This window comes from Corynebacterium sp. HMSC035E02 (assembly GCF_001836065.1).
Taxonomy (GTDB): domain Bacteria; phylum Actinomycetota; class Actinomycetes; order Mycobacteriales; family Mycobacteriaceae; genus Corynebacterium; species Corynebacterium hiratae.
Map to the genome: position 1 here is coordinate 1 of NZ_KV827378.1, position 55,823 is coordinate 55,823.

The 55,823-nt window shown below is 61.8% G+C and carries 53 protein-coding genes (1 of these 53 running past the window's edge); 28 read left to right on the forward strand and 25 right to left on the reverse strand.

The genetic code is table 11. The features are described 5' to 3' along the window. Window positions 1-92: 92 nt before the first annotated feature. The gene (locus tag HMPREF2635_RS12480; protein ID WP_070821858.1) at window positions 93-701 is read right to left on the reverse strand and encodes a CueP family metal-binding protein; all 609 of its coding nucleotides are present in this window, start codon (window positions 699-701) and stop codon (window positions 93-95) included. Window positions 702-815: 114 nt separating this feature from the next. Between HMPREF2635_RS12480 and HMPREF2635_RS12485 the strand changes: the two genes are divergently transcribed. Further along, window positions 816-1,196, forward strand: a complete 381-nt coding sequence (locus HMPREF2635_RS12485) for a zinc ribbon domain-containing protein YjdM (RefSeq protein WP_070821859.1) — start codon at window positions 816-818, stop codon at window positions 1,194-1,196. Between the two features lie 376 nt (window positions 1,197-1,572). On the opposite strand, the gene HMPREF2635_RS12490 is transcribed toward HMPREF2635_RS12485, so the two are convergent. Both HMPREF2635_RS12490 and HMPREF2635_RS12495 read right to left on the reverse strand, forming a co-directional pair. Next, window positions 1,573-1,956, reverse strand: a complete 384-nt coding sequence (locus HMPREF2635_RS12490) for a type II toxin-antitoxin system VapC family toxin (protein WP_070510079.1) — start codon at window positions 1,954-1,956, stop codon at window positions 1,573-1,575. Next, a complete protein-coding gene (locus tag HMPREF2635_RS12495) occupies window positions 1,956-2,228 on the reverse strand; it encodes a type II toxin-antitoxin system Phd/YefM family antitoxin (protein ID WP_049154824.1) in 273 nt (90 codons plus the stop codon). The genes HMPREF2635_RS12490 and HMPREF2635_RS12495 overlap by 1 nt, the downstream gene beginning before the upstream one ends. A 199-nt stretch (window positions 2,229-2,427) precedes the next feature. Between HMPREF2635_RS12495 and leuS the strand changes: the two genes are divergently transcribed. Next, a complete protein-coding gene (gene leuS / locus HMPREF2635_RS12500; RefSeq protein ID WP_070821860.1) occupies window positions 2,428-5,277 on the forward strand; it encodes a leucine--tRNA ligase in 2,850 nt (949 codons plus the stop codon). Between the two features lie 396 nt (window positions 5,278-5,673). On the opposite strand, the gene HMPREF2635_RS12505 is transcribed toward leuS, so the two are convergent. The 3 genes from HMPREF2635_RS12505 to paaZ all read right to left on the reverse strand — a co-directional run bounded on the left by HMPREF2635_RS12505 (window position 5,674) and on the right by paaZ (window position 10,824). Then, the gene (locus HMPREF2635_RS12505; RefSeq protein WP_070821861.1) at window positions 5,674-6,957 is read right to left on the reverse strand and encodes a hypothetical protein; all 1,284 of its coding nucleotides are present in this window, start codon (window positions 6,955-6,957) and stop codon (window positions 5,674-5,676) included. A gap of 27 nt (window positions 6,958-6,984) precedes the next feature. Next, entirely contained in the window at window positions 6,985-8,685 is a 1,701-nt protein-coding gene (locus HMPREF2635_RS12510) for an FAD-binding dehydrogenase (protein WP_070821862.1), read from the reverse strand. 78 nt (window positions 8,686-8,763) lie between these two features. Beyond that, a complete protein-coding gene (gene paaZ / locus HMPREF2635_RS12515; protein WP_070517314.1) occupies window positions 8,764-10,824 on the reverse strand; it encodes a phenylacetic acid degradation bifunctional protein PaaZ in 2,061 nt (686 codons plus the stop codon). A 102-nt stretch (window positions 10,825-10,926) separates the two neighbouring features. Between paaZ and HMPREF2635_RS12520 the strand changes: the two genes are divergently transcribed. The 7 genes from HMPREF2635_RS12520 to HMPREF2635_RS12550 all read left to right on the forward strand — a co-directional run bounded on the left by HMPREF2635_RS12520 (window position 10,927) and on the right by HMPREF2635_RS12550 (window position 19,423). Continuing rightward, window positions 10,927-11,337 (forward strand): PaaI family thioesterase, encoded by a 411-nt coding sequence (locus HMPREF2635_RS12520; protein ID WP_070821863.1) that lies wholly within the window; start codon window positions 10,927-10,929, stop codon window positions 11,335-11,337. A gap of 276 nt (window positions 11,338-11,613) precedes the next feature. After that, window positions 11,614-11,709, forward strand: coding sequence for a K(+)-transporting ATPase subunit F (gene kdpF, locus HMPREF2635_RS12525; protein WP_039672809.1), 96 nt, complete (start codon window positions 11,614-11,616; stop codon window positions 11,707-11,709). Beyond that, the gene (gene kdpA / locus HMPREF2635_RS12530) at window positions 11,709-13,421 is read left to right on the forward strand and encodes a potassium-transporting ATPase subunit KdpA (RefSeq protein ID WP_371326328.1); all 1,713 of its coding nucleotides are present in this window, start codon (window positions 11,709-11,711) and stop codon (window positions 13,419-13,421) included. The genes kdpF and kdpA overlap by 1 nt, the downstream gene beginning before the upstream one ends. Further along, on the forward strand, window positions 13,418-15,487 hold the full coding sequence (kdpB, locus tag HMPREF2635_RS12535) for a potassium-transporting ATPase subunit KdpB (RefSeq protein ID WP_070821865.1): 2,070 nt from the start codon (window positions 13,418-13,420) through the stop codon (window positions 15,485-15,487). The genes kdpA and kdpB overlap by 4 nt, the downstream gene beginning before the upstream one ends. A 29-nt stretch (window positions 15,488-15,516) precedes the next feature. Continuing rightward, window positions 15,517-16,068 carry a potassium-transporting ATPase subunit C gene (locus tag HMPREF2635_RS12540; RefSeq protein WP_070821866.1) on the forward strand — a complete coding sequence of 184 codons (552 nt, stop codon included), beginning with the start codon at window positions 15,517-15,519 and terminating at the stop codon, window positions 16,066-16,068. Between the two features lie 23 nt (window positions 16,069-16,091). Then, complete coding sequence (locus tag HMPREF2635_RS12545; protein ID WP_070821867.1) at window positions 16,092-18,689, forward strand: ATP-binding protein; 2,598 nt, start codon at window positions 16,092-16,094, stop codon at window positions 18,687-18,689. Then, entirely contained in the window at window positions 18,686-19,423 is a 738-nt protein-coding gene (locus tag HMPREF2635_RS12550) for a response regulator (protein WP_070561854.1), read from the forward strand. The genes HMPREF2635_RS12545 and HMPREF2635_RS12550 overlap by 4 nt, the downstream gene beginning before the upstream one ends. Here the strand turns inward: HMPREF2635_RS12550 and HMPREF2635_RS12555 are convergent. From HMPREF2635_RS12555 to HMPREF2635_RS12600, 10 genes are all read right to left on the reverse strand, one after another. Continuing rightward, on the reverse strand, window positions 19,411-20,262 hold the full coding sequence (locus tag HMPREF2635_RS12555; protein ID WP_070561852.1) for a 3-hydroxyacyl-CoA dehydrogenase family protein: 852 nt from the start codon (window positions 20,260-20,262) through the stop codon (window positions 19,411-19,413). The genes HMPREF2635_RS12550 and HMPREF2635_RS12555 overlap by 13 nt on opposite strands. A gap of 28 nt (window positions 20,263-20,290) precedes the next feature. Further along, window positions 20,291-21,058 (reverse strand): enoyl-CoA hydratase/isomerase family protein, encoded by a 768-nt coding sequence (locus tag HMPREF2635_RS12560; protein ID WP_070821868.1) that lies wholly within the window; start codon window positions 21,056-21,058, stop codon window positions 20,291-20,293. Next, window positions 21,059-22,255, reverse strand: coding sequence for a thiolase family protein (locus tag HMPREF2635_RS12565; protein WP_070821869.1), 1,197 nt, complete (start codon window positions 22,253-22,255; stop codon window positions 21,059-21,061). A 60-nt stretch (window positions 22,256-22,315) separates the two neighbouring features. Further along, window positions 22,316-23,092: an enoyl-CoA hydratase/isomerase family protein gene (locus tag HMPREF2635_RS12570; RefSeq protein WP_070821870.1), complete on the reverse strand. Its 777-nt coding sequence runs from the start codon at window positions 23,090-23,092 to the stop codon at window positions 22,316-22,318. Between the two features lie 11 nt (window positions 23,093-23,103). Then, window positions 23,104-24,264: a 1,2-phenylacetyl-CoA epoxidase subunit PaaE gene (gene paaE, locus HMPREF2635_RS12575; protein WP_070821871.1), complete on the reverse strand. Its 1,161-nt coding sequence runs from the start codon at window positions 24,262-24,264 to the stop codon at window positions 23,104-23,106. Further along, on the reverse strand, window positions 24,264-24,803 hold the full coding sequence (paaD, locus tag HMPREF2635_RS12580) for a 1,2-phenylacetyl-CoA epoxidase subunit PaaD (protein WP_070510120.1): 540 nt from the start codon (window positions 24,801-24,803) through the stop codon (window positions 24,264-24,266). The genes paaE and paaD overlap by 1 nt, the downstream gene beginning before the upstream one ends. 27 nt (window positions 24,804-24,830) lie before the next feature. Further along, window positions 24,831-25,667 (reverse strand): 1,2-phenylacetyl-CoA epoxidase subunit PaaC, encoded by an 837-nt coding sequence (gene paaC, locus HMPREF2635_RS12585; protein ID WP_070821872.1) that lies wholly within the window; start codon window positions 25,665-25,667, stop codon window positions 24,831-24,833. Beyond that, entirely contained in the window at window positions 25,664-25,951 is a 288-nt protein-coding gene (paaB, locus tag HMPREF2635_RS12590) for a 1,2-phenylacetyl-CoA epoxidase subunit PaaB (RefSeq protein WP_046648767.1), read from the reverse strand. The genes paaC and paaB overlap by 4 nt, the downstream gene beginning before the upstream one ends. A 47-nt stretch (window positions 25,952-25,998) precedes the next feature. Then, the gene (gene paaA / locus HMPREF2635_RS12595; protein WP_046648768.1) at window positions 25,999-26,985 is read right to left on the reverse strand and encodes a 1,2-phenylacetyl-CoA epoxidase subunit PaaA; all 987 of its coding nucleotides are present in this window, start codon (window positions 26,983-26,985) and stop codon (window positions 25,999-26,001) included. Between the two features lie 111 nt (window positions 26,986-27,096). Beyond that, window positions 27,097-27,555, reverse strand: a complete 459-nt coding sequence (locus tag HMPREF2635_RS12600) for a hotdog fold thioesterase (RefSeq protein WP_070701858.1) — start codon at window positions 27,553-27,555, stop codon at window positions 27,097-27,099. Window positions 27,556-27,667: 112 nt separating this feature from the next. Here HMPREF2635_RS12600 and HMPREF2635_RS12605 point away from each other — a divergent pair, with 112 nt between their 5' ends. From HMPREF2635_RS12605 to metS, 5 genes are all read left to right on the forward strand, one after another. Next, window positions 27,668-28,288 (forward strand): TetR/AcrR family transcriptional regulator, encoded by a 621-nt coding sequence (locus tag HMPREF2635_RS12605; protein ID WP_246818623.1) that lies wholly within the window; start codon window positions 27,668-27,670, stop codon window positions 28,286-28,288. Between the two features lie 366 nt (window positions 28,289-28,654). Beyond that, complete coding sequence (locus HMPREF2635_RS12610; protein ID WP_369816132.1) at window positions 28,655-29,920, forward strand: AMP-binding protein; 1,266 nt, start codon at window positions 28,655-28,657, stop codon at window positions 29,918-29,920. Window positions 29,921-30,037: 117 nt separating this feature from the next. Further along, a complete protein-coding gene (locus tag HMPREF2635_RS12615) occupies window positions 30,038-31,363 on the forward strand; it encodes an MFS transporter (protein ID WP_046648772.1) in 1,326 nt (441 codons plus the stop codon). Between the two features lie 247 nt (window positions 31,364-31,610). Continuing rightward, complete coding sequence (locus tag HMPREF2635_RS12620; RefSeq protein ID WP_070821873.1) at window positions 31,611-33,230, forward strand: sodium-dependent transporter; 1,620 nt, start codon at window positions 31,611-31,613, stop codon at window positions 33,228-33,230. Between the two features lie 25 nt (window positions 33,231-33,255). Beyond that, window positions 33,256-33,423, forward strand: coding sequence for a methionine/alanine import NSS transporter subunit MetS (gene metS / locus HMPREF2635_RS12625; protein WP_046648774.1), 168 nt, complete (start codon window positions 33,256-33,258; stop codon window positions 33,421-33,423). Window positions 33,424-33,467: 44 nt separating this feature from the next. Here metS and HMPREF2635_RS12630 read toward each other — a convergent pair whose 3' ends face one another. Beyond that, window positions 33,468-34,433 carry an MDR family oxidoreductase gene (locus tag HMPREF2635_RS12630; protein ID WP_046648775.1) on the reverse strand — a complete coding sequence of 322 codons (966 nt, stop codon included), beginning with the start codon at window positions 34,431-34,433 and terminating at the stop codon, window positions 33,468-33,470. Between the two features lie 86 nt (window positions 34,434-34,519). Between HMPREF2635_RS12630 and HMPREF2635_RS12635 the strand changes: the two genes are divergently transcribed. Next, window positions 34,520-35,092 (forward strand): VanZ family protein, encoded by a 573-nt coding sequence (locus HMPREF2635_RS12635; protein ID WP_070821874.1) that lies wholly within the window; start codon window positions 34,520-34,522, stop codon window positions 35,090-35,092. 3 nt (window positions 35,093-35,095) lie between these two features. On the opposite strand, the gene HMPREF2635_RS12640 is transcribed toward HMPREF2635_RS12635, so the two are convergent. The 3 genes from HMPREF2635_RS12640 to HMPREF2635_RS12650 are packed head-to-tail and all read right to left on the reverse strand — an operon-like array spanning window position 35,096 to window position 37,868. Next, a complete protein-coding gene (locus tag HMPREF2635_RS12640) occupies window positions 35,096-36,106 on the reverse strand; it encodes an NAD(P)-binding domain-containing protein (protein WP_070821875.1) in 1,011 nt (336 codons plus the stop codon). Further along, window positions 36,107-36,727: a response regulator gene (locus HMPREF2635_RS12645; RefSeq protein ID WP_046648778.1), complete on the reverse strand. Its 621-nt coding sequence runs from the start codon at window positions 36,725-36,727 to the stop codon at window positions 36,107-36,109. Continuing rightward, window positions 36,663-37,868, reverse strand: a complete 1,206-nt coding sequence (locus HMPREF2635_RS12650) for a histidine kinase (protein WP_046648779.1) — start codon at window positions 37,866-37,868, stop codon at window positions 36,663-36,665. The genes HMPREF2635_RS12645 and HMPREF2635_RS12650 overlap by 65 nt, the downstream gene beginning before the upstream one ends. A 115-nt stretch (window positions 37,869-37,983) precedes the next feature. On the opposite strand from HMPREF2635_RS12650, the gene HMPREF2635_RS12655 reads away from it, so the two are divergent. From HMPREF2635_RS12655 to HMPREF2635_RS12665, 3 genes are read left to right on the forward strand one after another with little or no spacing between them, the layout of a single operon-like run. Beyond that, window positions 37,984-38,979, forward strand: coding sequence for an ABC transporter permease (locus HMPREF2635_RS12655; RefSeq protein WP_070821876.1), 996 nt, complete (start codon window positions 37,984-37,986; stop codon window positions 38,977-38,979). After that, on the forward strand, window positions 38,979-39,626 hold the full coding sequence (locus tag HMPREF2635_RS12660; protein WP_070745199.1) for an ABC transporter ATP-binding protein: 648 nt from the start codon (window positions 38,979-38,981) through the stop codon (window positions 39,624-39,626). Before HMPREF2635_RS12655 ends, HMPREF2635_RS12660 begins: the two co-directional genes overlap by 1 nt. 53 nt (window positions 39,627-39,679) lie before the next feature. Next, the gene (locus HMPREF2635_RS12665; protein ID WP_070524193.1) at window positions 39,680-40,504 is read left to right on the forward strand and encodes a YwaF family protein; all 825 of its coding nucleotides are present in this window, start codon (window positions 39,680-39,682) and stop codon (window positions 40,502-40,504) included. 161 nt (window positions 40,505-40,665) lie between these two features. Here the strand turns inward: HMPREF2635_RS12665 and HMPREF2635_RS12670 are convergent, their stop codons facing one another. Next, window positions 40,666-42,279, reverse strand: coding sequence for an NAD(P)H-hydrate epimerase (locus HMPREF2635_RS12670; RefSeq protein WP_070745196.1), 1,614 nt, complete (start codon window positions 42,277-42,279; stop codon window positions 40,666-40,668). 10 nt (window positions 42,280-42,289) lie between these two features. Next, window positions 42,290-43,105: an Fpg/Nei family DNA glycosylase gene (locus HMPREF2635_RS12675; RefSeq protein WP_070745192.1), complete on the reverse strand. Its 816-nt coding sequence runs from the start codon at window positions 43,103-43,105 to the stop codon at window positions 42,290-42,292. A gap of 78 nt (window positions 43,106-43,183) precedes the next feature. On the opposite strand from HMPREF2635_RS12675, the gene HMPREF2635_RS12680 reads away from it, so the two are divergent. Next, window positions 43,184-44,680, forward strand: coding sequence for a DUF1846 domain-containing protein (locus tag HMPREF2635_RS12680; protein WP_070821877.1), 1,497 nt, complete (start codon window positions 43,184-43,186; stop codon window positions 44,678-44,680). Window positions 44,681-44,900: 220 nt separating this feature from the next. Further along, a complete protein-coding gene (locus HMPREF2635_RS12685) occupies window positions 44,901-45,830 on the forward strand; it encodes an oxygen-dependent tRNA uridine(34) hydroxylase TrhO (protein ID WP_049154485.1) in 930 nt (309 codons plus the stop codon). 6 nt (window positions 45,831-45,836) lie between these two features. On the opposite strand, the gene HMPREF2635_RS12690 is transcribed toward HMPREF2635_RS12685, so the two are convergent. The 3 genes from HMPREF2635_RS12690 to HMPREF2635_RS12700 all read right to left on the reverse strand — a co-directional run bounded on the left by HMPREF2635_RS12690 (window position 45,837) and on the right by HMPREF2635_RS12700 (window position 47,877). Next, window positions 45,837-46,319, reverse strand: a complete 483-nt coding sequence (locus tag HMPREF2635_RS12690; RefSeq protein WP_049154484.1) for a hypothetical protein — start codon at window positions 46,317-46,319, stop codon at window positions 45,837-45,839. Window positions 46,320-46,330: 11 nt separating this feature from the next. After that, window positions 46,331-47,314 carry a universal stress protein gene (locus HMPREF2635_RS12695; RefSeq protein ID WP_046648787.1) on the reverse strand — a complete coding sequence of 328 codons (984 nt, stop codon included), beginning with the start codon at window positions 47,312-47,314 and terminating at the stop codon, window positions 46,331-46,333. Between the two features lie 83 nt (window positions 47,315-47,397). Continuing rightward, a complete protein-coding gene (locus HMPREF2635_RS12700) occupies window positions 47,398-47,877 on the reverse strand; it encodes a MarR family winged helix-turn-helix transcriptional regulator (RefSeq protein ID WP_046648788.1) in 480 nt (159 codons plus the stop codon). A gap of 170 nt (window positions 47,878-48,047) precedes the next feature. On the opposite strand from HMPREF2635_RS12700, the gene HMPREF2635_RS12705 reads away from it, so the two are divergent. The 8 genes from HMPREF2635_RS12705 to dnaB all read left to right on the forward strand — a co-directional run. Beyond that, the gene (locus HMPREF2635_RS12705) at window positions 48,048-48,407 is read left to right on the forward strand and encodes a DUF5318 family protein (RefSeq protein ID WP_070510184.1); all 360 of its coding nucleotides are present in this window, start codon (window positions 48,048-48,050) and stop codon (window positions 48,405-48,407) included. A gap of 76 nt (window positions 48,408-48,483) precedes the next feature. Then, entirely contained in the window at window positions 48,484-50,712 is a 2,229-nt protein-coding gene (locus HMPREF2635_RS12710; protein ID WP_070821878.1) for a transglycosylase domain-containing protein, read from the forward strand. A gap of 63 nt (window positions 50,713-50,775) precedes the next feature. Beyond that, the gene (locus tag HMPREF2635_RS12715; RefSeq protein ID WP_070821884.1) at window positions 50,776-52,131 is read left to right on the forward strand and encodes a glycosyltransferase family 87 protein; all 1,356 of its coding nucleotides are present in this window, start codon (window positions 50,776-50,778) and stop codon (window positions 52,129-52,131) included. Then, window positions 52,128-52,310 carry a hypothetical protein gene (locus HMPREF2635_RS12720; RefSeq protein WP_046648791.1) on the forward strand — a complete coding sequence of 61 codons (183 nt, stop codon included), beginning with the start codon at window positions 52,128-52,130 and terminating at the stop codon, window positions 52,308-52,310. Before HMPREF2635_RS12715 ends, HMPREF2635_RS12720 begins: the two co-directional genes overlap by 4 nt. 147 nt (window positions 52,311-52,457) lie before the next feature. Beyond that, entirely contained in the window at window positions 52,458-52,748 is a 291-nt protein-coding gene (gene rpsF / locus HMPREF2635_RS12725; protein WP_175973876.1) for a 30S ribosomal protein S6, read from the forward strand. A 51-nt stretch (window positions 52,749-52,799) separates the two neighbouring features. Then, window positions 52,800-53,393, forward strand: a complete 594-nt coding sequence (locus tag HMPREF2635_RS12730; RefSeq protein ID WP_046648793.1) for a single-stranded DNA-binding protein — start codon at window positions 52,800-52,802, stop codon at window positions 53,391-53,393. A gap of 46 nt (window positions 53,394-53,439) precedes the next feature. Continuing rightward, entirely contained in the window at window positions 53,440-53,892 is a 453-nt protein-coding gene (gene rplI / locus HMPREF2635_RS12735) for a 50S ribosomal protein L9 (RefSeq protein ID WP_010187895.1), read from the forward strand. Window positions 53,893-54,559: 667 nt separating this feature from the next. After that, on the forward strand, window positions 54,560-55,823 hold the 5' portion of the coding sequence (dnaB, locus tag HMPREF2635_RS12740) for a replicative DNA helicase (protein WP_046648794.1). It continues 161 nt past the right edge of the window; 1,264 of the gene's 1,425 nt are visible here — the first part of the coding sequence; the start codon lies at window positions 54,560-54,562; its stop codon lies off the right edge, out of view.

Consider the following 55,823-nt stretch of genomic DNA (forward strand, 5'->3'; position numbering starts at 1 on the left):
AAATCAACGCACTCTAAAACCGGAAGGGCCCATAAAACGACAAACGGTGAACCCCAGGAGGTGGGATTCACCGTGGTGAGTGAATGGGCAGATTATGCCATCTGCAGCGTGGTCACGCAGGTACCGCCTTCGTCAGAGGTATCCAGGGGAACCTCGCCGGTCTTGCCGTCCTGCTCGATGGTGATGGTGCCCTTCTTGTCGGCCGGCAGCCAGTAGCCAATGAAGCCGTTGTCGAACGTCGTGGTGTCTTCGTTGACTAGCTCATTTCCTTCGGAATCCGTGATGGTGACGTGGATGTCTTCCTTGCCGAGCTCACCAGTGCAGGTGGTCAGGGAGTGGTTGAAGCAGTCATGGGTCTGGGTCATGTACGGCGCGATGGAGACGTAGAACTTGTCCTCCGGCAGCGGCAGGGAGGCCTGACCCTGTTCAGTAGCGAGGATGAGCTCGTTCGGGCGCACGGATGCGAGGAGATCGCTATTGCGCTCGTCCTTGGACTGGCGGTCCAGCTTGTCCACGATTTCCTGGCCATCCAACCCTTCGAGATCGAACTCGGCGAGGATCTCCTCGGCGGAGACCTGCTGGACCTCGGTGCTGGAAGCGGCGCTTTTCGAGGCTTCACTCGGTACGGGGCTGTCAGTAGAGCAAGAGGACAGGGTGATGGCTGCGGCGCAGGCGGCAGCAAGAGAAATGAGGCGTTTCATAAGTCTTCCGAATGGGTCCGATTGTGTTGGCCCAATCCTATACCCCACCGGGGTATCAATCAAAGGAATGAGAGAAGGATCATCTTTTGGGCTACGCAGGATAGACTGCTTCTTATGTCTGATACTTCGGCCGCAACTTTGCCGCCCTGCCCCGAATGCTCTTCCGAGTACACCTACGAGATGCCGCCGCTCATCGTCTGCCCCGAGTGCGCGCACGAGTTCTCCGCCGACGCTGCCGATGCCTCGGCCACGGAAAGAGCTGAACCGACCATCGTGGACTCGGTGGGCAATGCGCTTGCCGACGGCGATACGGTCACCATCACCAAAACCCTCAAGGTCAAGGGCGCGCAGCAGCCACTGAAGGCCGGCACCAAGGTGCGCGGCATCCGCTTGAACTTCGACGCCGGCACCGGCCAGGAAGACCACAACATTGATTGCCGGATTGATGGTTTTGGCGCGATGAAGCTGAAGCCTGCTGTGGTGAAGAAGGTTTAGTAGTGAAGACGATGTAGGGCTACCCCAGGACTTTTACTGGTCCCGACTTGGGTCATGGGGTGGGTGAGCACCGACTTGCTTGAGACCGCTGCCTTTTGTCAGACGCCTCCTGCAGGTCGATGGAGGCGCGCAGACGTTGCGCGCTGCGAGGGGAGCAAAGAAGGTAATCCGCTTCGCGAAGATGCGTACAGTGTTCTACGGGAACGGTCGTTGTGTCCCGACTTAGGTCATCGGGCAGGTGCCGCAACGTCACTCTTGACGCTGCTACCTTGCATTTTTCGACGGCGGGGTGGAGTTGTTCCGCACCAATTTGGCCTAAGTCGGGTTGGTAGTGAAGACGACGTAGAGGTACCCCCAAGACTTGTATTGGTGGTCGTCACTGTGGCGAGGGAAAGACAGCAAAACCTTGAGACTGGGCAGCGGCGTGGAGCTGTTTGTCGTAGGTGAAAAAGGTCAGGGTGAGGCCAGCGTCGCGGAGAAGACAGGCGCTCGCCAGGTGGATGGCATCCAGGGAGCGAACGCCGGTCAGCGAGCAAGCTCGACGAATGACCTCATCGCTGATGCCAACTTTGGAGACCCCCTCCGTGAACTTCCGGTAACCGGCGCCGGTGAGGCCACTGCGCTGCCACACTTTAGATAACTCGATGTCAATGAGTGCAGAAGAAAACAGTTGCTGGCCTTCAAGGAGTGCAGCGACTTCGGAGCTTTCGCGCTCGGGCAAGGCCAACTTCGCTAGTGCCGAAGTGTCGACGTAGATCATCACAAGCGGTCTTCCCTATCCAGTAGCGATACAACGTCTGTCCCGGAAGGCAGATAGTCTGTGGTGCTTGGCTGTGAGTAAGGCTTCGGGTTGTGGCTCAGGATTCCGGCAGCTACTAACTGCTCCACGGGGCTATCTAGAGATGAAATGGGAACAACGCGAGCAATGGGCCGATTGCGGTCGGTGATGACCACGCTTTGACCTGTAGCGGCAACTTCGCGAACGATGTGGCCAGAACGCTGGTTGAGTTCGCGCAAAGAAATGTTGGTCATTGCTCCAACCGCCTTTCCTTATTGGCTGGTGACTGTAAAAAGTTAAATGTAGAACAGTAGAACAATGGTGATTTTAGTGGCAGAGCTTAGAGGGGACAAGGGGGGCGTCGTCAGTTGCGTGGCCGCGCTGCGGAACGGAATTGCGGCCTAGCTGGGTCTAACTGGGGAGATGTCCGTGCGGTGACTACACTGTCTAACCATGACTAACCCGAGCGATAACACCACCCACCGCTACACGCCGGAGCTCGCCGCGCAGATTGAAAGTGCTTGGCAGCAGTACTGGAAGGACAACGGCACCTTTAATGCGCCGAACCCAGTTGGGCCGCTCGCGGAGGACGGTAAGGAACTTCCCGCGGAGAAGATGAACATCCAGGACATGTTCCCCTACCCGTCTGGCGCGGGTCTGCACGTAGGCCACCCGCTGGGTTATATCGCCACGGATACTTATGCCCGCTTTAACCGCATGCTGGGCAAGAACGTCCTGCACACGCTGGGCTATGACGCTTTCGGTCTGCCGGCAGAACAGTACGCCATCCAGACGGGTACGCACCCGCGCACCACGACGGAGGCGAATATCAAGAATATGCGCCGCCAGCTGGGCCTTCTGGGCCTGGGCCATGATCCGCGCCGCTCGGTGGCCTCGACTGACCCGGAGTTTTATAAGTGGACGCAGTGGATCTTCCTGCAGATTTATAACTCCTGGTTCGATGAGGAGCAGCAGAAGGCGCGCCCGATTTCTGAGCTCATCAAGGAGCTCGAGGTGGGCAAGCGCACCACTAAGGACGGCCGCTACTACGCGGACCTGAGCAAGGAAGAACAGCGCAAAGCACTCGACGACTTCCGTCTGGTCTACCTGTCCAACTCCACCGTGAACTGGTGCCCGGGCCTGGGCACGGTGCTGGCCAACGAGGAGGTCACCGCGGAGGGCAAGTCCGAGCGCGGTAACTTCCCGGTCTTCCGCAAGAACCTGCGCCAGTGGATGATGCGCATTACCGCTTACTCGGACCGCCTGCTCGATGACCTGGAGCTTCTGGATTGGCCGGAGAAGGTCAAGTCCATGCAGCGCAACTGGATTGGCCGCTCCCGCGGCGCGGAGGTCACCTTCCACGCTGAGGGCTACAACATCGACGTCTTCACCACCCGCCCGGATACCCTCTTCGGCGCGGAGTACGTGGTGCTGGCCCCGGAGCACGAGCTTGTCGACGCCCTCCTCTCCCCCATCCCCTACGAGGATGATGTCGACGAGCGCTGGACCTTCGGCCACGATGATCCGAAGGAGGCCGTGGAGGCCTACCGTGCTTCCATCGCCGCGAAGTCCGATTTGGAGCGCCAGGAGAACAAGGAAAAGACCGGCGTCTTCCTGGGCACTTATGCCACCAACCCGGTCAACGGCAAGAAGGTCCCGATCTTCATCGCGGACTACGTCCTGACCGGCTACGGCACCGGCGCCATCATGGCGGTCCCGGCGCACGATACCCGTGACTACGAGTTCGCCACCGTCTTTGGCCTGCCCATTACGGAGGTCGTCGCTGGCGGCGACATCACCAAGGAGGCCTATACCGAGTCCGGCAAGGCCGTGAACTCCGCCAACGATTCCCTGGACATCAACGGCATGTCCAAGGACGAGGCCATCGCCGCCATCATCCCGTGGCTGGAGGAACAGGGCGTGGGCCGCGAGAAGATCCAGTACAAGCTGCGTGACTGGCTGTTTGCCCGCCAGCGCTACTGGGGCGAGCCCTTCCCCATCGTCTACGACGAGGCCGGCCAGGCCTACCCGCTGCCGGAGTCGATGCTGCCCATCGAGCTGCCAGAGGTAGAAGACTACAAGCCGGTGTCCTTCGACCCGGATGATGCCGATTCCTCCCCGCAGCCGCCGCTGGCCAAGGCCCGCGAGTGGGTTGAGGTGGAACTGGACCTGGGCCTGGGCGATGGCCCCAAGACCTACTACCGCGATACCAACGTCATGCCGCAGTGGGCAGGTTCTTCCTGGTACCAGCTGCGCTACATCGATCCGACGAATGACGAGATCTTCTGCAATATTGAGAACGAGCGCTACTGGACGGGCCCGCGCCCAGACGAGCACGGTGCCAACGACCCGGGTGGCGTTGACCTCTACGTCGGTGGCGTTGAGCACGCCGTGCTGCACCTGCTCTACTCGCGCTTCTGGCACAAGGTCCTCTTCGATCTGGGCTACGTGAGCTCCAAGGAGCCCTACCGCCGCCTCTACAACCAGGGCTACATCCAGGCCTACGCTTACACCGATTCCCGTGGCGTCTACGTCCCAGCCGCCGAGGTTGAGGAGAAGGATGGCAAGTTCTTCTACAACGGCGAAGAGGTTAACCAGGAGTACGGAAAGATGGGCAAGTCCCTGAAGAACGCCGTGGCCCCGGATGACATCTGCAACGAGTACGGTGCCGATACCCTGCGTGTTTACGAGATGTCGATGGGCCCGCTGGATACCTCCCGCCCGTGGGCAACAAAGGACGTCGTCGGTGCGCAGCGCTTCCTCCAGCGCCTGTGGCGCCTGGCTATCGATGAGAACTCCGGCGAGCTGTGCACGACGGACGCGGAGCTTTCCGACGATGACCTGAAGCACCTCAACCGCACCATCGCCGGCGTACGCGATGACTACGAGAACCTGCGCCTGAACACCGTGGTGGCCAAGCTCATCGAGTACGTGAACTACCTGACCAAGGCCTACCCGAAGGGCGCTCCGCGCGCCGCTGTGGAGCCCTTGGCCCAGCTGGTCTCCCCTGTTGCCCCGCACATCGCGGAGGAACTGTGGAAGCGCTTTGGTCACGATGAGACCGTGACCTACGAGGCCTTCCCGGAGTTCGACGAGAAGTACCTGGTTGATGATGAGATCGAGGTTCCGGTACAGATCAACGGCAAGGTCAAGGCCCGCGTCATGGTGCCTGCCGACGCCGACCAAGCCACCGTCGTGGGCGTGGCAAAGAGCGATGAGCGCATCGCCGAGCTGACCGCGGGTAAGAACGTGGTCAAGGAGATCTACGTCCCGGGCCGCATGGTCAACCTGGTGGTCAAATAAACCACCGCGGCTCCGTTAGATGGCGGCCGCAACTGCCCTAGTTGACGAAACCAGCGCCTTCCAGCGAATGATCGTGGGGAAAATCGTCAGTTAGGGCAGTTTTGCGCCTAGGCGTGTACCTTCGTCACTCCCCTCGCAGCGCGACGTCTGCGTGTTTCCATCGACATGCGGGAGGTAACTGACAAAAGGCATCTGTCATAAGGCGTTTTCGCGGCCAAAAACGCCATTTACTCAGTGCAGATGGCGTTTTTAGACCCAAAGATGCCTTTTGCCAGATGCCTTTTGCAGGACGCCTTCCTGTCCTAGGCGGATTTAGCGTGGAACAACCCCACCCCACCGCCGAAAACGACCAGGTAGCAGTGTTATGAGTGGTGTCTACATGGTCCCGGCTTGGAGCTAATCCAGCTCTTGGTTCAGCTCCTTGCGCACCTTGGTGATGATTTCGCCGAGGAAGCCCTCGCAGCCATCGGTGATGTCAGGGAACGTGGAGTCATCCTCGAGAATGCCCAGCGTGAATAACAAATCGCGGGTGATGGCGTGCGTGTAGTCGTATTCTGGGTTGAACTCCCACTCACCGCGGAATAAATGGACTAGTTCGAAGGAGAGTTGAGGAATGCCCTCCGGTTCGGCGTAGGCATAGGGGATGTTGTTCAGGACGACCTGCGTTGCCCAGAGCGGATCGCTCATGGCCTTGCGGCCATATTTGGTGAGCTTGATATCCGTCGTCGTGGTCTTGATCCAATCCAGGTCCGTCAAGAATCCCCGCAAGTTCAGCAGCGGCTGGTGGTAGTCCTCGCGCTTGACATCATCAAAATCATTGGGGCTGTTGAGGCCCTCCTTGAGGCGGGCGACGGCCGCCTGCTTCAGGTAGCCGGCCCCGGTGAGGCGCGGAAATTCTTCGATGACCTCGAGGTATTCGCGCACCCGCTGGCCCACGTGGGCGGCGATGGCGTCATCAAGCGCCGGCAGCTCGTAGTCGGGGCGCAGCTCCGGGTAGGCCTCGTGGATTTCCGCGCGCCATTCCTCCAGCATCTCCGAGGACGGCACCGGGATGTCTTCGAAAGGAGTGGAGCGGAAAGGATCAAGAGGGAGATCCCCAGGCAGCGCGGGCTTGGTGCCGCCTTCCAGATTGGCGGCCTCCGTGCCCATGGTGGCCAGGCGCTGCGCCACTGCTGGCGGGAAGAACGTGGTGAGGCGCTGATGGATTTGGTCCAGTGTGTAGTTGGGGAAGAGCGCGAAGATGCGCTCCATGCTCTCCGTGGGTACGGCCATGTAGGCCATGGTGGCTTGAACGTCGAGGACCACCTTGAACATCGCCTCGGCACTGCCCAGCTCACTCATGAGATCAGGACCCTCGCCGGCGATGAGGGCTGGCAGCCCCATGACGACGCGCGAGGTGTCCGCCACGCTGATGCTGATATTCCATGCGCCGTCCGAGGGGTGGTAGTGCGCTACTTCCCGGAATGTTTCGAAAAAGTCCTGGTCAATGATGCTGAGGACGTCGATTGGCGTGCCTTCCTCACCCACGAGGATTCCCGGGTGAGAGGGCTCAAGGCCGAGCGCGGCGTGGACGATAATCATCATCTCGCCCACGGTAAGTTCCGCGGGGGCGGCGACGAAGCGGGACGTGGTGAAGAAGGGATTCTCCACGTCGATGCGGACGTTCCTAGCGAGGTTCATAGTGCCCGACAGTATTAGAAAACCGTGCTATTCGCGCGCCAACGCTTCGCCCACGCGCTTGCCCGAGTGGATGCACCCGCCCAGGAAGGTGCCTTCCAGCGCATTCTTGCCGTGCATGCCGCCACCGCCGAATCCGGAGGCCTCGCCGCAGGCGTAAAGGCCGGGGAGGACTGAGCCATCGGGGTTGAGGCACTGGCCATCCAGGTTGGTTTCCAGGCCGCCGAGTGTCTTGCGGGTGAGGAACTTCAGGCGCACCGCGATGAGTGGGCCCTTGGTTTCATCCAGGATGCGGTGTGGGGGAGCAACACGGATGAGCTTGTCGCCGAGGAAGCCGCGGGCGACACGGAGGTAGTTGACTTGGGCGTCTTTGCTGAAGGGATTATCCAGCTGGGAATCACGATCTTCCAGGACTTTTCTAAGTTGGGGTACCTCAATGGTGGGGGAGCCCTCAGGTGCAATGCGGTTCATTCCGGCGACGAGGTCCTCCAGGTTGTCTTCCACAACCCAATCGATTCCGTTCTCCATGAAGGCCTTGACGGCCACGTGGGTGCCGGGGCCCAGCTTGCCGGCGAGCTTCTTGAATTCCTTGTCCGTCAGGTCTGGGTTTTGCTCCGAGCCGGAGAAGATGAATTCCTTGTCCACGATGGTCTGGTTGAGCACGAACCAGGAGTAACCGTGCCCGGTCTGGCCAATGTGGGCTAAGGCCGCCAGGTTATCGGTGCCGGGGAAGAGGTTGGTGGGCAGGCGGTTGCCCTCGGCGTCGAGCCATAATGCTGACGGTCCGGGGATAATACGGATGCCGTGGCCGGGCCAGATGGAATTCCAGTTGGTCATGCCCTCGGTGTAGGCCCACATGCGGTCCGTGTTGACCACGGAGGCGCCCGCCTGCTGGGCGATGTCTATGCCGCGGCCGTCGACATGCGCGGGAACGCCTGTGACCAGTTCCTCCGGGCATTCGCCCCAGCGCTGCGTCGGCCACATGCGGCGGACTTTGTCCAGGTTGCCGCCGATGCCGCCGGTGGCGATGACGACAGCAGAGCCGCGCAGCTCGAAGTGCTTGAGCACATTCCTCGGGCTCGCCTCACCGCGTGGCTGGCTGGTGGGGGAGAGGACGCTGCCGCGCACACCGACGACGCGCGGGCTGCCAGCGTCGTCCTTGTCGACGACGAGCTCGTCCACGCGGTGGCGGAAATGGAATTCGACTTGGCCTTGTTCTTCGGCTTTAAGGAGTGGTTCGCGGAAGACGCGCACGACCTCCGGGCCCGTGCCCCAGGTGAGGTGGAAACGCGGGACGGAGTTGCCGTGGCCGGAGGCATCGCCCGAACCGCGCTCGGCCCAGCCGATGGTGGGCAGCACGTTGAGGCCCAAGGACTTGAGGTAGCCGCGCTTTTCATTAGCGGCGAAGCGTACGTATTCGCGGCCCCATTTTGCGCCCCAAAAATCGTGCCGGTCTTCCTCGGTCACCGGGTCATAGTCGGCGGAGTTGGCCCAGTCGCGCCAGGCCAATTCTTCGGAATCCTTGACACGCATCATCTTCTGCTCGGGGGAGTCGACATAAAACAGCCCGCCGAGGGACCAGAAGGCCTGGCCGCCGAGGTTGTTGCGGTTCTCCTGTTCCAGGAAGATGACGTGCTTGCCGCCCTTGAGGGCCTCATAGCCGGCGACCATGCCGGCGAGGCCGCTGCCGACGATGATGACGGAGCCAGTGGTTGAGGTAGTTTCTTTCATGACAGTAATGATAAAAGAAACCGGACTCGATTGTGTGACTTGGCTCGCACAGCATCATCTTTATGCCGAGGTTGTGGCCTAGGCGTAGGTCGTGTTGACCTTCTCCACGAGGGTGAGGACATCGTAGGTCGCCACGATCTCGTCCTCCTGGTTGTAGAGCACGGCATCCCAGCAGACCTCGCCGTAGTCATCGGTCACGCGCGGGGTGATGCGCTTGGCGGTGAGCTCCACGCGGATGGAATCGTCGTAGGTCACCGGCGTGATGAAGCGCAGGTTCTCCAGGCCGTAGTTGGCCAGAACCGGGCCCGGTGCGGGCTCCACGAAGAGGCCCGCAGCCCAGGAGACCAGCAGGTAGCCGTGTGCGACGCGGCGCGGGAAGAAGGGGTTAGCTGTTGCAGCCTCCTCGTCCGTGTGGGCGTAGAAGGTATCGCCGGTCTTCTCCGCGAACTCGAGGATTTCCTCGAGGGAGACGTGGCGCAGGTCGGAAGCGAATTGGTCACCAATCTGCAGCGTGGCCAGGTCCTTGCGGAAGGGGTGGGTACCCTGGCCGTTTTCCACGTCGGCGCGGGTCACGCGCTGCACGGCTGCGCCGCGGTGCCACTGGCCGGTAATGGCGGTGAGGTGGTCCGGGGTTCCCTGAACGGCGGTGCGCTGCATGTAGTGCAGGATGCCGCGCACACCACCCAGTTCTTCGCCGCCGCCGGCGCGACCCGGGCCACCGTGGACGAGGTGCGGGAGGGGAGAGCCGTGGCCGGTAGACGTCTTCGCATCATCGCGGTCGAGGAAGTGCAGGCGGCCGTGATGGGCGGCGATGCCGAGTGCATACTCGCGTGCCAGCTGCGGGTCATGCGTAATAACGGAGGCAACCAGCGAGCCAGAGCCCAAGGCGGCGAGCTCGATGGCCTCGGCGGGGGAGTCGTAACCCAGGAAGGAGACGACGGGGCCGAAGGCCTCGGTGTCGTGGACAGCTGGGGCGCGGTTATCGGCAAAGCGCAGGATAGTGGGGTTGAAGAACGCGCCCTTGGCCTCCTCGCCGCCGTAGACTACCTCGCCGCCGCCGGCCTTGAGCTTCTCGACGGCCTCCGCGACGTCTTGCTTCTGATCTGCGGAGACCAACGGACCCATGGTGGCGGAGGCATCGCGCGGATCGCCCACGACCACCTTGTCGCGCAGGCGTGCGCTGAGGGCTTCAATGGTGGCGTCGACAAGCGCATGCGGGACGATGGCGCGGCGGATGGCGGTACATTTCTGGCCCGCCTTTGAGGTCATTTCGCCGAAGACTGCCTTGACGAAGGCGTCGAACTCCGGGGAGTCCGCCGTGACATCGGTACCCAAGATGGCGGCGTTGAGGGAGTCAGCCTCCGCGCTGAACTGGATGCCGCCCTCGATGACGTTGCGGTGTGCGCGCAGGGTGTTCGCAGTATCAGCAGAGCCAGTAAAGGCCACGTGATCGCGATAGTCCAGGTGATCCAACAGGTCACGGGCGGAGCCGGAAATGAGTTGCAGGCTGCCCTCCGGCAGGATTCCGGAATCGATCATGAGGCGCACACACGCCGCGGTGATGTAGCCGGTCGGCGTGGCGGGCTTAACAATCGAGGGCACGCCTGCGATGAAGGCCGGGGCGAACTTCTCCAGCATGCCCCAGACGGGAAAGTTGAAGGCGTTGATCTGTACGGCTACGCCAGGGATGGAGGTGTAGATGTGGCGGCCAATGAAGGAGCCGTCCTTGGAGAAGACCTCCGCTTCGCCATCCGGCATGACGGTGGAGTTGGGCATCTCGCGGCGGCCCTTTGAGGAGAAGGTGAACATGGTGGAGATACCGCCGTCGATATCGACGAAATTATCGCGCTTATTAGCGCCGGCCTTGTTGGCCAGTTCGTAGAGCTCTTCGCGGTGGTCTTGGAGGTAGATCGCCAGCTCCTTGAGCTTGAGGGCGCGCTCGTGGAAGGTGAGCTTCTGCAGTCCTTCGCGCCCGGTATTGCGGGCGTAATCGATGGCGCCGGCGATGTCGAGGCCTTCGGCGCTAACCCTGGCGACAACGTCCCCGGTGGAGGCGTCGTGCACGTCCGCAACGCGCGAAGGGTTGTCCGGGGTGAGCCACTGGCCGGAGAGGTAGCTGGGGACGAGGGCTTCAGTCATAGCGAAAAGTTTGGCCTTTCCATTAGTTTCCGAACGGTTGGTCAGTAAATACAGGCTAGTATAGTCTGCGTCACATTTCTAGGATTAAGTAAGGAGTGCAGTATGGCCGCAGAGGTATGGAAGATTCAGTTGGGTGAGCTGGACAAGAAGATGGGCGTAGAAATCCTAGAAGAGTCGGCCCAGCGAGTGGTGGCCACCATGCCGGTTGAGGGCAACACCCAATCCTTCGGGCTGCTTCACGGCGGCGCGATGGCCTGTATCGCTGAGGCCGTCGGCAGCTGGGCGGCGGTGATTCACGCCTCGACGCTGGGCAAGGTCGCTGTCGGCGTGGACATCAACGCGACGCACCACGCCTCCGGGCGCTCGGGTCAGGTCACGGCGACAGCCACCGCCATCAAGCTGGGCAAGACGCTGTGCTCCCACGAGATCGTCATTACAGATGACGAGGGGAGGAGACTGTGCACGGCGCGTATCACGAATGCGTTGATTTCCCCTAAAGCGGAAGGGAAGTAAGGGAGTCCGTAAATAAAGCGTAAAAATCGGGGTCAAGGGGTGTAAAGATGCCGCAAATAACCCGTAGGTCTAGGGGGGAGCGGGCCTAACGTCAATGCTCGGCAGGTGCTCACCAGCACCGGCGCTCGATGCTCTGGGGCACCGGGCACACCTTGTATTGCTTTCACCCAAGGGGGTCTCTCCCACATGTTGGACATTCTGGTCATCGTGATCGTGGTCCTTACATTTAGCGCTCCCTCCGCCATCAACGAGTTTATGGACGGAGACGCGTAAATCATGAACACCATCACAGCGGTTATCGGGCTCATTATTGTTGTCGCGCTCGTGGCCTATCTCATCATTTCTCTTATTGACCCGGAGCGTTTCGCATGATCGCCAGCATTGTGGCGGTAGCACCGCAGTACCTCGCCCTCTTTGCCCTTCTAGCGGCGGCTTATGTGCCGCTTGGTAACTGGATGGCTCGTACCTATACCTCTGAAAAAGACTGGGCTGTCGAGCGCCTCATATACAGAATTTTGCGGGTTGACCCCAACCGGGGCCATAACGCCAAGAACTACACTCGTGCGCTGCTGGGCTTCAGCCTGGCCTCCGTCTTGGTTCTTTACGCAGTGCAGCGGCTCCAAGCAGTGCTGCCAAGCTTTGGCAACGCCCGCGAAGACGCAGTGGAGCCGTGGATGGCCTTCAACACTGCGGCCTCCTTTACTTCCAACACCAACTGGCAGTCCTATTCCGGCGAAGACACCCTGACCAATGCTTCGCAGATGCTGGGCCTGACCGTACAAAACTTTGCCTCGGCTGCTGTGGGCATGTGCGTGGCTGTTGCGTTGATCCGTGGCATCGGCCACCTGGGTTACCAGCGCGACGTGGCGGCAACGCAGGATGGCCAGAAGCTCATAGGTAACTTCTGGGTGGACCTCACCCGTGGTCTGGTTCGCATCCTGCTTCCCCTGTCACTCATTATCTCCACCGTGCTCATCCTTGGCGGAACCATGCAAACCTTTGGATCCAACCTGGTCACTGACTCTGGCGTGGATATCTCCCGTGCTCCTGTGGCCAGCCAAGAAGCTATTAAGCTGCTGGGCACCAACGGTGGTGGCATCTTCGGAGCTAACTCGGCGCACCCGTTTGAGAATCCAACGGGCTTTACCAACCTGGTGGAGATCTTCTCCCTGCTCGTCATCTCTTTCTGCATGATTCGCACGTACGGCGTGATGCTTAAATCGCAGAAGCACGCGTGGACGCTGCTCGGCGTTGCCGGTGGTCTGTGGACCGTGATGGTTGTCCTAGTGACCTGGGCACAGCACACCCTCGTCGGCGGTGCTTCCCAGTTGGCAGGCGCCAACATGGAAGGTATCGAACAGCGCCTTGGCATTGACGCTTCGGCATTGTTCGCCGTGTCCACCACGGGTACCTCGACGGGTGCGGTGGACTCCATGCACGATAGCTATTCCCCGCTGGGCGGCGGCTTGCTCATCCTCAACATGCTGCTGGGTGAGATCGCTCCAGGCGGTGTGGGCACTGGCCTCTATGGCCTCTTGATTGTGGCCATCCTAGCAGTGTTCATCGGCGGTCTCCTGGTCGGCCGCACACCGGAGTTTATGGGCAACAAGATTGGACGCAAGGAAATTTCGGCAGTCAGCCTCTACATCCTCACCATGCCGGTTCTAGTCCTCGTGGGCGTCGGAGCCTCCGTGGCGCAGCGCAAGCTGGTTGAGCTTTCTGCAACCAACTTCGGCGCGCCGGGCACAGCGGACAATGCGCACGGCCTCTCTGAGGTGCTTTACGCGTTTACCTCCGCGGCCAACAACAATGGCTCGGCTTTTGCAGGTCTCACGGTGACGGAGCCCTGGTGGCAGATCACGTTGGGCTTGGCCATGCTGTTGGGCCGCTTCTTGCCCATCGTCTTCGCCCTATACCTAGCCGGAAGCCTGGCAGGGCAGAAGCGCCAGGCCACCACTGCCGGCAGCTTGCCCACGTCCGGCATCACCTTCTCCCTGTTGACCATCGGCGTCATCCTGCTGGTCGCAGCACTCACCTTCTTCCCCGTCCTCACCCTGGGTCCCATTTCGGAGGCACTATCATGACAACCCCTACCATGACCGCTGAGCAGGTCAAGGCTCCTCGCACAAAGACTGCGGACAAAAACAGCGGTCTTGCCGCTGCGGCGCTGAAGGCGCTGCCGAGCAAAATGTCCCCGCTTGCCCAAGCACGCAACCCCGTGATGTTCGTCGTGTGGGTCGGCGCCGCACTGACTACGGTGTGGTCCATCATCAACCCCAGCTTCTATGGATGGGTCGTGACTATATGGCTGTGGTTCACTATCGCCTTCGCGGCCTTTGCGGAGGCTTATGCCGAAGGCCGCGGAAAGGCCCAGGCCGACAGCCTGCGCTCTGTGCGTGATGATGCCACTGCCAACCTCATAACGGACTCCGGCATTGAGGTGGTCCCTGCGTCTGAGCTCACGAGAGGCTCTATCGTGCGAGTGGAAGCCGGGGAGACCATCCCGGGTGACGGTGACGTCATCGAAGGCGCCGCTACCGTCGACGAGTCTGCTATCACGGGTGAATCGGCTCCCGTCGTCCGCGAGGCCGGCGGTGACCGCTGCGCCGTGACTGGCGGCACCGTGGTGCTCTCTGACTCCATCAAGGTCAAGATCACCTCTGAACCGGGTTCCACTTTTGTGGACACGATGATTGCTCTGGTGGAAGGAGCCGAGCGCCGCAAGACTCCGAATGAGATTGCGCTGAGCATCCTTCTTTCCACGCTGACTATCCTCTTCCTCATCGCCGTGACGGCTTTGGCTCCCATGGGTTTGTTCACCGGCGCTGAGTTGTCCCCGCTGTCCCTCGTCGCGCTGCTGGTATGCCTCATCCCGACGACCATCGCCGCACTGCTATCCGCCGTGGGTATCGCCGGCATGAACCGCCTCGTTCGCCACAACGTTTTGGCCACTTCCGGCCGTGCGGTGGAAGCAGCCGGTGACGTCGCCACGCTTCTTATGGATAAGACCGGCACCATCACGTACGGCAACCGCCAGGCCACGGGCCTGATCGTGGCTTCGGGTGTGAACGAGTGCGACGCTGCAGAGATTGCGCGCATTTCTTCTTTGGCGGATGAAACCCCGGAGGGCCGCTCCATCGTGGCTTGGCTGACTGAAAACTACTCTCTGTCTAGTGAGGGCGACGCGGAAGCTCGGAAGGCTGAAGTCATCCCGTTCAGCGCTTCTACCAGGATGTCTGGTCTCGACCTGGCTAACAGAAAGCTGCGCAAGGGCGCGGGCGACGCCGTGCGAAAGTGGGTAACTGAGGCAGGCGGCGCGTGGCCGCAAGAGATCGAGGATTCAGTAACCCAGATTGCGCAAGACGGCGGTACCCCGCTGCCAGTTGCCGTGGAAGAATCCGATGGCAGCCGCAAGGTGATCGCGGTGGTGCAGCTGAGTGACGTCGTCAAGCCCGGCATGGCCGAGCGTTTCGCCGAGCTGCGCCAGATGGGTATCAAAACCATCATGGTCACCGGCGACAACCCGCTGACCGCCGCGGCCATTGCTAAGGAAGCCGGTGTCGATGACTACATCGCCGAGGCCACCCCGGAAGATAAGCTCGCCCGCATCCGCGAAGAGCAGGCGCAAGGCCGCATGGTGGCCATGACCGGTGACGGCACCAACGACGCCCCGGCCCTGGCGCAGGCGGATGTGGGAGTAGCCATGAACACTGGTACCTCCGCGGCGAAGGAAGCCGCCAACATGGTGGACCTGGACTCTGATCCGACGAAGCTTATCGACGTCGTTCGCATTGGTAAGCAGCTGCTGATCACCCGTGGTGCGTTGACCACCTTCTCCTTGGCCAACGACTTGGCAAAGTACTTCGCCATCCTGCCGGCGCTCTTCTCCGCGCAGTTGCCGCACTTGGAACGCCTCAACATCATGCACCTGCATTCGCCTGAGTCCGCCATCGTGTCTGCGGTGATCTTTAACGCGCTCATCATCGTCGCGCTCATCCCCTTGGCGCTCAAGGGCGTGTCGTATAAGCCAGCCTCCGCGTCCTCCCTGTTGCGCCGCAACCTCGGTATTTGGGGACTAGGCGGCGTGATTACCCCGTTCATTGGCATCTGGCTCATTGACCAGGTCGTCTCCCTCCTCCCAGGCCTCTAAAGAGAACCTGCAAAGAAAAAGGAAGAACAATGCGTGTTTATCTGCGTAACCTCATTGCCGGTTTTGTCGCCGTGCTGCTCTGCGTCGTAGCACTCGGCATGGTCTATCCGGCGGCTGTGTGGGCCATTTCCCGCATCACACCGCAGTCCGCCGACGGCAATCTCATCTACCAAGGAGAGTGCCTCGTGGGCTCTACCCAAATCCAAGACGGGGTGAGCGAGGGCCCCTACTTCTTCCCTCGCGCCGAGGGAATGAGTAACTACGGTACGAGCAGCACGGAGCTGGAGAAGAACATGCAGGAACGCCGCGCCGCTATTGCCCAGCGGGAAGGCGTAAGCGAAGACCGTGTCCCTGCCGACGCCGTCACGGGCTCCGGTTCCGGAGTGGATTCCGGTATCAGCCCCGTGTACGCCGAGCTGCAAGCTCCGCGTGTGGCTCGGGAGCAGGGCATCAGCGTGGAAGAGATGGAAAAGCTCATCGCCGAGAACACGGAGCATGCCAGCCTCGGGTTTCTAGGCGAAGACACGGTCAATGTGACAACTCTCAATATGTCGTTGCCCACGCCTACTCCCTGTTCATAAAGATCAGCTCATAAGATGAAGCAATGTTGACCGAAGCAACTGCGCCGTCCTCGCGCACCAAACGCGGCACCTTGAAGATTTTGTTGGGCGCCGCTCCCGGCGCGGGCAAAACCTGCGCCATGCTTAGTGAGGCGCACACGCTGATTAACCAAGGCCGTGACGTTGTCGTCGGCATTGTGGAAGACCACGGTCGCGCATATACGAAAGCCTTGTGCGAGGGTTTGGAGATCATTCCGCGACGCACCGTTGACGGTCTGTCCGCCGGGGAGCTGGATACCGCCGCAGTCATCGAGCGCAAGCCTGACATAGTCCTCGTCGATGAGTTTGCCCACTCCAATCCTCGCGACGAAGAGCACGAGAAGCGGTGGGAAGACATCGAAGAGATTCTGGATGCCGGAATTGACGTCATCTCGACTCTCAATATCCAGCATCTGGAGAGCCTCAACGATGTAGTCAAGCAGATCACGGGCATCGCACCGCAGGAAACCGTGCCGGATGAGGTAGGGCGTGCTGCGAATGAAATCGAGCTGGTCGACGTCTCCCCGCAGCTTCTGCGCACCCGGCTTAGCGACGGACACGTGTACCGCGAAGCACGCATCGAACCTGCACTCAACAACTACTTCCGCGTGGGAAACCTCACCGCGTTGCGCGAGTTGGCACTGCTCTGGCTGGCAGATCAGGTTGATGAAGCACTCATTACGTATCGCTCGGATCAAAAAATCACCGATACGTGGGAAGCACGTGAGCGGGTCGTTGTGGCCATCCAAAACGTTGCCCATGCTGAGACCCTGATCCGGCGCGGGCGGCGCATCGCGACGAAATCTTCGGCGGAACTGCATGTGGTCCACGTCGTTTTTGGTGATTCCTTCACGTCGCGTTCCTCTTCGGTGGCGGGATCGGCGCAACAACTTGCCCGGCTGCAGACCCTGGCCCACGATGTGGGTGCGCGGCTGCACCAGGTTACTGGGGACTCCGTGCCGGAAGCTCTGCTCAACTTTGCGCGAAGCGTCAACGCTACCCAGCTTGTTGTCGGGGTGTCGCCGCGGCGGCGTTTCGGCGTGCACTGGCACAGCACGGTAGCAGAGACAGTACTGCGCGAATCCGGCTCGATTGACTGCCACCTTGTCAATCTTCCCCCGGAAAAGCCGTTTCCGCTCACACGTATGCTGCATCCTTTCCGGCCCTTCCCGCAGCGTGCAATCGCGTGGCTTAGTTCAGCGTTGGCCTTCGTCGGACTCACTGCGTTGTTAGTGCAGGCTGACGGCCAGGACTTGGGAACAGGTACCTGTTCTGCGTTCTACTTTGCACTCATTCTGCTTGTCAGTTTGGTGGGTGGCCTGTGGCCGGCCGTGGTGGTGGCGGTGGCTTCCGGTTTGGCGGTCAATTGGTTTTTCACCGAGCCAATCCATACCTTCGACATCGCCGATCCCGCTAACGCTGTCATCGCCGTGGTCATGGTGGCTATCGCTCTGGCAGTCGGCATTCTTGTGCGCCGCGCCAAGATTGAGCGGGCGAATGCAGCTGTGGCTGCGCGTGATGCTGAGCTGCTTACGGTGTTTTCCCGTGCCGCGTTGAATCGCCGTGCAGATTCTTCCCCGAAAGATGCCGTGATGCGCAAGGTGGGGGAGGCATTCAATTGTCGTCGAGCGGAGCTGCTGGATGACAACGGTGACGTCCTTGCCACCTGGCGCGCAGTTAGCCCCGAGCGCACTTCGAAGCACCTTCATATTCCCGAGAAAGTGCGCCATGAACAGACAGTGGACACCGTTGTGGCGAGCGAAGATGGGACGGTTCAGCTTCGTCTTGCGGGCCCGACTCTGTCTGCCCGGGATCGTGGCCTTGTCACCGTGGTCGCGGGCTATCTCGCGGGTATTGTTCGCCGCGAAAAGCTTTCTGCTGAGGCCGCGCGCGCTGATGCGATAGCCGCTGCAGACGAGCTGCGGCGAGCGCTGCTGTCGAGTGTGAGCCACGATTTGCGTACTCCGTTGGCAACGGCCAAGTTGGCGGTGTCGTCATTGCGTAATGCCGACATTGAATTCACTCCCGAGGACCAAGATATGCTTTTGGCAGAAACTGCGGCGAGCATCGAGGAACTCACCGGGTTGGTCACCAATTTGTTGGATTACTCCCGGCTTACCGCTGGAGCAATCACCGCTCGCCACGACGTCGTCGAGGTGGCAGAGGTGGCTCATCGTGCCATCGCTTCCTGCGCCTTTGGGCATTCCCCGGAGCAAATTGGGCGCATCCATTTGGACCCTAGTGTGCGTGGAGTTACGTGCTGCGCGGATGCAGCCCTCATGGAGCGTGTCTTGGCCAATCTCTTTGATAACGCCCTGCGTTATGCGCCGACTGGCCAGGTGACGATGAGTGCTCAGACTATCGCCGAACAGGTGGAACTGCTTGTCGGCGATGAAGGACCGGGTATCCCGCCGGAGAAACAGAAGGAACTGTTCCAGGCGTTTCAGCGTTTGGGTGATACCAGCAACGACAACGGAGTGGGCCTTGGCCTTTCTGTTGTTCAAGGCTTTGTGGAGGCCATGGGCGGTAGCATCGAGGTAGCTGCCACCCCGGGCGCAACCTTTATTTTGCGGTTTCCCGTCGCGGGAGGAGAACAAAAATGACGACGAAGAAAACTAGCATCGCCATCGTGGACGATGACCCGCGTCTGCTCAACACACTGAGCATTAATTTCAAGGCTCGGGGCTACGAGGTTCACCCAGCACGTACAGGTGCTGAGGGACTGCAGGTGGTGTCACAGCAGCAGCCAGACGTAGTCATCTTGGACATGGGGTTACCGGATATGGACGGAACCGTCGTGTTGGAAGGAATCCGCGGATGGTCTGCAGTACCGGTGATCATCTTGACGGCACGCTCTGATCCGCTGTTCAGCGCCGCAGCTCTCGACCGCGGCGCGGACGACTACGTCACCAAGCCCTTCTCTATGGAGGAGCTTCTGGCCCGCGTGCGCGTGGCGCTAAGACATGGTAGCCCACAGAGTCCAGTGAGGCGCACTGAGACCGCTGTGGTACGCGCCGGGGACGTTCTGATCGACGTTCCGCGCCATTCCATCACTAAAGACGGTGAGCCGCTGCACCTGACCCCCACCGAGTGGGGCGTGCTCACCACGTTGCTTCGCGCCCACGGCGGCTTGGTACGCAAAGAGGATCTGCTTTCTGAAATCTGGGGTCCAGGCTTTGAGGGGCAGGGGCACTACCTGCGTATTTACACCTCCCAGTTGCGCCGCAAGCTAGAGGATGACCCAGCTAATCCCGCCTTCCTCCTCACGGAGCCCGGCTTGGGGTACCGCTTCGTGGTGCCAGAGCCGGGCGCGGGAGGGAGTGGCTACTCGGAGTAGTTGTAGAAGCCCTTGCCGGACTTGCGGCCCAGCTCGCCGCGCGCGACCATGTCGCGCATGAGCTGCGGCGGGCTAAAGCGCTCACCCAGCTGGGATTCAAGGTATTCGGCGATGCCGAGGCGCACATCCAGGCCCACGATATCGGTCAGCTCCAGCGGGCCGATGGGGAACTTGTAGCCCAGCACCATGGCGTTGTCGATATCGCGCGGTGAGGCCACGCCTTCCTCCACCATGCGGATAGCCTCAAGCGCGATGGCCACGCCGAGACGAGAGGAAGCGAAGCCAGGGGCATCCTTGACCACTACGGCGGTCTTACCCAGGCCCTCGACCCAGCCCTTGGCGGTGTCCACGAGCGCTTCCGGGGTGGACTCGGCAATAACCACTTCCACCAGCTTGGAGGCCGGGACCGGGTTGAAGAAGTGCAGGCCGATGACGTCGTTGGGGATGCTTTCCGCCAACTGGGATACCGACAGCGAGGAGGTATTGGTGGCGACGACGGCCTGCGGGGCCGCCTCAGCAATATCCCTAAAGGCGGCCACCTTGAGATCCATCGACTCCGGAACTGCTTCAATCACGAGGTCGAAGCCAGCAAAGGCGGAGGCAGTGGTGGACAAGCTGAGACGCTCATCCCAGGATTCGAAGGTTCCTTCCGCGCCGCGGTCGAGGGAGCCGCGGATGGCCTTGTGCACGCGCTCGCGGGCGGCGGCCACGGCGTCATCGTTGATATCCACCACGGTCACGGACGCGCCGGCGGCCAGGAAGGCGTGAGCGATGCCTGCGCCCATACGGCCGCCGCCGAGCACGCCGACCTTGGCAGGAACCTGCAGTACTGAGGACATGAGTTGAATCTCCTTGTGAGTGGAAGGTTTATTTCTTGCGGTCCAGGAAGGCCTGCATCCGCTCAAACTTGGCGGGGGACTCAAAGAGCACGGCCTGGGCGATGTTATCCACCGCCGGGTGCGCCGCATCCGGCATGGCGATGAGCTGCTTGGTCAAGCGCACGGCGAGCGAGTCTTGCTGGGCAATGCGCCCGGCTAGCTCCAGGGCGCCGTCGACAAGCGCGTCCGGCTCGTGCAGCTCGCTGACCAGGTGGTTGGCCAGCGCCTCCTCGCCGTTGAGGATGCGTCCAGCCAGCAGAATCTCCTTCGCCAGCGGGGTGCCCACGCACTCCTTGAGGCGCCAGGTAGCACCCGCGGCGGCAGCGATGCCCAATCCGGCCTCGGGCTGCCCAAACTTGGCAAAGGGCGTGGACACGCGGAAGTCGGCCGCCAAGGCCAGCTCGAGACCGCCACCGAGAGCGTAGCCATCTACCGCCGCGATGACGGGGGCAGGCAGTGAGGCGATGCGGTGGAAGATGCCGGAGTTGATGCCGCGGAGGGCGTCCTCGCGACGGCGCTCACGAAGCTGCGCGATGTCCGCCCCGGAGGCGAAGATGCCGCGAGGGCCCTTCGGGGTGTCCACGGTGCAGCCGGTGATGATGAGGATGCGCGGATCGGATTCGAGTTGCGCGCAGAGCTCGTGGAACTCCGTCACCATCTGCTCATCGATGGCGTTGCGTACCTCGGGGCGGTTGAGCTTGGCGATGACAATCTCGTCGTTCTCGCCACGCGTCGAAATCTCAATGGCAGTAGTCATCTACACCCTCTCAATCGCAATCGCGGTGCCCTGGCCCACGCCCACGCACATGGTGGCGATGCCGCGGCGCAGTCCGTCCGTTTCCAGGCGGTTGAGCAGGGTCAACGTGACGCGGGAACCGGAGGACCCCAGCGGGTGGCCCAGCGCGATGGCGCCTCCCCAGGCGTTGACCTTGTCCTCGTCCAAGCCCAGCTCGCGGATGCAGGCTAGGGACTGGGTGGCGAAGGCCTCGTTGAGCTCGACGGCATCCACGCTATCCAGCTCCCAGCCGGCGCGCTCCAGCACGTCGCGGGTTGCCGGGATGGGACCCGTGCCCATGATCTCCGGGCGCACACCGCGCGCGGAGTTGGCCACCACGCGGGCGCGGGCGGTCAGGTTGTGCTTCTTGAGGGCCTCGTCGGAGGCGACAATGACGCAGGAGGCGCCGTCGTTGAGCGAGGAGGCGTTGCCCGCCGTGGTGACATCTCCCAGGGAGGTCACCGGGCGCAGCTTGGCCAGAACCTCCATCGTGGTTCCTGGGCGGGGGCCTTCATCGGTATCGACCACGGTGACGTTGCCCTTGCGGTCGGTGACCTCGATGGGCACGATTTCCCTGGCAAACTTGCCAGCCTCAATCGCGGCGAGCGCGCGCTCCTGGGAACGCACGGCGAAGGCATCAGCCTCCTCGCGACTAATGCCGAAGACGTTGGCCACTTCTTCGGCGGTCTCCGGCATGGAGTAGGTCATCTTCTCCTGCTCTGCGAACTTCGGGTTGGCAAAGCGCCAGCCAATGGACGTATCAAAGGCTTGGCCTGGCTTGGCAAAAGGCTTGTTCGGCTTCTCCATGACCCAAGGCGCGCGGGACATGGATTCGACGCCACCGGCGACGACGATATCTGCCTGGCCGGATTCCACGAGGGCGGTGGCCAGGGCAATCGAGGACATGCCCGAAGCACACAGGCGGTTGACCGTAATGCCCGGAACGGTGTCCGGGAACCCGGCGAGCAGCCAGGACATGCGGGCGACGTTGCGGTTCTCCTCACCGGCGCCGTTGGCGTTGCCGATGATGACTTCATCCACCGCGGAGGGGTCAAGGCCAGCCTCCTCCACCGTCTTTTTGATGGTGGTGGCCATGAGGTCATCTGGGCGAACCGAGGACAGTGCGCCGCCGTAGCGGCCCACGGGGGTGCGGAATCCGGAAACGAGGTAAGCGGTCATGTTTTTCCTTAACTAATTCGTGTGTACTGCGCTGTGTGAACTGCGTGCTGCGCTGGTGGTCTAACGTCCGTGGAAGACCGGCGGGCGCTTCTCGTTGAAAGCAGCGAAGCCTTCGTAGTAGTCCTCGGTATCGCAGAGTTTGCCTTGGGCAATGTTCTCGGCATCGACGCTGGCCCACAGCCCAGTGCCGTTATCGCGGATGTCCTGGACCAGGGTGCGGCTGGTGAGGAAAGCCTGGGTCGCGCCGTGGGCTGCGCGCTTGGCGACGCCCCGGGTAAACTCCAGCAGCTCCTCTGCTGATAGCGCGCGGGAGAAGAGGCCAGCGCGCACCGCTTCCGCACCGGAGATGAGTTCGCCGGTGATGATGAGGTCCATCGCGCGGTGTGTGCCGAGGCGTTCGACGAAGAGGGAGTGCCCGCCCGAATCCAGGGTGGCGCCTAGGTTGGCGAATGGGGAACCGAACTTGGCATCTTCGGCGACGTAGACGACGTCACAGGCCAAAGCGAGACCGAGGCCGACACCCAGGCAGGGGCCGTGCACGGCGGCGAAGGTGGGGGCGGGGAAGTTATCGATCTTTGTGAGCACGGGGGTGACAACGTCCGCGAGGTAGGCAGTGGCGTCGTCTTCGCGCGGGTTGAGCCCCTTGATGTTGCGGCCGGCGCAAAAGCCCTTGCCTTCACCGCGCAAGATGAGTGCGCGGGGGCTAAGCTGCGCGGCCTCATCGAGGCAGCGGGAGAGCTCGGCGAGGTCTTCTTCCGCGAGGGAATTGATGGCCTTTGGGTTGTTGAGTACGAGCTCAACGACCCCGGCTTCGGCGTCGTGGTGCAGGTCGATCATGTGTGTAACTCCTAGGCGTCAAAGTCGAGGACGATGTTCGGCGTGGTGGGGCGCGACTGGCAGGTCAGGATGTAGCCAGCCTTGACCTCGTCGGCCTCAAGTGCGTAGTTCTCCGCCATGTCGACCTCGCCCTCGACCAGCTTGGCGCGGCAGGTGCCGCACACGCCGCCGGCGCAGGCGAAGGGGACGTCGGAGCGCACGCGCAGGGCGGCGTTGAGCAGGGATTCGTTGGCAGAAACCGGGGACTCCACGGAGCCGGAGAGGCCATCGAGCTGGAAGTTGATGCTGACGTTATCGCCTTCCGGATCCACCTCGACGTGGCGCCCGGCCTGGTTCTGATCCCCCGAGGGCTTGCCGGTGGTAAACAGCTCGTAGCGCACGTCCTTCTCACCCACGTCGCGGCCGGCCAGCTCATCGCGGACCAGCTGCACCAGCTCGAAGGGGCCGCAGAGGAACCATTCGTCGACAGCGTCCGTGCGCACGACGTTATCCAGCAGGGTCTGGAGTTTTTCAGCATCGATGCGCCCAGAAAACAGCGGATTGACGCGCTGCTCGCGGGAGAGGACGTGGTGCACGGCAAAGCGGGTAGGGAACTTGTCCTTGAGGTCACCGATCTCCTCGGCGAACATGACGTCGCCGCCGCCCTTGTTGGCAAAGATGAGCTCAAATGTGGTGTCGGGGGAGGTGTGGAGCACGGTCTGGGCAATCGCCATGATCGGCGTGATGCCGGAACCGGCGGCGATGGCCACGAGGTGTGGGTTCTCGAGCTTCTCCAGCTCCGCGCGCACGGCTTCCGGGTTGTTAAGCCCGGTCAGGTGGGTCTTCGAGGTGAATGCGCCCTGCGGGTTCATGACGTCCATGGTGTCGCCGGGCTGCAGGGTGTCATTGGCCCACGTGGAGAACACGCCGCCGCGGTCGCGCTTGATGGCGACGCGCAGGACGCCGTCGCGAGGCACATCGCAGATGGAATAGGAGCGGCGGACTTCCTGGCCGTCGATGGTTGCCCGCAGCGCAACGTACTGGCCGGGGATGTAGTCATAATCGTCCTGCAGCTCCGGAGGGATAGCGAAGGAAACCTCCACGGAGTCTGAAGTCAGGGCGCGCACCTCGGACACGGTCAGGGTGTTGAACGTGGCCTTCTTCTTTGCGGGGGCAGACGGGGTCGTGGTCATTAGTGCACCTTGAAGTAGTCGAAGGGCTCCAAGCAATCCTGGCAGTTATAGAGAGCTTTGCAGGAGGTGGAACCGAATTGGGCAAGCTTACGTGTGCGGCGGGAGCCACAGTGGGGGCATTCGATGGCCGGCGGCGGTTCGAGCGTGAGCGGGATAGGACCTTCCGGCGTGGCCCGGGTTTTACCGCTGGGCGGGGCAATGCCGTAATCCTTGAGATTTTGACGGCCGGTCTCCGTCATCCAGTCGGTGGTCCACGCTGGGTGGAGCACGAGATCGACGCGCACCTTCGCGTAGCCGGCATCGGTCAGCGCTGTGGTGATGTCCGCCGTGATGTGTTCCATGGCGGGGCAGCCGGAGTAGGTGGGGGTAATCGTGGCCACCGCGGTATCGCCATCTAGGCGAGCGTCCCGAAGAATTCCAAGGTCGGCGATGGAAATCACGGGGATCTCCGGATCGGGAACCTCGGCGGCGACGTCCCACACGTGGGCGTCGTCAGGCTGCGTGGGGCGCAGCGGGTGGGATTTATCTGTGATGGACACGATGAAACCTTGGTCCTTTCCTTGTCTTTACCAGGTCGCGCCGGGGTGTTGGCGCGCCAAGGACTGCATCTCCGCGAGGATGAAACCGCGGTGCTCGGAGAAACGCCCGGTGCGCTGCCCGGAGCGGGCTTGCTTGACGTCCGGGATGGCCAGACCTGCCTTGTCTAGGACGTAGGCGATGCGCTCATCGAACTGCGCGCGCAGGCTCGAGGGCAGAACTGCGATGCCTTCTGCCGCCAGCTTCTCGTGGATCGGGAGGTCTTCGAAGAGCTCGTCGAGGTAGGGCCACATGTACATCAGGCCCTCCGTGATTCGGCGGTGGGACTCCTCGGTGCCGAGACCAAGGCGCAGAATCCACTGGTTGGCGTGGTCGACGTGGTACTCGACTTCCTTGATGGCCTTCGCCGCGATCGCCGCAATGGTTTCATCCTGCGACCCCAGCAAGGCCGTGTAGAGCCCGTACTGGTAGTAGGAAAAGAGCAGCTGGCGGGCGATGGTGTAGCCGAAGTCCCCGTTCTCCTGTTCGACGAGGCGGGCGGAGCGGAACTCCTCCTCGGTGCGGAAGTAGGCCAAGTCATCCTCGGTCTTGCCCCATGCGGTGCCGGCATAGGTGAGGAGGAAGCGGGCGTGCCCGATGAGATCGAGCGCGATGTTGGCTAGGGCGATATCCTCTTCCATCTCCGGCGCGCGGGAAATCCACCAGCCCAGGCGCTGGGACAGGATGAGGGCGTCATCGGCCAACATGAGCGCATAGTTGGCCGTGTCCTCGGGGGCGACTGCGCCGGAGGCGGCGATGTCTTCTGCGGTGATGCCGTTGCCCTGCGATTGCTTGGTCGCAGAATCGGCGGCTGCAAATCCGGTCACAGGTGCGGCACTCCTTCCGACTTGTCGTAGTACGTGGCGTGGCGGTAGCTCTTGCCCTGCGGGGATTCGAAGAATCCGCCCTTGGAGTCCGGGTCGGAGGAGGCAATGGCTTCGCTGGGCACAACCCAGACGGAGGTTCCCTCGTTGCGGCGGGTGTAAAGGTCACGGGCATTGCGCAGGGCCATGGTGGCATCCGGTGCGTGGAGCGAGCCGGCGTGAACGTGGGAAAGGCCGCGGGAGGAGCGTACGAAGACCTCCCACATGGGCCAGGTGGAGCTGGACATGGAATCTTCCTTAAAGTGTCGTGGCTGGTTGGGCAGTGTGCTTGGGCTTAGGCGATAAGCGAGGTGTCAGCCGAGTGGTGCTTCTCGGCGTAGGCTGCGGCAGCCTCACGGACCCACGCGCCGTCGGCATGCGCTTGGCGACGTCGCTGCATCCTCTGCACGTTGCAGGGGCCTTCGCCCTTGATGACGGCCTTGAACTCGGACCAGTCGAGCTCGCCGAAGTCGTAGTGGCCGCGCTCTTCGTTCCATTTCAGGTCCGGGTCCTCGAAGTGCAGGCCAAGGGCTTCGGCCTGCGGGACAATCATGTCCACGAAGCGCTGGCGCAGCTCGTCGTTGGAGAAGCGCTTGATGTTCCATGCCATGGACTGCTTGGAGTTGGGGGAGTCATCATCCGGCGGGCCGAACATCTGCAGTGCTGGGCCGTAGAAACGGTTGATGGCTTCCTGCGCCATCTGCTTCTGCTCGGGGGTTCCGTGGGACAGCTCGTAGAGGATCTCCCAACCTTGACGCTGGTGGAAGGACTCTTCCTTACAGATGCGCACCATGGCGCGGCCGTATGGGGCGTAGGAGGCGCGGCAGAGCGGTACCTGGTTGCAGATGGCGGCGCCATCCACCAACCAGCCGATGGCTCCGATGTCGGCCCACGTGCGCGCCGGGTAGTTGAAGATGGAGGAGTACTTGGCGGTGCCGTCGAGCAGCTGCTGAACCAGCTCGTCGCGCGAGGTGCCCAAGGTCTCCGCGGCGGAGTAGAGGTAGAGGCCGTGGCCGGCCTCATCCTGCACCTTGGCCATGAGGATGGCCTTGCGCTTGAGCGAAGGCGCGCGGCTGATCCAGTTGGCCTCCGGCTGCATGCCGATGATTTCGGAGTGCGCGTGCTGGGAAATCTGACGCGTCAAGGTCTTGCGGTAGGCAGCGGGCATCCAGTCGGTGGGCTCGATGCGGGAGTCTTCGGCGATGAGCTCGTCGAAGCGCTGCTGTGCTTGTGCTTCATCCGCGGCCGGGACGGCGGCGAGTGTTTTCTCTGATGGGGTCATGGGAGGAATCGTTCCCTCTCTGCTCAGTGTCGGCTCTGTGATACTTACTGACTGGTTGGTCAGTATATGGGGCATGTGTGAGCTATGTCAACCAAGTTTGTGAGCTGCGCCCTACTTGTTGCGATTCTGGGGCTTGGCGGGCAGCACGCGGTACGTGCCGCGGAATTCGGCGATGGGCTTTCCCTTGATGCTGAGGGTGACATCGACAACGCCGTTGCGGCCCCAGGCTTGGCGGGTCACCCCAACCCCGTCAACGACGTCCCCTTCGAAGGCTGGGGCGATGTAGTGAATCGAGTTGTGCGCGGCCACGGCCAAGTCGCCACCGGAGTTGCAAACGCCGGCGAAGATGGAATCGGCAAACATGTATAGATAGCCACCTTGTGCCGTGCCATGTCCATTGCACATCTCCGGGCGGACGGTGAAGTGGCCTTCGCACCTGCCGACGTCTAGCGCGGTAATTTTCGCGCCAATCTCCGCGGTGGCACGGTCATCGTCGAACATGGTGCGCACGTGGGTGAACTCGGGGCCTTCGGCGACGCCGGGGGCGAGGATGGGGTGCTCGGTGCTCATGGGAATTCCTCCTTGAGGTAAGGGGTTTCCGCAGTGCTGCCGAAGGAGCGAAAAGGGGTGTGGTGGCTCACTAGTCTAACGGTGCTCGGGGCTCTCTGCTTGAATGGACTGCGTGAAGAATGAGAAATCCGCTGTCCAGGGCGCGGCACGTGGCCGCCCCGGCTACTCCCGTGAAGATGTCATTCGTGCAGCTGTCCGTGCTTTTACAGCCCGCGGCTACGACGCCACGTCGATGGATAACGTGGCGAGCGAATTGGGGATTTCTAAGTCCGCGCTCTATCACCACATCTCGTCGAAAGAAGAGATTTTGGAGCTCACGGTAGTGCAGGCACTGAGCCGTTTGGAAGCGGTCGCGGAAGAGATGGCCGCGGCCGATGTATCGGCGGGGGAGAGGGTGCGCGGGCTGTTGCGTGGCTCGATTGAGGTGCTGTGCTCCGACCCGAAGTCTGTCGCGCTCTTGCTCCGTTTGCGTGGAAACTCCGAGGTGGAGCGGAGCGCGTTGGAGCGCCGCCGTACGCTGACGCGTTCCGTGGTTCCGCTGGTGGAGGCTGCTCAGGAGGAGGGGGCTATTCGCTCCGATATTGAGGCTCCGCTGTTGACCCGCATGATTTTCGGAATGATTAACTCGACGTCTGATTGGTACGAGCCGGAGGGGCGACTTGGTGCCGAGGAGCTGGCCAGTGCTTTTGAGAGTGTTGTGTTTGGCGGCCTAGCTCCGCAAGCGACGGGCTAGTCGCGATGGGCAAGTAGTCGATCGGCTAGTCGGGGGCGAGCGTTTCGCTCCGCCGTTGGGGCTCCATATGGGGGTGGGGGCTTCTTTTGTCGGTGAAACCGCCGTGGCCTGCGATGATGTGTCGCGCTTCAAAAACTTGGCCTAATTGTGTTGTCTATCACCACAACGGCCTGTAGTGTACGTCACAAGACTTACCCAACCGAACGGTAAGTAATTAACGTACTTTTGTGCGTTGTCCCAGCTAACCAACTTCTTGCAGCACTTTCGAGGGAGCTTAAAGGGTGTGGTATTCCCCTCTCCTCGAAATGAAAGGCAACTGACGTGACCGCAACGTTTGATATCTTCTCTGACCACCACGGCCCCCAGATGGGCATTGAGTACGCCTCCCGCGATGAAATCATTGCGCTGCAGACCGCGCGCGCGAAGAACGAGCTTCGCCACGCGTACTACAACGTCCCGCACTACCGCCGTGCGTTCGATGAGAAGGGCGTTCACCCGGATGACTTCAAGGAACTCTCGGACTTTGCGCTGTTCCCGTTCACCGACAAGGAAACCCTTCGCGCGGAGTACCCCTTCGGGATGTTTGCTGTTGGCCAGAACCAAATCTCCCGCATCCACGCTTCTTCCGGCACCACGGGTCGCCCGACCGTCGTGGGATACACCGAGAATGACGTGCGTATTTGGGCCGAGCTCGTAGCCCGTTCGCTGCGGGCAGGCGGCCTGCGCAAGAGCGATAAGGTTCAGATTACGTTCGGTTATGGCCTCTTTACCGGCGGCCTGGGCGCTCACTATGGCGTTGAGGCCCTAGGAGCCACGGCGATTCCGACCTCCGGTGGTCAGACGGAGCGCCAGATCCAGATCATGCAGGACTTCCAGCCGGACGCAATTCTGGGTACGCCGTCTTACGTGCTCAACCTCCTTGACCGCATGCGCAAGGAAGGCCTGGATCCGCGCGAATCCTCCCTGCGCGCCGGCGTCTTTGGCGCCGAGCCGTGGAGCGAGGGAATGCGCCGCGAACTCGAAGAAGGCTTCGGCATTACGGCCACCGATATCTACGGCCTCTCCGAGGTAATGGGCCCTGGCGTGGCCCAAGAATGTGTCGAGACCAAGGATGGCCTGACCGTCTGGGAGGACCACTTCTACCCAGAGATCATCGATCCGGAGACCATGCAGCCGGTTCCAGACGGCGAGTACGGCGAGTTGGTCATCTCCTCCCTCACCAAGGAGGCCTTCCCGATCATTCGTTACCGCACCCACGACATCACCCGCCTGCTCCCGGGCACTGCGCGTTCGATGCGCCGCATCGACCGCATCTCCGCTCGCAACGATGACATGATCATCCTGCGTGGCGTGAACTGCTTCCCGTCGCAGTTCGAGGAGATCATCACCGAGGACCGCCTGCTTCGCCCGCGCTACCAGTGCGTGCTGAGCAAGCGTGGCCGTATGGACCACCTCACCCTGGTGGTTGAGCACTCCTCGGAGGCTACTCCTGATCAGATCGATGCCTCCGCCGCGTGGCTGAAGAAACAGATTAAGGAGCGCATCGGCGTCACCGTTGGCGTCGAGATTACTGACCACGTCGATTGCGGTGAGGGCAAGGCCAAGAGGATCGTCGACAACCGCGATCAGTAAAACACTGCAGCGTTCTCGGCTTCTTCGGCACGCCCCGCCTCACTCATTGCCCCTTTCGTTCACTGGCTTTAACTGTATCCACCGTGCTTCTGCACCCATAGAGAAAAGACTCCCACTATGTCTGCACCAGTCACCCAACAGCCTGCCCAAGGGCCGGGAATCACTACAGAGCACAAGCGCGTGCTCGCCGGTTCGATGGTCGGCACCACCATTGAGTGGTTCGACTTCTTCATCTACGCTCAGGCCGCCGGCCTGATCTTCGCTACCCAGTACTTCGATCCGGTCTCCAACGAAAGCGCCTCCCTCGCACAGATCATTGCCTGGGCGTCGCTGGGTATTTCCTTCCTTTTCCGTCCTCTCGGGGCAATTTTGGCCGGCCACTTGGGTGACCGGCTCGGACGCAAGCCGGTCCTCGTGGTCACGTTGGTCGGCATGGGCTTGGCCACCATGTTGATGGGTGTGCTGCCGACGTACGCCTCTATCGGCATGGCAGCGCCTATCCTGCTAGTGATCTTGCGCATCCTTCAGGGCCTCTCCGCCGGCGGCGAATGGGGCGGCGCGGCGATGCTGGCCGTTGAGCACGCGCCGCAGGGCAAGCGTGGACTGTTCGGCGCGTTCCCGCAGGTTGGTGTGCCTCTTGGTATGTTCCTCGCCACCATCTTCATGCTGGTTCTCTCCTCCGTCCTCACTCCGGAGCAGTTCCTTGCCTGGGGCTGGCGCATCCCGTTCCTGTCCTCCGTGGTGCTCATTCTCCTGGGCTACCTGATTCGCCGGGCAGTAGAAGAGTCCCCGGCCTTCGCGGAGATGGAGGAACTAAAGGAAAAGTCCACGGCACCGCTTGCGGTCCTGTTCAAGGGCCACCTCGGAACCGTCATCAAGTGCGCGGTCATCTTCGCCGCCAACAACGCGATTGGCTACTTCGTCATCGCCTACTTCACCGCCTATGGCACGAAGGTCGTGGGCTATACCCGCCCCCAGGCCCTTGGGGTAGCCCTGATCGCGTCGATTGGTTGGTTTATCGGCACGCTGTACTTCGGCCACCTGTCTGACCGTTTGGGGCGCCGCACGACGTTCATTGGCGGCTACATCGTTTTGGCGCTGTATATCACCCCGGTGTTCTGGGCGGTTGACTCGGGCAACGTCATGTTCTTCGGCGTGGCCGTGTTCCTCCTGGGTGTCATCCTGGGTGCGACCTATGGCCCGCAGTCAGCGATGTACGCGGAGATGTTCCCGGTGAAGGTGCGCCTGTCGGGCGTGTCCATCGGTTACGCCTTCGGCTCCATCATCGGTGGTGCCTTTGCCCCGATGATTGCAGAGATGCTGTACACGCGGTACGAGACCTCGATGGCCATCGCCGCCTACGGCATCGCGATTTCGGTCGTTTCCCTCATCGGTGTGCTCACCGTCCCGAAGGGTATTCAGGACCGCGATCTGCACGTTTAATCGCCCCGAGTTTGTTCACTCGCCACCCCCTTTAGCGCTTAACCCTTTCTCCGCTGGCTTTTGTTCCGGTTGGAGGGTCAGGCCCTAAAGGGGGTGTGGCGTTGTGGGGGTAAATAATTATTCAAAACGGTACCTATAGGTTGGCAGGTAGGCTAAGCTTCTCGCTAATACTCGTCGTACGCGGCCCGTATAAACAATTCCTACGGTCTTGTGGTGCGCGATATTTGCTCAAGAAGAAAGTTCTCTCATGACCACATCAACCCCGCATAAGACTCGCTCTACACGCGATACTTTTAATACGCGCTTCGTCTTCCTCATGGCCGCCATCGGCTCCGCCGTCGGCCTGGGTAACATCTGGCGCTTCCCTTACGTTGCCTATGAGAACGGCGGCGGCGCCTTCCTCATCCCGTACATGGTTGCCTTGCTGACCGCCGGTATCCCCATCCTGTGGTTCGACCTCGCCATTGGTCACCGCTTCCGCGGTTCGGCGCCGCTGGCATTCCGCCGCATCAGCAGCCGCTGGGAAGGAATCGGCTGGTTCAAGGTCGGCGTGAACTTCTTCATCGCCATCTACTACGCCGCCATCATTGCGTGGGCAGCGCTCTACACCATTAAGTCCTTGCAGCAGACGTGGGGCGAGGATCCTTCGACGTACTTCATGGTTGACTTCCTCCAAGCAGACGCGGAGGCAACCTATTCCGGGCACGTTGTCCCATCCATTCTGGGCGTCATGATCCTCGTATGGGTTGTCTGCATCGCTACGCTGGCCACGAGCATCAACAAGGGCATCGGTAAGCTGACCTCCATCTTCCTGCCGGTCCTGGCCGTCATGTTCATCATCTTGGTCATCCGTGCCTTCTTCCTCGACGGCGCCGCTGAGGGCCTCAACGCCTTCTTCACCCCGGACTGGTCCGTGCTGAGCAACCCGTCGGTGTGGATTGCCGCCTACGGGCAGATCTTCTTCTCCCTGTCCATTGGCTTCGGCATCATGATTACCTACGCCTCTTATCTCAAGCCGCGCACCAACCTCACCAACACCGGCCTGGTTACGGCCTTTGCTAACTCTTCCTTCGAGGTGCTGGCCGGTATCGGCGTCTTCGCCACCCTGGGCTACATGGCCGCCCAGCAGGGCGTGGCGGTGGATGAGGTGGCATCTTCCGGCATCGGCCTGGCCTTCATTGCTTTCCCGACGATCATCAACCTCATGCCGCTCGGCGGACTGTTCGGCGTCCTCTTCTTCGGCTCCCTCTTCCTGGCCGGCGTGACCTCCCTGATTTCCATCATGGAGGTCGTCGTCTCCGCCGTGGCAGATAAGTTCAACATCTCTCGCCGCGTTTCTGCCATCAGCGTTGGCAGCGCGATGGGAGTACTGTCCTGCTTCCTGTTCGCCACCTCCTCGGGCCTGGTCACGCTGGACATCATGGATAAGTTCACCAACAATCTGGGCATCGTCTTCGGCGCCATCTGCGCCCTCGTAGTCGTCGGCTGGGTTACCGGCCGCCGCCGCGAGATCCAGCAGCACATCAACGCCGTGTCGCAGTTCAAGGTGGGTGGCTTCTGGCAGTTCCTGACTTTCGTCGCGACCCCGCTGCTGCTCGTCTACTTCCTGGTCAACGAGATCATCACGATTGTCCGCGAAGGTTATGAGGGCTACTCCTCCACCCAGATTGGGCTCTTTGGCTGGGCAGTTCTAGGCGTTATTCTGCTCGTTAGCTTCGTCATGCCGCTGGTGGCCTACCGCGGAAACAAGTATCTGGACGGCTTGGAGACGTCTGATTACGGCGTCCCAGTGGGCGGCCGCCCGGCCGGCACACCGAACCCCCTCGCTGCAGGAAACTCCGCCGCACCAAGCACGGACGACAAGTAGCGGCTAGTAGGAAAGGAGAATAACAATGACTACAAGCGCAATCCTGCTCTTCATCCTCTTCGTCGTCGTCATCTGGGGCGGACTGGTGGTGTCCTCCATCTGGTTGGCGCGCAGCGACGATGAATTCACCGGCGAGCTGGGTAACGCCCCCGGCACCGACGACGAATCGCTATCGCACCGCGTGCACCACTAAAGGGGCCGGGCAGTAAACGGTTGCCCGTTCACACCTGCCCCTTCCTATATCTCGACTACCGTGCGCCCATGGCGGGAGCCGGCGCGCAGCTCTTGAGCGGCAGTGGCGACATCGGCCAGCGGCACCGTTTCAGTAATAGAGTTCAGCATGGTGAGGTCGAGGTGTTCGTCGAGAAGCTGCCAGGCCGCCTCGCGCACCTCGCGGGGCGCATCGACGGAGTTACCGCCGGCCAGCACGATGCCGCGCAGGATGAACGGAAGCACCGAGGCAGGAAGGTCCGGACCAGCCGCCATACCGGTGGCCGCCACCACGCCGCCCCAGCGCACCTGCGCCAGCACGTTGGCCAAGACGGTGGAACCGGCGGTGTCAATGGCGCCGTCGTACAGCGCCTTCTGCAGCGGGCGGCCGGTCTCAGACAGCGCTGCACGGTCAAGCACGTGATCCGCGCCGAGTGAGGTGAGGTACTCCGACTGGGATTCCACGCGGCCGGTGACGGCGGTGACCTCGTAGCCGGAAGACTTGAGCAGCTGGACCGCGATGGAGCCCACGCCGCCGGTGGCACCGGTGACGAGGATATGGCCCTTCGTCGTGCCGTGCGTGCGCAGCTGGTTCACGCAGATAGCAGCGGTGTATCCGGCCGTGCCAATCGCGGCGGCATCGTGCGCGCTGAAACGCTGGGGTACGGGGATGGTGGCTTCACCGTTGACGCGCTGGCGGGTGGTGTAGCCGCCATGGCGGAACTCGCCCAGGCCATCGCCGCAGGAGACGACAAGCTGGCCAGGGCTCAAGCGTGAATCGGACGTTTCCACCACGGTGCCCACCACATCGATGCCGGGGACGAGCGGATCGATGCGCATGACACCTTTATCGCCCTCCAAGGCCATGGCGTCTTTGTAATTGAGGGAGGAAAACTGCACATCCACGACCGTGTCACCTTCCCCGAGCAGGGGCTGCTCTTGGAATGAGTGCGTTACTCCGGAATCCGTGCGAGTGACAATCAGTGTGTTCATGGACACTATCGTACAGAGGATGTGAAGCAGTGTTTTCTGGCTTCTGCTTCAGCCGATTGCCAGCGAAAACCACTAGGGTGAGGCGCATGACTGGGATAGAAGCTCAACGCTCGCGCAATCGGCTGCGGCCCGCGCCGGATCCGTATCGCCACCTGCTTCGTGATTCCCTCCTTGTCGCGGCCCTGTCCCTAGTGGTCGTGGTGTTGGCGACGGTGGGCAAGCCCTTCATGGACATCCCCGGCGTGGTGGATGGTTCCGCGCACGCGGTGCGAAGGGTCAACCTGCAGCTCTTTGGCGGTTTTGAGAACGCCTCCGTGTGGTACGGCGGGTGGACCGATCTCCTGGGGAATATTGCTCTCTTCATGCCGCTGGGAGCGGCGATTTACGTGGCCGGGCGCAACCGCGTCAGGATTCGCTGGGGCTTGGGCGGGACGATGCTCCTTGGGCTCGTGATCAGCTTGTGCATCGAAAGCGCCCAGTACATCTTTGCGCTGGGCTTTAGCGATATCGACGACCTCTTATACAACACGGTGGGTGCTGTCCTCGGCGCCGCACTCATGGCGCGCGTGGGACGCGAAGAGCAGATGAAGATTCTGCGCCGCCTCGGATTCCTGCTTGCGCTGGCAGCGGTGGTGCTCCTCGCCATGGCGACGCTGTAGTGCCTAGCTGGGCGTACGCACGAGCTTGGCGACGTCCCCCGCCACCCGCCGCGCATAGGGGGAGACACCGGTAATCGTGGCCGAGCCCGGGCCCGTCCACGAGCCATAGCCCACGGGGAAGAAGCCTTCCACCGTGGGCTTTCCTTTTGCCAGCAGCCCAGGGAAGGGGCGCAGCGCTGGGCGGAAGCCGGTGGCCCAGATGAGATCGCTGAAGCCTTCGCGGTTCAACTGGTCCAGCGAGGAGAACATGCCGGTGGCGCGCAGCAGCCCATTATCACGGGCCTTGAGCACCGGCGGGACCATGACGATGTCTCCTAGCTCACTTTCCGGCCCCGGGTCCGGCTCGCCCCGAAGTTTTGCCAGCATGCGCTGTCTGTTGCGGCTAAAGAGCACGCGCCCGTCGACATCATCCGGCATCCAGCGCGGCGGGTGCGTGGTAAACCACGTGGTGTCCACGCCCGCGAGAGCTAGCTCGGCGGCGATTTGGGCACCGGAGTTGCCCGCGCCGACAACGGCTACAGGATTGTTGTGGCCGCGCTCTAAGAAAGGACCGCACCCCGGGTAGCTCGCCGTGTGCCATTGGCGCCCCTGGAATTCACCGGGGTAGAAGGGGATGAACGGCGCGGACCAGGTGCCCGTCGCAGCCACGACGGTGCGGGAGCGGAACTCACCGTGGGTGGTGAAGAGGTGGAAGAGGGGGTCGTCGTCAAGCACGCGCTCCACCGTCACCCCGTGCCGGACCGGCAGGTCATAGCGCTGCTCATAGCGGGTGAGGTAATCCACCACGTGGGAAGCCGGCGGGAAACCGGGATGGGCGGGCATGGGCCAGCCGGGCAGGGTGGAGGACTGGGCATCGCTAAAGAGCGTGAGTGAATCCCACACGTGCTGCCAGGCCCCGCCGGGGGAGGAGTTGGCGTCGAGGATGAGGAAATCGAGCTTCTGACGGCGCAAGTAATAGCCGGTGGCCAGGCCGGATTGGCCGCCACCCACCACGATGCAATCGTAGGCATGCATCTATTGGATGAGCTTTCGCTCGCGGGCCGCGGAGACGGCCGCCGTGCGGGTTTCCACGCCGAGCTTTTGATAGACGTGGATGAGGTGGGTCTTGACCGTGGCTTCGGAGATGAAGAGCCGCTGGGCAATCTGCTTGTTGGAATCTCCCGTGGACAGCGCCTGCAGGATCTCCAGCTCGCGCGGTGAAAGCGCAGTCTCCGGCTGTGCCAAGCGCTCCGCTAAGAGGTTGGTGACCTCAGGCGCCAAGGTCCGCTTTCCCGCGGCCGTGTCGAGCACCGCGGCGTGCAGGGTTTCCTCGGGGGCGTCCTTGAGCAGGTAACCCAGCGCGCCCGCCTCCACGGCGGCCAGGATATCCGCCTGCGTGTCATAGGTGGTCAGAATGAGCACCGGTGGACCGTCGAGCTCGCGCACGCGCCGAGTGGCGGCGATGCCGTCGACGTCCGGCATCTGGATATCGCAGACGACCACATCGATATGGGGAACATCAGCATCCGCCAGCTTTTCGACGGCCGAGCCATCGGAGCCTTCCAACACCACCACGATGTCGGGGAAGGCGTTAAGAATCGCGCGCAGCCCGGCGCGGACTACGGGGTGATCGTCGATGAGCATCACGTTGACCATTGCTGCTGCTTCCTGTTGGGATTCGCACCGCGAGTGCGGTGCCGGCGGGTGAAGATTCTACCTGGACGCTGCCGCCAACGCTGCGAACACGCTGCTCCAGGCCGGTCAGCCCGAAGCCCCGTGGTCCTTCGATGCCGCGGCCGTCATCGACGACATCGAGGATGATTCCATCCTCGAAAGAGCCCAGAGTGACCACGGCGCGGTCGGCGTCGGCGTGTTTCATGACATTGGTGAGACCTTCGCGCGCGGCGCGCAGGATGACGTGGGAAAACTCGGTGGGGACGTCGGCACTGCCGGTGAGCTTGAGCCCGAAGCGGGTGCGCAGCCCCAGGCCCTTAGCCTGGGCTTGGAGCTCATCCACAAGTGTGCGCAGTTCCGCGTCGATGGAGGAGGCAGGCGCCGCCAGCTCTTTGACGAAGCGCCGGGCCTCCGCCAGGTTGTCCTGGGCCACTTTTTCAATGAGCGCGAGCTGCTCGGTGACATCCTGTTGAGCGGAGGTGTTCTTGGCGGCGCGGCTGAGCAGGACGATGGAGGACAGCCCCTGCGCCACGGTGTCATGAATCTCGCGGGAGAGCCGCTCCCTCTCCTCGAGGCGCCCGGCTTGGTGCTCGCTGGCCGCTAGCTCCTCCTGGGTCTCACGCAGTTGCTTGGCGACGGCCGCGTGGTGCGCCGCCTCCGCCTGAACCCGGCGGGCGGCGTGGTAGACGCCCACGGCAAAGCAGGTGCCGATGAACGGCCCGATGGCTGCGGCCGCGGTCCAGAATTGCGGGTGGATCCATGCGGGGACGAAGGCGGCGACGGCCCACAGCACCACGCTGGCGACGATTCCCGGCCAGAAGGGAAGCGCATGGATAAAGACGAAGACCAGCGGGAACTCGAGCCACATGAAGTCTTGGGCGTGCACCATAAGCCCGATCCACAGCAGGCACAGGGCGGCGAGCCACAGCGTGGTGGGGACGGGGCGGGTGATGGTGCGGGAGCCGAAGATGGCAAACCCCGTGTAGACCACTGCGAGTGCGATGGAGAGGCCGAGGGCGCGGGCGTCAAGGCGGTCATCGGCCCACGCGCGGAGCACTCCGAAGACGAGGAGAAAACCGAACATGGCGTGCAGTCCCACGGTCCACAGTTTGTTGCTCATCATCACGGCGCTCCAGCTTATCCTCTGGCTGGAGGAAGGGGAATCAACCAACTGGTTGAGTGGAGGTTCAACTGGCTACTCGATTACTTTCTGCGCTGGCCACAGCAGGATTAAGAGTATGTTCCTGGCATTGAGAGAGATAGTCACCGCCCGCGGTCGGTTCTTCCTGATCGGCGGCGTCGTGGCTCTAATTACGTTGTTGCTCGTTATGTTGTCCGGCCTGACCCAAGGCCTCTCCAAGCAAAATACTTCCGCCCTCGAGGCGCTCGGGGAGCAGACTCCTTATGTGACCTTCTCGACGGAAGACCCGTCCTTCACCGAGTCGGAGATCTTCGCCGAGGATGTCCCCGCTTCTGGCATTCCGCTCGGTACTTCGCAGACCAAGCTTGAGGGCCACGGCGGCGTGGCGGTCTTCGGCCTGCCCGAAGGTACCCAGATCCCCGGCTCCAGCACCGTGATTCCGGAGGAAGGCATGGTCTTGAGCCAGTCCATCGACGAGGCCCTGAACGTGCCGTCCCGGGGCACCCTCGGCGGCGTGGACTTGGCCGTGAATGCAGTGGTTGAGGATGAGTACTACTCCCACTCCCCGGTGGTGTGGGTCTCCACCGAAACCTGGCAGAAGGTTTCCCATTCCCCCGAGGACATGGTGGGCGTGGCCGTGCTTTCCCACGAGCCGACCGACACCTCCGTGTCCATGGGCAAGGCCCTGTCCGGCCTGCCGGCTTATAGCTCGGAGCGCGGTTCCCTGCTGACCATGCAAGCCTTCCTCTACGGTATCTCCGCGCTGGTCACCATCGCCTTCCTGAGCATCTGGACCATTCAGCGCACCCGTGACCTGTCCATCCTGCGTGCCCTTGGCGCCAGCGTGAAGTACCTGCTCAAGGATGCTATCGCTCAGGCAGCCATCATCTTGGCGATTGGCGTTGGGGTGGGCGCGCTCGTCGGCTGGCTGCTGGGCCTTGCCGCCCAAGGTGCTGTGCCCTTCGAGGTCTCCGCCATGACCGTCATCGTCCCCGCGCTCGGCATCTGGCTGCTCGGCATCGCCGGTGCCTTCCTGGCCACCCGCCGCGTTTCCAAGATCAACCCGCTCGACGCCCTAGGAGGCAACGCCTAATGACTACCACCGTTACTCCCGCCCTGTCACTGCGCGACATCGTGGTGACCTACCCCGACGGCCAGTCCCGCACAACTGCGCTCGACGGCGTGAGCCTAGACGTTAAGCCCGGCGGGCTCACCGCCGTGATTGGTGAGTCCGGTTCCGGTAAATCCACCCTGCTCTCCGTGGCCGCTGGACTTATCGAGCCGGACTCCGGATCCGTTGAGATGCACGGCACCCGCGGGCTCATCTTCCAGCAAGCCAACCTGTTGGCAGCCCTGACTGCGCGCGAGCAGCTGCTCATCATTGACCACATGGAGGGCCGCAAGCCCCGCGGTGACCGGGCTGACGAGCTGCTCAGCTTCGTGGGCTTGGAGGGCTTTGGCAACCGCCGCATGAACCAGCTCTCCGGTGGGCAGCGCCAACGCGTCAACATTGCGCGTGCGCTCATGGGCCAGCCTTCCGTGCTGCTTGCTGATGAGCCAACCTCCGCCTTGGACTCCAAGCTCTCCCGCGAGATTGCCAAGTTGCTACGTGGTGTCACCGATGACTTCGATACCGCAACTCTGTTCATCACGCACGACCGCAGCCTGCTCGACTATGCCGACAACGTGGTCGAGGTCAAGGATGGAAAGCTCTCCGAATATTCCGAGCTAGCCGCGTAAGAACCCGCTCATCTCTCACATGTTCATACAAAGGGGTAAATTAATACCCCGTTATGATTCGACCCCGCAAACCCCGAGTAAGCCCGACTGACTACCCGCGCATGCAGCAGTGGACCGCATTGCATGCGCTTATGTTGAGCATCACCGTGGTGGCCTGCGGGGTCTTTATCGTCGCTGCCCGCAGAATCAAGGGAACCTCCCGCGAGACCTTCATCCGCCGGATGGTGGGCTGGGCCTTGCTGGTGGCGGGTACTGCGTGGACGGTTATCTCCCTGGATCCGAAGCAATTCGATATCCGCGAGTCTTTGCCTTTGCATCTGTGCGATGTGCTGCGCCCTATCCTGGCGCTGGGGCTCATTACCGGCAACGAACATGCCCTGACCTTGACCTACTTCTGGGGCATCATCCTCAACCCGCAGGCCATCATTACCCCGGATGTCATCTACTACTTCTCCCCGCGCTGGCTGCGGTTTGGTACCTATTGGTTCTTCCACATCGTGGCCCTTGCTGTTCCGCTAGCGCTGACCTTTGGTTTGGGCTACCGGCCGACGTGGAAGGGCTATCGCTTCGCCGTGAAGGTCACCCCTGTATGGATGGCCACCGCCATGGCGGTCAATGCGAAGACCGACGGCAATTATGGCTTCCTTAACCACGCGCCGGGAAGCCCCTCTATCATCAACCTGCTGGGACCCTGGCCCGGCTACATCGCGGCAGAGACTCTCGCCGTCGCAGCAGCATGGGCGGGGATGACGTGGCCCTGGGAGAACACTTCGCTGCGCCGCGGCACGGTGGCGGTGGGGCCACGCGGGCTCATGCGCAAGTCCGTCGGTACCGCGTCCGGGATCCTGCGCCGGGCCACGGTACGTTTTCGTAAATAGTGGCCCGCGAACCGCGAAATTCGAGGGCTTCGTTGCGAAAACGTACCCACACGGTGGTGGCTAGGTACGGATCGATCAAATAAGGTCCCAGATCTTCGAATTTCTGGGGTGCTATTTGATCGAAACGTACCTTGCTGCGGAGCTAGCGCCGGGCCACGGAGCTAGCGTTGCGCGTTGAGGAGCCGCGCAATGGCTTGCGGGATGGCTGCCGCGATCTGGGACGCAGAACAGGGTGCGAAGCCCTCGGGGGTCTCGGCCGCGATGGCCGCCGCGTGTGCGTGGATAGCGCCGGCGTGGAGGACCTCGGTGATGGTTCGGGCGGTGGTCGCGGCGGCGGTTTCGGTGGAGGTTTCGGCGAAGAGCTGGGCCATGACCGCGCCGAGGATGCCGGAGAGCACGTCCCCGGAGCCCGGGGTCGCGGCAAAAGAGTGACCGGCATTGAAGGAATAGAGCGGCTGGCCCGGGGCGGTAATTCGGGTGAGACGGCCTTTGAGCAGGATGATGCTGTCCAACTCTTCGGCTAGCTCGTGGAGGGCAGCGCCCCACCCAGCAGACGCATCGGGCGTAGAGCTGAAGGCGGCCTCGTAGAGGCGGCTGAACTCGCCTTCATGCGGGGTGAGGATGGTCATCGGGTGCTCGGTAGCTTTCTGGCGCAGGGAGGTGTTGCGCGCCAAAAGTGTCAGGGCGTCGGCATCGAGAACGGTGGGCAGGTCCTGCGCTAGCACCTTGCGCAGTTCGGTGGCCGCCGCTGCATCGGTACCGCGGCCGGGACCCACGACCCAGGCCTGGGCCTGACCGGCGGAGGACACATCGGGATGGCAGACCAGCTCGGGCAGAAGAGAAGTGATCGAGTTATCGCCGATGAACCGCACCATCGAGGGCGTGGCGCGCACCGCCGCGGTAGCGCAGAGGATTCCCGCACCCGGGTAGGTGCCGCTTCCGGCGGCCAGGGCAACGACGCCGCCGGAGTACTTATCGGAGCGCGCGCTCGGTGTGGGATCAACGATGGGGCCAGTGCAGCCAACTGGCCGGGGGCGGGAAGCGCGCCCGCCCGGCAGATCGAGTTCGCCCGATTGCCACGCAAAGGGCGTCGGCACGGAGGGCTCGTGGGCGATGAATGCCGCTGGTTCATCGAGTTCGGCGAGGGTCGCAGCGAAAGAAGGTGCGCCGGGCAAGAAGAGATCGGAGACCACAACCTGCCCGCATTCGGCGGCCAGCGCGTGACCGAGCCGTGGCGAGCCAAAGGTGACGGTGACATCGGCGTGGACGGCATCCGCGGCGCACACTCCCGTGTCGGCATCGACGCCGGTAGGCATGTCGACGGACAAAACTGCCGCCCCGGCAGAAGTGGCTTCGCGGTGGAGCGAGAGCGCAGCGCCGCTCAAGCCCCGGGCGGATCCGAGGCCGGCGATTGCGTCGATAAGCAGCGCGCTTCCTAAGGGCGCGCTGCCGTTAGGCAGCGCGTCGGAAGGAAGGACCGTGCCACCGGCGGCACGGAACGCGGCGAGGGCCTCCTCGTGGCAGCGTTCCGGAACCAGAGCATGGACCGTGACACCGCGCGAAGCCAGCTCCGCCCCGGCAAAGAGTCCGTCCCCGCCGTTGCCGCCGGAACCAGCGAGTATGAGCACCGCGCCGGGGCGAGCCTCCAGCATCACTGAAGCAGCGTCTGCCACCGCCGCGGCGGCCAGCTTCATGAGCTGATCCTCATGAGACTGCTGTTCCAGCAGGTGCTTTTCAGCGGCACGGACAGTGGCAACGGTATAAGCGGGGCGCATAACCCACACCCTAGCGCGCGGGTTGGCAGGTAGGGCACCAGAAGAGGTTGCGGCCCTGCATGACCTGCTCCCGGATTTCGGTGCCGCACACATGGCACGGCAGCCCGGCGCGGCGGTAGACATAGACCTCGCCGCCGTGGTCATCTTTGCGCGGCTCGCGGCCCATGGCCTCCGGTGTGTGCGCGGGACGGACCGTGTCGATGCGGCCGTGCTCGACGCCATAGTCCATGAGCTCCACCAGGTCCGACCAGATGGCATCGAACTCCGCGCGGTCGAGCTGCGTGCCCGGAATGAAGGGGGAGAGTTCTTGCCGGAATAGGGCTTCTGCGCGGTAGATATTGCCCACACCAGCAAAGAGGCCTTGGTCCATGAGCATCGCGCCGATGCTGCGCCGCGAGGCATGCACGCGGGCCCATAGGGCATCCGGGTCGGCATCCTCCCGGAGAGGATCCTGACCCACCTTCGCCACCTTGGCCTTGTACTCCTCCTCCGTAATGAGCGTGCAGAACTGCGGGCCGCGCAGGTTCGCGGCCATCGTTCCGTTATCGATGCGCAGCCGGATTTGCCCCCACACATCAGCGGAAGGCTCAAAGCGCAGGGACCCAATGAGCCCCAAATGGATGTAAATCACGTGGCGCGGGCTGTCCGCATCGAAGTGGAGGAAGAGGTGCTTGCCAAAGGCTTCGGCGAGGGAGAGGGGTGAGGCGTCGACAAGCGCGGCCTCCGCAGCAAACCTGCCCTGGGGGCTGCTCACAGCCAGCGGCGCGCCGCGAAAGTCCGCATTGAGTGTCCGAGCAAGGCGGTGAATAACGTGTCCCTCAGGCATGTCAGGAAGTCTACGCGGGGGCAGTGCTGCTGTAGACTTTCCGGGTACTACCCGTTGAACGGAAGGGCCATAAATACTATGGGGCGCGCAATCGGTTTTGACCGTGAAAAATACATTGAGCTGCAGTCGGAGCACATCAACGCTCGACGCAAAGAAATCGGCGGGAAGCTTTACCTGGAAATGGGTGGCAAGCTTTTCGATGACATGCATGCCTCCCGCGTGCTGCCCGGTTTCACCCCGGATAACAAGATTGCGATGCTTGAGCGCATCAAAGATGACGTAGAAATCCTCGTCTGCATCAACGCAAAGGACATCGAGCGCCAGAAGATGCGCGGTGACCTGGGGATCCTCTACGAAGACGATGTGCTGCGGCTTGTCGACGTCTTCCGGGGCCGCGGCTTCCTTGTCAATAACATCGTCATGACGCAGCTCGAGGACGGCAACAGCCAGGCGGAGGCCTTCATCGAGCGCCTCGAGCGCCTGGGGCTGACGGTGGCGCGCCACCGCGTCATCCCGGGCTACCCCGCCAACATCGACCTCATCGTCTCCGAGGAGGGGTTGGGCAAGAACGACTACGTGGAGACCACCCGTGACCTCGTGGTGGTCACCGCGCCGGGGCCGGGCTCCGGTAAGTTGGCTACCGCACTATCGCAGGTCTACCACGAGAATCTGCGCGGCGTGCAGGCGGGCTACGCCAAGTTTGAGACCTTCCCCATCTGGAACCTGCCGCTTAATCACCCGGTGAACCTGGCCTACGAGGCGGCCACGGTGGACCTCAACGACGCCAACGTGATCGACCACTTCCACCTCTCCGCGCACGGCGAATCGACGGTCAACTACAACCGCGACGTCGAGGCCTTCCCGCTGCTCAAGTCACTGTTGGAGCGTCTGACCGGCACCGTTCCCTACCAGTCCCCGACGGACATGGGCGTGAACATGGTGGGCTTTTGCATCACCGACGATGAGGTCTGCCGCGAGGCCTCCCAGCAGGAGATCATCCGCCGTTACTTCAAGACGCTGGTGGAGGAGGCCCGCAATGGCCTCGACACCACGCAATCCGAGCGCGCCGCCGTAGTCATGGCGAAGGCCGGCATCAAGTCCACCGACCGTCCGGTTGTGCTGCCGGCGCGTGAGAAAGCGGAGGAAACCGGCGGTCCGGCAGCCGCGCTGCAGCTTCACGACGGCACCATCATCACCGGCCGCACCTCCCCGTTGCTGGGCTGCTCCGCAGCCGCGCTGCTCAATGCGCTCAAGCACCTGGCTGGCATCGATGATGAGCTGCACTTGTTGTCCCCGGAATCCATCGAGCCCATCCAAACGCTGAAGACGAAGCACCTGGGCTCCCAGAACCCGCGTCTGCACACCGACGAGGTGCTCATCGCGCTGTCGGTATCCGCGGCGAAGGACGAGAACGCCCGCCGCGCGCTTGATGCGCTCAAGGAACTTCAGGGCTGCGATGTCCACACCACCACCATCTTGGGCTCGGTGGATGAGGGTATCTTCCGCAACCTTGGCGTCCTGGTGACCTCCGATCCGGTCTTTGCCCGTAAGAGCGCGCTGTACCAGAAGCGCTAAACCTCACCTGCTGGACCTTGGCTGGAAGCGCCTTCCCGCAGGCATTCCCCCAGACCTCGATCCCGAAACTCCCTGCTCGCTGACTCAGACGCACCACGCGCTTGACGACGCCCACCTGCAGGGTGCGGGTTTCAGGTCTGGGGCTTTGGGCTAAAAGCGGTTGCAGCGCTGGGCCCAAAAGATTGGGGTTTTACCTCGCAGCGGGCCTAGACTTGCGGGCGTGACTATTGGCAAGATTCTCCTCTACTACTGCTTTACTCCCATCGAGGACCCCACCGCGATCATGCTGTGGCAGCGCTCCCTGTGCGAGAAACTCGGACTCAAGGGCCGTATCCTCATTTCGGAGCACGGCATCAACGGCACCGTGGGCGGGGACATGGATGCGTGTAAGCGCTACGTGCGCGAGACCCGCGAGTACCCGGGTTTCAAGAAGATGGAGTTCAAGTGGTCCGAGGGCGGAGCGGAAGACTTCCCGCGCCTGTCGGTCAAGGTGCGCGATGAAATTGTGGCCTTCGGCGCGCCGGGCGAGCTCAAGGTGGATGAGAACGGCGTCATCGGCGGTGGTGTTCACCTCAAGCCCGAAGAGGTCAACAAGCTGGTGGAGGAGCGTGGCGAGGAAGTTGTCTTCTTCGACGGGCGCAACGCCATGGAGGCGGAAATCGGCAAATTCAAGAATGCCGTGGTGCCGGATGTGCGCACGACTCACGACTTCATCGCCGAACTCGAGTCCGGAAAATATGACTGGATGAAGGACAAGCCCGTGGTCTCCTATTGCACGGGTGGTATTCGCTGCGAAATCCTCTCCGCGCTGATGAAGAACCGCGGTTTTAACGAGGTCTATCAGATTGACGGCGGCATCGTCCGCTACGGAGAAAAGTACGGCAACGATGGCCTGTGGGAAGGCTCGATGTACGTCTTTGACAAGCGCATGCACCACGAGTTTGGTCAGGGCCTAGAGGATCCAGGCTTTATTCAGCTTGGCCACTGCGTGCACTGTGGGAAGGGGACGAATACCTTCCACAATTGCATTAATGAGGACACGTGCCGCAAGCAGGTGCTCATTTGCGATGACTGTATCCAGCACGTGGAAACCCAGCACTGTGGGCGTCCAGATTGCGCCGAGGTGGCTGCGGCCCAGGCGCAGGCCTAGCTTTCGCTAGTTTTCAAGCACCGGGGTGAGCAGGATCTGGATGTCGTTGATGCACCAGATCATGAAGTTGCCGGCCATGACCCAGAAAATCGCCATCCAACCGCGCCAGCGCACGTAGGCCTTGAGTTTGCGCACCATGATGACGGCGCAGCCGATCATGCCGATGAAGGGGATGATCAGCGTCGTCGTGGCGAACACCGTGCGCTGGGTCCTTGTGCACAGCCAAGCGGCGAACTCCACGCGGAGGCAGTCGGTCGTGGTTCCGAAGAACCTGAAGAATCCAGCGAGGAGGAGCGCGTACAGCGCCGAGCTCACAAGGATAGCCACCATAAACCACAGCGCCTGGCGCGAGGAGCGGCGGTTGGCCTCGGCGACGGCGAGGGGATCGGGCTCGTCGGCAAGCTCATCAAAGCTGCGGGGCTCGGGGCGAGGCAGGTTGGTATAGTCCGCGTCGGACGTGAGATCATTTTCGGGGTGCTCTGCTGCCATGCTGTGCAAGTCTAACGTGCTTCGGGGTCATAGGTGCTCGGGCAGACCAGGACTGGCACGCCCACGTGGGGGAGTAGTTCGGTGGCGGTGCTGCCGATGAAGACGCGCTCGATCGGTCCCATGGGGGAGGAGCCCAAGCAGAGCAGGTCGCCCTTCTTCCACTTGAGCGAATCCACCGCGCCGGACCAGCCGTGGCCGCTGCCGATGTCCGTCGTGACGGAAATCTCCGGGAAGGCCTCTGCGATGAAATCGTGGGCGCGGTCCAACAGCGAGAGCGAGTGCTCGCGCCAATTGGGGGCGTCGGAGGGAAAAGTGGGGGAGTATTCGAGGGGGACGTCGACCAGCCCCTTGGCGGAAAACGCCAGGATACGCAAGGGGATGCCGCCGCGCTGCGCAATGCAAGCTGCGTGCCGGAGGGCGGGATCGTCAGCGCGGCCAAGTTCGGTGAAGGCGAAATTGATGCGCGTCACTCCGTGCTTGGACAGCTTGATACCGCGCGGGGTGAGACCCACGGGAAGCGGCGAGTAGTGCAGCAGCGCATCGGCGGTAGAACCGGAGAAGAAACGGCCCTTCGGCGCGGACTGGTTGGCCCCCAGGAGGATGACGTGAGCGTTGAAATCCGTAGCCGCTTGCTCCAGCAGCTGCGGGCGGGACGGTCCCGCGATGAGAACGGAGACGTTCTTATCGAGCTGGGCCTTGTCCACCCCGGCTGCGTCCAAGGCCTGCTTAACGGCGCGTTCGCAGGTTGCGCGCTCCTTCTTGAACCACTGCTTATAGGAGCCGCTGAGCTTGCTGAGCGACGTCACGGTGAGGGGTTGCGAAATCGTGGATACAACCCGGATCTGAACGGGCGTGGAACGCGCAAGCCATGCGGCAAACTCGATGGCCTCGGTGCCTGTGGAGCTAGGACTCCACGAGACGAGTACGCGAAGCGGGGGGATACGGTCTTCCGAGGAGGACTGTCCTTCCGCGGGGTGTGAAGATTTCTTAGCCATTCATCAAAAGGATCGGGGTCGTTTCCTTCATTATCGACCCTTCACGCTTTAAAATAAAATCTGTTCTACCGGCGCTTTTTGGTCTATTTTCCGTCCATGGTGGGGCGGTACACATCCGCGAGTTTGGAAATCAGGTTGACCAAAGAATTGGCGTCCTTGATGTCCTCCGGTTCAAGCCAGCGCAAGATCTCGGCCAAAGCTGCCGCACGCTGGCGGGAGACGATGGTCAGCTCGGATTCGCCGAGCTGGGTGAGGGCGACGAGAACGCCGCGGCGGTCCTTTTCATCGCGGTGCCGTTCCACGAAGCCTTGGCGCTCCAATTGGTACAGTGCATTGGACGCGGTGGGCATCCGGATCAACTCTGCTTGGGCGATGGTGCTGACGCGAGAGGGCCCACGCAGGCGCAGTTGATTCATGATCGAGACCTGCGAGGTGGTTAGGGACGTGCCCTCCGTTGTGCGCTGGAAGATGAGCATGAGCTTATTGAGCGCGGGCTGGATTTGGCGGGCAACATCCAGGGCGTCCTCGTAGGGGATCGGGGATTCGATAGTTTCTTCACTCATGGAAAATAAGTGTAGCTACGATTCACTCGCGGCGGTAGTTAGCCGACTAAAAAATTAGGTTTTGCGTCGCGAAGTGCCCAAGGGGAGCCTAGATTGTTGACGCTGCCCGCACTACACTGTCCGGCGTGAATTCTCCGTCCAAGGCAGAGTCTGCAAAGACAAGGCCAGAAGTGGCCTACCGCAACGAAGTCTCCTATGAATGGGAGCGCGCACAGCATCTGCGCGAGCTTCGCGCGGGAAAAGTGACGCGCGAAGAATTGTGTGATGCTGATTTTCTCCTTCGCGCGGCGGCGGAGCACCACGGCGTTGACATGCAGAAGCCGTGCCCGGTGTGCGGCGAAGAGCTGCGACTGACCCGCTGGGTTTATGGCGACTCTTTAAAGCGCCGTGCGGGAAGCGCGCGTAGCGCGGCGGAAATTGCAGAAATGGCGGCCGAGGGGCTGGAGTTTACAGTGCATTTCGTGGAAGTGTGCCCGGCATGCCGCTGGAATCATCTGCTTCGAGCGGCCACGGTCTATGCTCGAAGGTAGTTTTGGCTTCCCAGTTCACGCCGGTAAGCTGCATGTATTTACAGTTTCTGTACAGGATTGATGAGGACACGGATTAGTGACCGAGAAGGAAACCTCCGGGCGAAAGTCAGGTAATCGCAAGAAGAGCGCCTCGCACAGGAGTAGGCGTTCGTCCGGCCGCACACGCCGCTGGCCGTGGATCGTGCTCGCTGTCTTATTCGTAATTGTCGGCATCCCCGCCTTGCTCTTTGGGTACGCGTATACGCAATACGACGTCCCCGAGCCCAAGGAGCTGCAGCCGAGCCAGATTTCCACGATTGTCGCCGGCGACGGCGAAACCCAGCTGGCCAAACTAGTTCCACCGGAGGGCAACCGCCGCCAGGTGACCCTGGATGAGATCCCGGATTACGTTGAGGATTCTGTCCTCGCGGCCGAGGACCGCGAGTTCTGGACCAACTCGGGCTTTTCCTTTACAGGTCTGGGCCGTGCCGTCTTGGGCAAGCTCACCGGTGATGCTTCCGCCGGTGGTGGCTCGACGATTACTCAGCAGTATGTGAAGAATACTCTCGTTGGTGACGAGTACTCCTACGTCCGCAAGATTCGTGAGCTCATCTACTCGGTGAAGATGACCAACGAATGGTCCAAGGAGGACATCCTCAACGCCTACCTCAACACGGTCTACTTCGGCCGCAATGCGTATGGCATCGAGGCTGCATCCAATGCGTACTTTAATAAGGACGCCAAGGACCTCACTAAGGAAGAAGGCGCGCTGCTGGCGGGTGTTATCCAGTCCCCGTCCGTCCTTGATCCGTGGGTAGATGAGGAACGGTCCCAAGCTCGCTGGAATTACGTCATGGATGGCCTCGTTGAGATGGGTGACTTGGATCAGTCTGAACGCGATCAGCTCGTCTTCCCGGAGACCCGCGATCCGTCTGAGTATTCTGCCTACACCGAAGCGCCGGGTGCCTATGGCCACATCAAGAACCAGGTCATCGATGAGCTGTCCCGTGTGGGCATCACTGAGGATCAGCTGGCCACCGGTGGTCTGAAGGTGACGACGACCATTGATATGACCGTCCAGAATGCATCGACGGATGCTGCCCACGCAGAGCTGGGAGTGCTGCAGGAAGATGCACGCGCGGCAGCAGTCACCATTGACCCGGCCACGGGTGCCGTGCGTGGCTACTACGGCGGTGACGATTCCAACGGCTGGGATTATGCCAATTCCCCGCTGCAGACAGGTTCAACCTTCAAGATTATGACCCTGGCCGCAGCGCTCCAGCAGGGCATCGATCTCAATACTTATTACTCCTCGGCGCCCTACCAGCTGCCTGGATCGCAGCTCGTGACCAACGACGTGGGTGCCGGCTGCGGCAGCTGCACCATCGCTGAGGCGCTGAAGAACTCCTACAACACCTCCTTCCTGCGCCTCCAGGATGACCTGGAAAACAAGATGCAGGACACCGCTGACATGGCGCATGCACTGGGTGTTGCGCGCAGCCTGCCGGGGATCGAGAAGACATTGACGGAGAACGGTGGCACGCCGTACGAGGGAGTCGTGCTGGGCCAGTACCAGTCCCGCCCGCTCGACATGGCGACGGCAATGGCGACCCTGACCAACCAGGGGGTGTGGCACCAGCCGCACTTCGTGCAGAAGGTGGAAAACGCCGCCGGCGAGGTTCTCTACGAGAACCCGACCGATGGCGGTGAGCGCCGCGTGTCCGCCAACGTGGCCAACAACGTGATCTCCGCGATGCAGCCGATTGCCGCATGGTCCAATGGTGCGCTAGCTGGCGGACGCCCGTCTGCCTCCAAGACTGGTACGACGCAGCTGGGCGATACGGGCCAGAACAAGGATGCGTGGATGGTTGGTTCCACGCCACAGCTGGCTACAGCAGTGTGGGTAGGCACGGCCGATAACACCTCCGCGATCTTTAATCAGTGGGGCGGAATTATGTACGGCTCGGATGCACCGACGAAGATTTGGAAGTCCATCTTGGACACCTCTTTGGCCAACGTGGAGCAGCAGCCCTTCCCGCAGGCCTACCCGATTAACTACGGCGTCGGCAGCTGGGGCTCGGGATATGTCTATGATCCGAGCCAGACCACCACGTGGAACCAGACGCCGGCAAGCCCGGAGAGTGACAGTCCCGAGGGTGAAGAGGAAGCACCTGCCGAGGGCGGCGAGCACCACGACGAGGGTCAGGGCGGTAGCCCAGAGCAGCCGGCCCAGCCTGAGCAACCTGAGCAACCCGCTAACCCTGAAGTACCTTCGCTCGATGACATCCTTAATGGAGATGGCCTCGACCAACTGCTTGGCCAATAGGAGATTGATCCCCCGGTGAGCCATCACACTTCTTCGCAGCTTGTCCCACTCTCATCCGAATCGATGACCCGTGGCGCCATCGATGCCCTCGGCGGGCCGACGGGGCGTTTCGCCCGCTCGTCCCACTCTGGTTGGTGGACGCCGCTGCGCGTCATCATCACGCTGGCGTGGACGTTCCTGGCGTTTGGATTCTTGAGTAAGGCAACCTGCGCGGGCAGCCGCCGGGGCGAGGACGGCCTCATCAGCCTGAACTGGGATGGTAACCGCCAGTACACGTCCTTTTGTTATAACGACATCGTGCCGCTCTATGGTGGGCGCGGCTTGGATCAACCTGGCTTTCCCTATGCCTACTCCTGGGCGGAGGGAGACCTCACGCGCTACATGGAATACCCCGTTCTGGCGGGCCTGTTCCAGGGCGTCGTCGGCTGGCTGGCGCGCACCACGTATCCGGCCGTCGAGTGGATTGGTATGGCCGAGGTCAGCTGGTACTTCGGGCTGACCACGCTCATCTTGTCCCTCGTGTGGGTCGGCACCGTGGTCATGGTATTCCAGCTCACGGGCAACCGGGCATGGGATACCGTTCTCATGGCGGCCAGCCCGCTCGTGGTTATCCACGCTTTCACCAACTGGGATATCCCGTCGGTAGCGTTCATGGTGGGCGCCCTTCTCGCAGTGAAGAAGCGCAAGAACTGGCTCGCCGGCATTCTCATTGGGCTCGGCACGGCATTCAAGCTGTGGCCTCTGTTTATCTTAGGCGCGTTTCTGGTGTTGGCCATCCGCCTCAAGCGCTGGGCGCCTTTCTTCAAGATGTTCGTGGCAACCGCCGCGACGTGGCTCGTGGTGAACCTTCCCGTGGCGCTGGCCTACCCCGAGGCCTGGCGCGAATTCTTCCGGCTCAATCAAGAACGCGGTGCCGAGTGGACCACGATCTATGCGCTCTTGAGCCGCGTCGCGGGCGTGAGTTTTGAGCCCGAATTCCTCAACACTTTCTCACTCGTGGCGTTTCTGGTGAGCTGCGGGGCGATTGCCATCATGGGTCTTAAGGCGCCGCGCGCGCCGCGAGTAGCCGAAATGATCTACCTCATCATCATGGCCTTCCTCATTTTCAACAAGGTGTGGTCCCCGCAGTACTCCCTGTGGCTGGTCGTCCCGGCACTCCTGGCGCTTCCGCGGTGGCGGCTCATCTTTAGCTGGGCGCTTGCCGACGCCCTCCTCTGGCCCATCCTCACCTGGCACATGCTCGGCTCGGAAAATAAGGGCCTGCCGCACGAGATGCTCGATATCGCGGTGCTGACGCGCGATGGCTTCATCATTGCCATCGGCGTGCTCATTATCCGCCAGATGTGGGGCAAGTCTGAGGACAAGGTCCGCGCCGCTCATGGCGGCAGGGACCCGTTGGCGGGGGATTTTGCACGATGACTATCACCATCGTGGGCATCGTCTCCATCACGCTGGGCTTCCTTTGTGTGTTGAGCGCCTACTACCTGTTTCAGCGCTCTCAAGACCGCACCTGGCCGGTTGTGCTGGGCTTGCTGGCTTTGCTGTTTCTCACGGTGATCCCGGCGGGATCGGCGATCTTCGTCGCGGCGACCCACTAGCGGCAGCCGAGGAGATGGCGGATTTCCTTTTCCGCCGGTCAGTGCGGTACTGTGTGAGGGTTGCTTGACGCAACAGACCCTCCTGCCATATCCGCAAAGGTGATATGGCCGATACCAATTACTAGACCATAGGAGGTGATGAGGTCCGTGCGTCACTACGAAGTCATGATCATTCTGGATCCTAACCAGGATGAGCGCACCGTAACCCCGTCCCTAGACAAGTTCCTCGAAACGATCCGCAAGGATGGCGGCAAAGTCGAAAAGGTTGATGTGTGGGGCAAGCGCCGTCTTGCATACCCGATCAACAAGAAGGAAGAGGGCATCTACGCAGTCGTGGAGCTGGAGTGTGAATCCCACTCGGTTCTCGAGCTTGATCGCCGTCTGAACCTGAACGACTCCATTATGCGTACCAAGGTTCTGCGCACCGACAGCAAATAGCGGATACTGGGTTTCGAGCAATCCACGTAACCGATATTAAGGAGTAAAGACATGGCTCAGGGAGATACCAACATTACGGTTGTCGGCAACATTGTGGCCGACCCGGAACTGCGCTTCACCCCAGCGGGTGCCGCAGTGGCAAATTTCCGTGTTGCCTCCACCCCGCGTCGCTATAATCAGCAGACTTCCCAGTGGGAGGACGGCGAGGCCATGTTCCTCACCTGCAATGTGTGGCGCCAAGCCGCAGAAAACGTTGCGGAGACCTTGACCAAGGGCATGCGCGTTATCGTTACTGGCCGTTTGCGCCAGCGGTCTTACCAGACCCGTGAGGGCGAAAACCGCACTGTTTTTGAAATCGAGGTTGATGAGGTCGGCCCGTCCCTGCGTTATGCATCCGCACAGGTTAACCGCAAGTCCGGCAACGGCGGCGGCAACTATGGTGGCGGCCAGCAGCAGGGTGGTGCTAACTACGGCGGCGGCAACCAAGGTGGTTTCTCCGGAAACCAGGGCGGTTTCTCTGGAAACCAGTCCCAGTCCTCTGCCCCGCAGCAGTCTCAGCAGCAGTCGGCTCCGAGTAACGATCCGTGGAATTCTGCACCCCAAGCGGGAAGCTTTGGTGGTGCGGATGCAGAACCCCCGTTCTAAGACTGTCACGCAAGTATTCATTTAACTCAATTGAAAGGCAGGGATCATGAAGCTGATCCTCACCGCTGCCGTTGAGAACCTCGGCGCCCCCGGCGAAATTGTAGAGGTTAAGGACGGCTACGGACGTAACTACCTGCTTCCGCGCGGCCTGGCAATCGTTGCTACCCGCGGTGCTGAGAAGCAGATCGAGGGCATCAAGCGCGCCCAGGAAGCTCGCGCAATCCGCGACCTGGACCACGCACGCGAGATCCGTACCCAGCTGGAGGAGCTCAAGGACGTTAACGTCCCCGTGAAGACCTCCGAGTCCGGCAAGCTCTTCGGCTCCGTGTCCGCTGAGGACATCGTGAACGCCGTTGCCGCCGCTGGCGGCCCGAAGCTGGACAAGCGCATCGTTGTGCTGCCCAAGGGCCTGGTCAAGAAGACCGGCAACTACCAAGTCGAGCTGAAGCTGCACGCTGACGTTATCGGCAAGGTGAACTTCTCGGTCGTCGCTGCCTAAGAATTAAGGCGCACGACGGTCACCCTCCGCTCGCCCGCGTGTGAGGCGCGGTGCCGGTACGCAGGACGTGACCTTAAGACAACAGCAAGGCTTTAAGGCCGTGCTCCTTTCACTATGTGAGGTGGTGAGAGGAAGCACGGCCTTGCGCCGTTTTACGCGGGGTCGCCTTTTGGGGATCTAGCACCGCAGGAGGCAGGGAAACGTCGCCAAGCGCGGCCTGTGGATAACTCGCCCAGCCTGTGGATAAACCTGCGTTCAGTTAACGGTGAATTCACTCATGCCGCCATGTGTTAACCCGCTGGTAGCGGCGATATCGGGGTAATGCTCCTACTTTTCCACGGGATGTGTGCGTATTTTCACACCTCAAAAAACGTGCCTTGACCTGCAGGAATAATCTGCGCTGGTCACAGCGGTGCAAAGTTATCCACAGCCCTGACCTCTGGCTTTGTACGCCATGTCTTTGCTGACCTGGGAATTCCACAGCTCTCTGTGGATAACTGTGAGAGTTATGCCCAAGGGGTAGTGTCTTGACCCTCGGCTACACTGTTGTGTACTACGCGCGGTTGCCGCTTGGCACTGCATCGAAGCCTGGCCGTCCGGCGCGGAGAAGAGTGAGAACTTCAGGCACGGCCAGGGTGGGACTAATGAACGGTGGGATTGATGAGCAATGACTAATGCCAGTTTTGACGACGACCACGTTCCACCGCCGCCGGAGCCGGTAGAGGAGGAACCTCGCCGCTCTTACCGGCAGGAAGAACCGAAGCGCTACGGCGAATTTCGCCAGCCGCCCGCGGACCGCGAGGCCGAACAGGGCGTTCTCGGCGCCATGCTCCTGAGCCCGAATACAGTCATGGAGGTCATTGAGGAGCTGGAGCCGGAGGACTTCTACTATCCTGCGCACACGCTCATCTACCAAGCCATGATCGATCTTTACGCGGCGGGCACGGATATTGACGCGGTGATTGTCGCGGCCCGTCTCGATCGCTATAACAACCTCGAGCGCGTTGGTGGTGCGCCCTACCTGCATACCCTGCTGGCCACGGTGCCCACTGCGGCTAACGCCCGCTATTACGCGGAGATTGTCGCGGAGAAGGCGGTGCTGCGCAAGCTGGTGGACGCCGGAACCAGAGTCGTCCAGCTCGGTTTCCAGGGCTCTGAGGACATGGAGATCGAGTCGGTGTTGGATCGCGCCCAGCAGGAAGTATTCGCCGTGGCGCAGAAGAAGACCACCGAGGATTACCGTGCGCTGAGTGATCTCATCGACCCCACGATCGATGAGCTCGCCGCCCTGCAACAAAACGGAGTGGAGTCGGGCGTGCCCACAGGGTTTATCGACCTCGACAACCTGACCAATGGCCTGCGTGCCGGCCAGATGATTATCGTCGCCGCCCGCCCTGGCGTGGGCAAGTCCACGCTGGCCATGGATTTCATGCGCTCGGCCTCTCTGCAGCACAACAAGACTTCTGTGGTTTTCTCCCTGGAGATGTCTGCCTCCGAGATCGTCATGCGCCTGTTGTCAGCGGAGGCGGAAGTGAAGCTATCGGATATGCGCGGTGGCCGCGTGTCCACGGAGGATTGGGCCAAGATCGATGACACCCTCAACCGCATCCAGGATGCGCCCCTGTTCATCGATGATTCCCCGAACCTCACCATGATGGAGATCCGCTCGAAGGCCCGCCGTCTGAAGCAGCAGCACGGGCTCGACCTCATTGTGCTGGACTATATGCAGCTGATGTCTTCGGGCAAGAAGGTGGAGTCCCGCCAGCAAGAGGTCTCAGAATTCTCGCGCCAGCTCAAGTTGCTGGCCAAGGAGCTAGAGGTTCCCCTCATTGCGATTTCGCAGCTGAACCGTGGTCCAGAATCCCGTACCGATAAGAAGCCGCAGCTGGCGGATCTGCGTGAGTCCGGCTCGCTGGAGCAGGACGCCGATA

Bases quoted from the DNA above. Each gene is read 5' to 3' on its own strand.
- HMPREF2635_RS12480 (WP_070821858.1), bottom strand. From the start codon at position 701: ATGAAACGCCTCATTTCTCTTGCTGCCGCCTGCGCCGCAGCCATCACC.
- HMPREF2635_RS12485 (WP_070821859.1), top strand. From the start codon at position 816: ATGTCTGATACTTCGGCCGCAACTTTGCCGCCCTGCCCCGAATGCTCT.
- HMPREF2635_RS12490 (WP_070510079.1), bottom strand. From the start codon at position 1,956: ATGATCTACGTCGACACTTCGGCACTAGCGAAGTTGGCCTTGCCCGAG.
- HMPREF2635_RS12495 (WP_049154824.1), bottom strand. From the start codon at position 2,228: ATGACCAACATTTCTTTGCGCGAACTCAACCAGCGTTCTGGCCACATC.
- leuS (WP_070821860.1), top strand. From the start codon at position 2,428: ATGACTAACCCGAGCGATAACACCACCCACCGCTACACGCCGGAGCTC.
- HMPREF2635_RS12505 (WP_070821861.1), bottom strand. From the start codon at position 6,957: ATGAACCTCGCTAGGAACGTCCGCATCGACGTGGAGAATCCCTTCTTC.
- HMPREF2635_RS12510 (WP_070821862.1), bottom strand. From the start codon at position 8,685: ATGAAAGAAACTACCTCAACCACTGGCTCCGTCATCATCGTCGGCAGC.
- paaZ (WP_070517314.1), bottom strand. From the start codon at position 10,824: ATGACTGAAGCCCTCGTCCCCAGCTACCTCTCCGGCCAGTGGCTCACC.
- HMPREF2635_RS12520 (WP_070821863.1), top strand. From the start codon at position 10,927: ATGGCCGCAGAGGTATGGAAGATTCAGTTGGGTGAGCTGGACAAGAAG.
- kdpF (WP_039672809.1), top strand. From the start codon at position 11,614: ATGAACACCATCACAGCGGTTATCGGGCTCATTATTGTTGTCGCGCTC.
- kdpB (WP_070821865.1), top strand. From the start codon at position 13,418: ATGACAACCCCTACCATGACCGCTGAGCAGGTCAAGGCTCCTCGCACA.
- HMPREF2635_RS12540 (WP_070821866.1), top strand. From the start codon at position 15,517: ATGCGTGTTTATCTGCGTAACCTCATTGCCGGTTTTGTCGCCGTGCTG.
- HMPREF2635_RS12545 (WP_070821867.1), top strand. From the start codon at position 16,092: ATGTTGACCGAAGCAACTGCGCCGTCCTCGCGCACCAAACGCGGCACC.
- HMPREF2635_RS12550 (WP_070561854.1), top strand. From the start codon at position 18,686: ATGACGACGAAGAAAACTAGCATCGCCATCGTGGACGATGACCCGCGT.
- HMPREF2635_RS12555 (WP_070561852.1), bottom strand. From the start codon at position 20,262: ATGTCCTCAGTACTGCAGGTTCCTGCCAAGGTCGGCGTGCTCGGCGGC.
- HMPREF2635_RS12560 (WP_070821868.1), bottom strand. From the start codon at position 21,058: ATGACTACTGCCATTGAGATTTCGACGCGTGGCGAGAACGACGAGATT.
- HMPREF2635_RS12565 (WP_070821869.1), bottom strand. From the start codon at position 22,255: ATGACCGCTTACCTCGTTTCCGGATTCCGCACCCCCGTGGGCCGCTAC.
- HMPREF2635_RS12570 (WP_070821870.1), bottom strand. From the start codon at position 23,092: ATGATCGACCTGCACCACGACGCCGAAGCCGGGGTCGTTGAGCTCGTA.
- paaE (WP_070821871.1), bottom strand. From the start codon at position 24,264: ATGACCACGACCCCGTCTGCCCCCGCAAAGAAGAAGGCCACGTTCAAC.
- paaB (WP_046648767.1), bottom strand. From the start codon at position 25,951: ATGTCCAGCTCCACCTGGCCCATGTGGGAGGTCTTCGTACGCTCCTCC.
- paaA (WP_046648768.1), bottom strand. From the start codon at position 26,985: ATGACCCCATCAGAGAAAACACTCGCCGCCGTCCCGGCCGCGGATGAA.
- HMPREF2635_RS12600 (WP_070701858.1), bottom strand. From the start codon at position 27,555: ATGAGCACCGAGCACCCCATCCTCGCCCCCGGCGTCGCCGAAGGCCCC.
- HMPREF2635_RS12610 (WP_369816132.1), top strand. From the start codon at position 28,655: ATGGGCATTGAGTACGCCTCCCGCGATGAAATCATTGCGCTGCAGACC.
- HMPREF2635_RS12615 (WP_046648772.1), top strand. From the start codon at position 30,038: ATGTCTGCACCAGTCACCCAACAGCCTGCCCAAGGGCCGGGAATCACT.
- HMPREF2635_RS12620 (WP_070821873.1), top strand. From the start codon at position 31,611: ATGACCACATCAACCCCGCATAAGACTCGCTCTACACGCGATACTTTT.
- metS (WP_046648774.1), top strand. From the start codon at position 33,256: ATGACTACAAGCGCAATCCTGCTCTTCATCCTCTTCGTCGTCGTCATC.
- HMPREF2635_RS12630 (WP_046648775.1), bottom strand. From the start codon at position 34,433: ATGAACACACTGATTGTCACTCGCACGGATTCCGGAGTAACGCACTCA.
- HMPREF2635_RS12635 (WP_070821874.1), top strand. From the start codon at position 34,520: ATGACTGGGATAGAAGCTCAACGCTCGCGCAATCGGCTGCGGCCCGCG.
- HMPREF2635_RS12640 (WP_070821875.1), bottom strand. From the start codon at position 36,106: ATGCATGCCTACGATTGCATCGTGGTGGGTGGCGGCCAATCCGGCCTG.
- HMPREF2635_RS12645 (WP_046648778.1), bottom strand. From the start codon at position 36,727: ATGGTCAACGTGATGCTCATCGACGATCACCCCGTAGTCCGCGCCGGG.
- HMPREF2635_RS12650 (WP_046648779.1), bottom strand. From the start codon at position 37,868: ATGATGAGCAACAAACTGTGGACCGTGGGACTGCACGCCATGTTCGGT.
- HMPREF2635_RS12655 (WP_070821876.1), top strand. From the start codon at position 37,984: ATGTTCCTGGCATTGAGAGAGATAGTCACCGCCCGCGGTCGGTTCTTC.
- HMPREF2635_RS12660 (WP_070745199.1), top strand. From the start codon at position 38,979: ATGACTACCACCGTTACTCCCGCCCTGTCACTGCGCGACATCGTGGTG.
- HMPREF2635_RS12665 (WP_070524193.1), top strand. From the start codon at position 39,680: ATGATTCGACCCCGCAAACCCCGAGTAAGCCCGACTGACTACCCGCGC.
- HMPREF2635_RS12670 (WP_070745196.1), bottom strand. From the start codon at position 42,279: ATGCGCCCCGCTTATACCGTTGCCACTGTCCGTGCCGCTGAAAAGCAC.
- HMPREF2635_RS12675 (WP_070745192.1), bottom strand. From the start codon at position 43,105: ATGCCTGAGGGACACGTTATTCACCGCCTTGCTCGGACACTCAATGCG.
- HMPREF2635_RS12680 (WP_070821877.1), top strand. From the start codon at position 43,184: ATGGGGCGCGCAATCGGTTTTGACCGTGAAAAATACATTGAGCTGCAG.
- HMPREF2635_RS12690 (WP_049154484.1), bottom strand. From the start codon at position 46,319: ATGGCAGCAGAGCACCCCGAAAATGATCTCACGTCCGACGCGGACTAT.
- HMPREF2635_RS12695 (WP_046648787.1), bottom strand. From the start codon at position 47,314: ATGGCTAAGAAATCTTCACACCCCGCGGAAGGACAGTCCTCCTCGGAA.
- HMPREF2635_RS12700 (WP_046648788.1), bottom strand. From the start codon at position 47,877: ATGAGTGAAGAAACTATCGAATCCCCGATCCCCTACGAGGACGCCCTG.
- HMPREF2635_RS12715 (WP_070821884.1), top strand. From the start codon at position 50,776: ATGACCCGTGGCGCCATCGATGCCCTCGGCGGGCCGACGGGGCGTTTC.
- HMPREF2635_RS12720 (WP_046648791.1), top strand. From the start codon at position 52,128: ATGACTATCACCATCGTGGGCATCGTCTCCATCACGCTGGGCTTCCTT.
- HMPREF2635_RS12730 (WP_046648793.1), top strand. From the start codon at position 52,800: ATGGCTCAGGGAGATACCAACATTACGGTTGTCGGCAACATTGTGGCC.
- rplI (WP_010187895.1), top strand. From the start codon at position 53,440: ATGAAGCTGATCCTCACCGCTGCCGTTGAGAACCTCGGCGCCCCCGGC.